At 45.0% G+C, this 53,467-nt stretch carries 50 protein-coding genes; 11 read left to right on the forward strand and 39 right to left on the reverse strand.

Translation table 11 applies throughout. The features are described 5' to 3' along the window. Positions 1-101: 101 nt before the first annotated feature. Entirely contained in the window at positions 102-6,473 is a 6,372-nt protein-coding gene (locus tag B5G33_RS22455) for a DEAD/DEAH box helicase family protein (RefSeq protein WP_204247422.1), read from the reverse strand. 123 nt (positions 6,474-6,596) lie between these two features. Here B5G33_RS22455 and B5G33_RS17285 point away from each other — a divergent pair, with 123 nt between their 5' ends. Then, the gene (locus B5G33_RS17285) at positions 6,597-6,860 is read left to right on the forward strand and encodes a type II toxin-antitoxin system prevent-host-death family antitoxin (RefSeq protein WP_087418514.1); all 264 of its coding nucleotides are present in this window, start codon (positions 6,597-6,599) and stop codon (positions 6,858-6,860) included. Continuing rightward, the gene (locus B5G33_RS17290; RefSeq protein WP_087418515.1) at positions 6,857-7,183 is read left to right on the forward strand and encodes a type II toxin-antitoxin system RelE/ParE family toxin; all 327 of its coding nucleotides are present in this window, start codon (positions 6,857-6,859) and stop codon (positions 7,181-7,183) included. The genes B5G33_RS17285 and B5G33_RS17290 overlap by 4 nt, the downstream gene beginning before the upstream one ends. Positions 7,184-7,216: 33 nt before the next feature. Here the strand turns inward: B5G33_RS17290 and B5G33_RS17295 are convergent, their stop codons facing one another. The 29 genes from B5G33_RS17295 to B5G33_RS17420 all read right to left on the reverse strand — a co-directional run bounded on the left by B5G33_RS17295 (position 7,217) and on the right by B5G33_RS17420 (position 37,757). Next, on the reverse strand, positions 7,217-9,292 hold the full coding sequence (locus B5G33_RS17295; protein WP_087418516.1) for a type IA DNA topoisomerase: 2,076 nt from the start codon (positions 9,290-9,292) through the stop codon (positions 7,217-7,219). Between the two features lie 83 nt (positions 9,293-9,375). Further along, positions 9,376-10,095, reverse strand: coding sequence for a CD1107 family mobile element protein (locus B5G33_RS17300; RefSeq protein ID WP_242974750.1), 720 nt, complete (start codon positions 10,093-10,095; stop codon positions 9,376-9,378). Further along, entirely contained in the window at positions 10,082-10,390 is a 309-nt protein-coding gene (locus B5G33_RS17305; RefSeq protein ID WP_087418517.1) for a DUF4315 family protein, read from the reverse strand. Before B5G33_RS17305 ends, B5G33_RS17300 begins: the two co-directional genes overlap by 14 nt. Before the next feature lie 17 nt (positions 10,391-10,407). Then, entirely contained in the window at positions 10,408-12,828 is a 2,421-nt protein-coding gene (locus B5G33_RS17310; RefSeq protein ID WP_242974751.1) for a CD1108 family mobile element protein, read from the reverse strand. A 25-nt stretch (positions 12,829-12,853) separates the two neighbouring features. Then, positions 12,854-13,693: a DNA-methyltransferase gene (locus tag B5G33_RS17315; RefSeq protein ID WP_087418519.1), complete on the reverse strand. Its 840-nt coding sequence runs from the start codon at positions 13,691-13,693 to the stop codon at positions 12,854-12,856. Next, positions 13,683-16,049, reverse strand: a complete 2,367-nt coding sequence (locus B5G33_RS17320; protein WP_242974753.1) for a VirB4-like conjugal transfer ATPase, CD1110 family — start codon at positions 16,047-16,049, stop codon at positions 13,683-13,685. Before B5G33_RS17320 ends, B5G33_RS17315 begins: the two co-directional genes overlap by 11 nt. 214 nt (positions 16,050-16,263) lie before the next feature. Further along, the gene (locus B5G33_RS17325) at positions 16,264-16,647 is read right to left on the reverse strand and encodes a PrgI family protein (RefSeq protein WP_087418520.1); all 384 of its coding nucleotides are present in this window, start codon (positions 16,645-16,647) and stop codon (positions 16,264-16,266) included. Positions 16,648-16,674: 27 nt separating this feature from the next. Further along, a complete protein-coding gene (locus B5G33_RS17330) occupies positions 16,675-17,547 on the reverse strand; it encodes a VirB6/TrbL-like conjugal transfer protein, CD1112 family (RefSeq protein WP_087418521.1) in 873 nt (290 codons plus the stop codon). A gap of 20 nt (positions 17,548-17,567) precedes the next feature. Beyond that, a complete protein-coding gene (locus B5G33_RS17335; protein WP_070088760.1) occupies positions 17,568-17,780 on the reverse strand; it encodes a Maff2 family mobile element protein in 213 nt (70 codons plus the stop codon). A 125-nt stretch (positions 17,781-17,905) separates the two neighbouring features. After that, positions 17,906-18,109: a hypothetical protein gene (locus B5G33_RS17340; RefSeq protein ID WP_087418522.1), complete on the reverse strand. Its 204-nt coding sequence runs from the start codon at positions 18,107-18,109 to the stop codon at positions 17,906-17,908. Positions 18,110-18,212: 103 nt separating this feature from the next. Continuing rightward, positions 18,213-18,437 carry a hypothetical protein gene (locus B5G33_RS17345; RefSeq protein WP_087418523.1) on the reverse strand — a complete coding sequence of 75 codons (225 nt, stop codon included), beginning with the start codon at positions 18,435-18,437 and terminating at the stop codon, positions 18,213-18,215. Further along, positions 18,434-20,239 (reverse strand): VirD4-like conjugal transfer protein, CD1115 family, encoded by a 1,806-nt coding sequence (locus B5G33_RS17350; RefSeq protein ID WP_242974754.1) that lies wholly within the window; start codon positions 20,237-20,239, stop codon positions 18,434-18,436. Before B5G33_RS17350 ends, B5G33_RS17345 begins: the two co-directional genes overlap by 4 nt. Before the next feature lie 131 nt (positions 20,240-20,370). Beyond that, positions 20,371-20,889, reverse strand: coding sequence for a PcfB family protein (locus B5G33_RS17355; protein ID WP_087418524.1), 519 nt, complete (start codon positions 20,887-20,889; stop codon positions 20,371-20,373). 18 nt (positions 20,890-20,907) lie between these two features. Then, complete coding sequence (locus B5G33_RS17360; RefSeq protein WP_087418525.1) at positions 20,908-21,174, reverse strand: hypothetical protein; 267 nt, start codon at positions 21,172-21,174, stop codon at positions 20,908-20,910. Next, positions 21,152-21,301: a hypothetical protein gene (locus tag B5G33_RS21770; RefSeq protein WP_204247423.1), complete on the reverse strand. Its 150-nt coding sequence runs from the start codon at positions 21,299-21,301 to the stop codon at positions 21,152-21,154. Before B5G33_RS21770 ends, B5G33_RS17360 begins: the two co-directional genes overlap by 23 nt. 81 nt (positions 21,302-21,382) lie before the next feature. Beyond that, complete coding sequence (locus B5G33_RS17365; RefSeq protein ID WP_087418526.1) at positions 21,383-27,394, reverse strand: SpaA isopeptide-forming pilin-related protein; 6,012 nt, start codon at positions 27,392-27,394, stop codon at positions 21,383-21,385. Between the two features lie 30 nt (positions 27,395-27,424). Further along, positions 27,425-27,718 carry a hypothetical protein gene (locus B5G33_RS17370; protein ID WP_204247424.1) on the reverse strand — a complete coding sequence of 98 codons (294 nt, stop codon included), beginning with the start codon at positions 27,716-27,718 and terminating at the stop codon, positions 27,425-27,427. Positions 27,719-27,902: 184 nt separating this feature from the next. Then, positions 27,903-29,897 carry a P-loop NTPase fold protein gene (locus B5G33_RS17375; protein WP_087418528.1) on the reverse strand — a complete coding sequence of 665 codons (1,995 nt, stop codon included), beginning with the start codon at positions 29,895-29,897 and terminating at the stop codon, positions 27,903-27,905. A 164-nt stretch (positions 29,898-30,061) separates the two neighbouring features. Next, entirely contained in the window at positions 30,062-30,508 is a 447-nt protein-coding gene (locus B5G33_RS17380) for an RNA polymerase sigma factor (RefSeq protein ID WP_087418529.1), read from the reverse strand. Further along, on the reverse strand, positions 30,498-31,055 hold the full coding sequence (locus B5G33_RS17385; RefSeq protein ID WP_242974755.1) for a sigma-70 family RNA polymerase sigma factor: 558 nt from the start codon (positions 31,053-31,055) through the stop codon (positions 30,498-30,500). Before B5G33_RS17385 ends, B5G33_RS17380 begins: the two co-directional genes overlap by 11 nt. A gap of 260 nt (positions 31,056-31,315) precedes the next feature. Beyond that, positions 31,316-31,474 (reverse strand): hypothetical protein, encoded by a 159-nt coding sequence (locus B5G33_RS21440; protein WP_158229646.1) that lies wholly within the window; start codon positions 31,472-31,474, stop codon positions 31,316-31,318. 116 nt (positions 31,475-31,590) lie between these two features. Then, entirely contained in the window at positions 31,591-31,941 is a 351-nt protein-coding gene (locus B5G33_RS17390) for a helix-turn-helix domain-containing protein (RefSeq protein ID WP_087418531.1), read from the reverse strand. 151 nt (positions 31,942-32,092) lie between these two features. After that, entirely contained in the window at positions 32,093-32,314 is a 222-nt protein-coding gene (locus B5G33_RS22070; protein ID WP_242974752.1) for a DUF6050 family protein, read from the reverse strand. A 115-nt stretch (positions 32,315-32,429) separates the two neighbouring features. After that, positions 32,430-33,521 (reverse strand): DUF6017 domain-containing protein, encoded by a 1,092-nt coding sequence (locus tag B5G33_RS17400; RefSeq protein ID WP_087418532.1) that lies wholly within the window; start codon positions 33,519-33,521, stop codon positions 32,430-32,432. After that, positions 33,502-34,401 carry a ParB/RepB/Spo0J family partition protein gene (locus tag B5G33_RS17405; RefSeq protein ID WP_087418533.1) on the reverse strand — a complete coding sequence of 300 codons (900 nt, stop codon included), beginning with the start codon at positions 34,399-34,401 and terminating at the stop codon, positions 33,502-33,504. The genes B5G33_RS17400 and B5G33_RS17405 overlap by 20 nt, the downstream gene beginning before the upstream one ends. Then, positions 34,391-35,176, reverse strand: a complete 786-nt coding sequence (locus B5G33_RS17410; protein WP_087418534.1) for a ParA family protein — start codon at positions 35,174-35,176, stop codon at positions 34,391-34,393. The genes B5G33_RS17405 and B5G33_RS17410 overlap by 11 nt, the downstream gene beginning before the upstream one ends. A gap of 9 nt (positions 35,177-35,185) precedes the next feature. After that, entirely contained in the window at positions 35,186-35,362 is a 177-nt protein-coding gene (locus tag B5G33_RS21775) for a hypothetical protein (RefSeq protein ID WP_204247425.1), read from the reverse strand. Beyond that, positions 35,349-35,822: a DUF6075 family protein gene (locus tag B5G33_RS17415; RefSeq protein WP_087418535.1), complete on the reverse strand. Its 474-nt coding sequence runs from the start codon at positions 35,820-35,822 to the stop codon at positions 35,349-35,351. The genes B5G33_RS21775 and B5G33_RS17415 overlap by 14 nt, the downstream gene beginning before the upstream one ends. A 249-nt stretch (positions 35,823-36,071) precedes the next feature. Beyond that, the gene (locus tag B5G33_RS17420; RefSeq protein WP_087418536.1) at positions 36,072-37,757 is read right to left on the reverse strand and encodes a recombinase family protein; all 1,686 of its coding nucleotides are present in this window, start codon (positions 37,755-37,757) and stop codon (positions 36,072-36,074) included. 335 nt (positions 37,758-38,092) lie between these two features. Here B5G33_RS17420 and B5G33_RS17425 point away from each other — a divergent pair, with 335 nt between their 5' ends. Further along, the gene (locus B5G33_RS17425; RefSeq protein WP_087418537.1) at positions 38,093-38,278 is read left to right on the forward strand and encodes a hypothetical protein; all 186 of its coding nucleotides are present in this window, start codon (positions 38,093-38,095) and stop codon (positions 38,276-38,278) included. Next, on the forward strand, positions 38,271-38,879 hold the full coding sequence (locus tag B5G33_RS17430) for a GNAT family acetyltransferase (RefSeq protein ID WP_087418538.1): 609 nt from the start codon (positions 38,271-38,273) through the stop codon (positions 38,877-38,879). Before B5G33_RS17425 ends, B5G33_RS17430 begins: the two co-directional genes overlap by 8 nt. A 40-nt stretch (positions 38,880-38,919) precedes the next feature. Here the strand turns inward: B5G33_RS17430 and B5G33_RS22240 are convergent, their stop codons facing one another. Next, on the reverse strand, positions 38,920-39,054 hold the full coding sequence (locus tag B5G33_RS22240; protein ID WP_275532839.1) for a hypothetical protein: 135 nt from the start codon (positions 39,052-39,054) through the stop codon (positions 38,920-38,922). A gap of 271 nt (positions 39,055-39,325) precedes the next feature. Here B5G33_RS22240 and B5G33_RS17435 point away from each other — a divergent pair, with 271 nt between their 5' ends. Further along, positions 39,326-41,572, forward strand: a complete 2,247-nt coding sequence (locus B5G33_RS17435; RefSeq protein ID WP_087418556.1) for a tetratricopeptide repeat protein — start codon at positions 39,326-39,328, stop codon at positions 41,570-41,572. A 209-nt stretch (positions 41,573-41,781) separates the two neighbouring features. On the opposite strand, the gene B5G33_RS17440 is transcribed toward B5G33_RS17435, so the two are convergent. The 7 genes from B5G33_RS17440 to B5G33_RS17470 all read right to left on the reverse strand — a co-directional run bounded on the left by B5G33_RS17440 (position 41,782) and on the right by B5G33_RS17470 (position 47,729). After that, on the reverse strand, positions 41,782-42,444 hold the full coding sequence (locus B5G33_RS17440; RefSeq protein ID WP_087418539.1) for an ABC transporter ATP-binding protein: 663 nt from the start codon (positions 42,442-42,444) through the stop codon (positions 41,782-41,784). Positions 42,445-42,455: 11 nt separating this feature from the next. Beyond that, positions 42,456-43,316, reverse strand: coding sequence for a hypothetical protein (locus B5G33_RS17445; RefSeq protein WP_087418540.1), 861 nt, complete (start codon positions 43,314-43,316; stop codon positions 42,456-42,458). A 10-nt stretch (positions 43,317-43,326) separates the two neighbouring features. Next, on the reverse strand, positions 43,327-44,091 hold the full coding sequence (locus B5G33_RS17450) for a hypothetical protein (protein ID WP_087418541.1): 765 nt from the start codon (positions 44,089-44,091) through the stop codon (positions 43,327-43,329). Then, on the reverse strand, positions 44,084-44,392 hold the full coding sequence (locus tag B5G33_RS17455; RefSeq protein WP_087418542.1) for a hypothetical protein: 309 nt from the start codon (positions 44,390-44,392) through the stop codon (positions 44,084-44,086). The genes B5G33_RS17450 and B5G33_RS17455 overlap by 8 nt, the downstream gene beginning before the upstream one ends. A gap of 23 nt (positions 44,393-44,415) precedes the next feature. Then, positions 44,416-45,564, reverse strand: a complete 1,149-nt coding sequence (locus B5G33_RS17460) for a hypothetical protein (RefSeq protein ID WP_087418543.1) — start codon at positions 45,562-45,564, stop codon at positions 44,416-44,418. Between the two features lie 139 nt (positions 45,565-45,703). Then, complete coding sequence (locus B5G33_RS17465; RefSeq protein ID WP_204247426.1) at positions 45,704-46,969, reverse strand: sensor histidine kinase; 1,266 nt, start codon at positions 46,967-46,969, stop codon at positions 45,704-45,706. After that, a complete protein-coding gene (locus tag B5G33_RS17470; RefSeq protein ID WP_087418545.1) occupies positions 46,962-47,729 on the reverse strand; it encodes a LytR/AlgR family response regulator transcription factor in 768 nt (255 codons plus the stop codon). The genes B5G33_RS17465 and B5G33_RS17470 overlap by 8 nt, the downstream gene beginning before the upstream one ends. Positions 47,730-47,947: 218 nt before the next feature. Between B5G33_RS17470 and B5G33_RS17475 the strand changes: the two genes are divergently transcribed. The 6 genes from B5G33_RS17475 to mobQ all read left to right on the forward strand — a co-directional run bounded on the left by B5G33_RS17475 (position 47,948) and on the right by mobQ (position 53,086). After that, positions 47,948-48,865, forward strand: coding sequence for a ParM/StbA family protein (locus B5G33_RS17475; protein WP_087418546.1), 918 nt, complete (start codon positions 47,948-47,950; stop codon positions 48,863-48,865). Between the two features lie 3 nt (positions 48,866-48,868). Continuing rightward, positions 48,869-49,252, forward strand: coding sequence for an adenylate cyclase (locus B5G33_RS17480; RefSeq protein ID WP_087418547.1), 384 nt, complete (start codon positions 48,869-48,871; stop codon positions 49,250-49,252). An 18-nt stretch (positions 49,253-49,270) separates the two neighbouring features. After that, complete coding sequence (locus tag B5G33_RS17485) at positions 49,271-49,987, forward strand: replication initiator protein A (protein ID WP_087418548.1); 717 nt, start codon at positions 49,271-49,273, stop codon at positions 49,985-49,987. Further along, complete coding sequence (locus B5G33_RS17490) at positions 49,984-50,817, forward strand: ATP-binding protein (protein WP_087418549.1); 834 nt, start codon at positions 49,984-49,986, stop codon at positions 50,815-50,817. The genes B5G33_RS17485 and B5G33_RS17490 overlap by 4 nt, the downstream gene beginning before the upstream one ends. Positions 50,818-51,008: 191 nt before the next feature. Then, positions 51,009-51,233 carry a DUF3847 domain-containing protein gene (locus tag B5G33_RS17495; protein WP_087418550.1) on the forward strand — a complete coding sequence of 75 codons (225 nt, stop codon included), beginning with the start codon at positions 51,009-51,011 and terminating at the stop codon, positions 51,231-51,233. A 143-nt stretch (positions 51,234-51,376) separates the two neighbouring features. Then, on the forward strand, positions 51,377-53,086 hold the full coding sequence (gene mobQ, locus B5G33_RS17500; RefSeq protein WP_087418551.1) for a MobQ family relaxase: 1,710 nt from the start codon (positions 51,377-51,379) through the stop codon (positions 53,084-53,086). Positions 53,087-53,286: 200 nt separating this feature from the next. Here mobQ and B5G33_RS17505 read toward each other — a convergent pair. Next, positions 53,287-53,467, reverse strand: a 181-nt coding sequence (locus B5G33_RS17505) for a transposase domain-containing protein (protein WP_143276553.1), incomplete at its 5' end; no start/stop codon positions are given.

Here is a 53,467-nt window from a genome sequence, read left to right on the forward strand (position 1 = left end):
GGGTTTCCCCTTTTGGATAAGTCGGGTGACGATAGGGTGCGGATTATTCCGCTTTGATACCTTGCCCTATTACTTGCTCAAGGTAAGATTATTACAGCCCCTTACGGGCGCACCACCATACTGTTTGAGACAGGCGTCCCCGTAGCGAAAGTCACGCCACACCCGCCGGTAATCTCGTCCAGATACTGGCACTTTGCAAACATATCGGAGCTTTTCTGTGCATCCGTCTGTGCAATCCCCGCAATGTTCCTCATTTTGGTATAAAGAAACAGATTTTTGTAAAAATGACTCTCATCCACAAACAGCCGGTCTACACCGAGCTGCTCAAATGTCACCACATCATCTTTTCTGGACTGATCATTGAGCCGCTCCAGTTTCGTTTCCAGGTTCTTCCTTGTCTTTTCCATCTGCTTTACGGTATAGTGTGTTCCTTCCTGGGCAGCCGCCTCCTCAATCGCCATGGTGATCTCATCAATCTGTTTTTCAATGGACAATGCCTGCCGTTCTCGTGACAAGGGAATCCGCTCAAACTGGCTGTGTCCAATGATGATAGCGTCATAATCCCCTGTAGCAATCCGGGAACAGAACTTCTTCCGATTAGCAGGCTCAAAGTCTTTTTTCGTTGCCACAAGCACATTGGCGTTTGGATACAGCCGCAGGAAGTCGCTGCCCCATTGTTCCGTCAAGTGGTTTGGAACTACATATAAATTCTTCTGCGACAGTCCAAGCCGCTTACTCTCCATGCCGGCAGCGATCATCTGAAAAGTCTTTCCCGCACCCACGCAATGGGCAAGCAGCGTATTATGTCCGTAAAGGATATGGGCAACGGCGTTCTTCTGGTGGGGCATCAGCGTGATTTCCGGTGTCATCCCGGCAAACTGGATATGGCTGCCGTCATATTCACGGGGACGGATACTATTGAAAAGCTCATTATATTTCCGGCATAACGTTTCCCGCCTGTCCATATCCCGGAAGATCCATTCCCGGAAAGATTCTTTGATCAGCTCCTGCTTCTGCTGTGCAAGCATAGTTTCTTTTTTATTGAGGACTCTCTTTTCATTGCCATCTTCTTGCACTGTGTCATAAATTTTCGTGTCACGCAGATTTAAGGCGTCCTCTAAAAGCCGATAAGCGTTTGCCCGCTGTGTGCCGTAGGTGGCAGTCACACGGGGATTGCGGTAGTCCGCATTTTTCCCGCTTACATTCCACTGTCCGTTGACCGGGGCATATTTGACTTCAATCTTCCGTCCAAGCAGATAGTCCGGTGTCTCAAACAGTTCTCCCATAAACTGTGTGATATAGTCCGGATCAATCCAGGTTGCACCTAAACGCACCTCGATTTCTGACGCATCCAGATCTTTCGGCTGCACTCGTTCCAATGCCTGAACATTGATCTCGTACTCCGGATGGTTCTCCGCAAAAGTCCTTGCTGTTGCCAGCTTCTCCCGCACATTGCCGGACAGGTATTCATCCGAGGTTTCCCACGCTTCTGTTACCGGGTTTTTGAAGATCACTCCTGTCAGATCTTCGGTTACTTGCTCTTCTGTTTTCCCGCAAAGCTCCGCCATAAATGGCACATCTACTTTGGCCCGTTCCCCAATGGACACGGCTAAAGCTTCACTGGCTGTATCCACAGAAGTCACCGCTTCCGGCTTCCGGATCGTCCGTTTGGTGAAAATATCCGCTTTCCGTTTCAGATTCCCGCTTTCATCCAGGATTTCCAATGAGGCGAGCAGACAATAACTGCTGTCCTGGGAGAACGCCCGCTTGTTGGCATTGCTGCTGATCAGCCCGTATCTTCCGGTAAAGCGGTCATATGCCTGATTGAGTTTCTCCTGCAGGGAATGGACTTTTTCATCACTTCCATCCTCTAGCTGGCACTGCAGAAGTGCCTGCGTCAAGTCACGAAGCTCGATCATTCCCAGGACACGCTCTGTTGTCATGACAGGCAGCTCCATCCGGTTCATCCGGGAATTTTCCCGGTAATACACAGCGCCGTCCACGTTGGCAAAGCTGAAATTTTTAATGGACGGGTCTGCCGGTATGGAAGTGTCAATCTCTCCTAAGTCAGAATCCTCCAACTCGATCTCTGTGATCGTGCCGTGGATATGGCTGACCGCCTCCTTTAACTGCTCCGCCAGATCTGCACCCTCAATAGGCTGACAGGTGAGCTGTGGGCCAAAAGGGCCGGATACAATCTTCTGCTCCCCAAGCACCATCTCTGGATGGTTCTGGAAATAACGGTTGACGGTGACAAAGTTATGGGAGGTTTCCCCTTTGTCATTGGTATACTCCTCCCGCAAAAGTTCATCCGTTTGTACCCACTCCGGCAGCTCCTTCCCAAGCATCCGGGGAGCATCCAGCTTCTGCAGGAACAGGATATCCGTATTCATCCTTGTCCCAGCATTGGCCTGGAACGCATTGTTTGGGAGACGGATCGCTCCAAGCAGCTCACAGCGCTGTGCAATATACTCTCTGGCTTTCGCATCCTGCTTGTCCATGGTTCCGCCGCTGATCCCATTAGACGTTACAAAGGCGATCACACCGCCAGGACGTACTTTATCAATGGTCTTTGCAATGAAGTAATCGTGGACGAAAAATTTCTGCCGGTCATAGCGACGGTCTATCAGCTTATATCCGCCAAAGGGAATATTTCCCACCGCCACATCAAAGAAACCGTCCGGAAACTCCGTCTTTTCATATCCGCTGATGGTAATATCCGCTTCCGGGTAAAGGAGCTTTGCGATCCTTCCGGAAATGCTGTCCAGCTCCACGCCATACATGTTCAGCCCATCCATGCCCTCCGGCGCCAGACCCAGGAAATTTCCGATCCCGCAGGACGGCTCCAGAACATTCCCTTTCTCCAGCCCCATATTTTCCAGTGCTTCATACATCGCTTTAATCACCACCGGCGGCGTGTAAAAGGCGTTCAGGGTGGATTCCCTTGCCGCCTTATATTCCTCCGGATCAAGTTCCGCATACAGTTCTGTAAATTCCTCCGACCAGGCTTCATTTCGTTCCTCGAATGCTTCCTGCAGGCCGCCCCATCCCACATAGCGAGATAAGATTTCCTGTTCTTCCGGTGTGGCGGTTGTCCGTCCTTCCTGTTCGATCTGGTGGAGCAGACGGATCGCATCCATGTTGGCACGGAACTTTTCTTTTGCGTTCCCGGTTCCAATAGTCTCGTCCGTAATACGAAAATTGACTGCCTTTTCCTGCTGTCCTAAAGCCGGAGCCGGCTCCTTTTCCACTGGCTCTAAAGGGATATGGTAATACTGCCGGATGATGTTGATGGTGTCCAGGGACATCACCTCTGTGGTAAGATGTTCCAGCTCCCTCTTTACAGCCGCCTGGTTGTCTGTCTCCAGGCGCTCCAGTACGTCAAGGATCAACTGCATCTGTTCCGGGGAGAACTCCGGGTTTAACACCGGCGTCACATCCTGTCCTTTTTCAGCGGCTGCATAGATGACATCCACCTGCTCCGGGGAAAGCACATCAAAGGATACCCCCGCTTTCTCCATCTTTTCCGTGATCTGTTCCTCAAGGACAGTATAAATGGCATCCTGTTCTTCTTCCGTCAAGATCCTCTCTAACTGCCCCGGCTCCCGTTTTTCCGATTCCTGTCCTGGTTCATCCGTTTCCGGCGTCTCCACTGGAGATACCTTTTCTCCTGCATTTTCCGGCTCTATTACCGTTTCTGAAGTTGTCTCCGCTTCTTCTGTCTGTTTCGCTATTATCTCCTGTGGCTCTTTTTCCGGAACACTTTCTCCCATAAAGTCAAAGAGAGACAACTGCTGTCCTGTTGCCTCCACTTCTATCTCTTTCTTCTGTTCCGGAAATATCGTATACGTTCCGTCAATATAATCATGGATCACCGAGAGGGTTTCCGCCCTTTCCTCATACTCCGGGAAGTCCAAAGGTAAGGCAGCAAGGGCGGCGTCCATCTTTGATGCCAATTCTTCTGCAGTATCCGGTTCTTCCAGAAGCTGCGGCAGACGTTTCCTTGCATCCTCGTTCAAAAGATCTTCTTGAAATGGCCGCTCGATCTCCTCCGGCATCCGGGAATAAAAACGGATGATCCTCCTGGCTAGAACCTCCCGTTCATATGCCGGCATACGGGAGTAGTCCCCGGCTTTCAGGTACATCCCCTGGTCTATGAGCTGTTGGACACGCTTTGCTGCCTGGGGCCACTTCAAAAGTTCTGTAGCTTCCGGTTTTAAATAATCCCCCCGACATAGTTTGATCCCTTTCCCGTCATAGTCCGCATGGGAATCATCTGCCCCGGATAAGGCATGGCTGCACCCGCCGATCCCATATCTTTCTTTGAGGAAATCTGCCTTTTCCTTTGCTGTTTTCTCCTGGATAAAAAAAGCGTAGGTACTTAAACGTCCATCCGAGTAAGGGCCTCCCCCGGCAAGAAACGAATCAATCTCATCCTGGGTAATAAAAATTTCATGTTCCTGCCACTGAAAGCCTTCTCTTGACTGATAAGGCACTGCTTCCTTTGCAAACTTCTGGAACTGTGCTGCCACTTTGTCCGGGCGGTAATGGTGAAACCTCATTAAATCTTTGTCAGTTTCATAGGCTTCTGCCAGCCCCGCCAGACGCTCATTTAACTCTGCCAGATACTCTGGCTGTGCGATCAGCTTTTCAATCCGCTCTGTCTTTTCAGGATAACCATATCCAAATTGGTGTTCTGTTCCAAAAACAATCTCCGCTACACCTTCCGCCATATCCCCGTGCATAAAGGCAAGCGCCTGTGCATGTTCTTTTATGGCGTTTTCTCTTGCTGCATCCAGAACCGCCTGGGGAGCATATTCCCCCTGCCTTAAAAGCTGATGAATCCGCCCGCTCACATCCTCCCAGGACAGAAATGTTTTATCCAGAATCCGGTCATGTACGGTATGCCCCACAGCGATCTGCATCCCCAGCTCATCATACCAGACAGAATACTCTTTCCCACCGATCACAAGCCCGATACCGCCCGTGCCATACTCCCGCCGCACAAAATCCGTGTATTCCTCCGGTGTCTGCTCAACCATGAAATTATAGATGATCCGCAGATGGCTTCTGTCTTTGTTGCCGCCTTTTCTTAAAACTTCATCAATTACATCCGCAGGAATGGCAGTTTCCCCGGCATACAGAGCCGCCTGCCGTTCCTCAATCGAACGGATCTGCTGTTCCACGGTGGGAAATTCGGGCAAAGATAAAGCAGAGGCTTCTATCTCCTCTGCTTCACTCAAATCCTGTTCTCTTGTTTCCTCCCCTAGCTGTATACCAATTCCGTCAGCACGGTTTCCTCCGCCATCTGTGTCAGGCTGTTCATGTGTGCTGTCCACGCCATCTGATCCGTCTCTTTGTCCGGTGCCGGGTATACCGTAAGAAGCCCGTCCAGAAGGATCTCCATCCTCTCCTGCGCCGCTTTCTCTATCTCTGACAGATGGTTGTCCAGCTTCCCGCTGACCAGCAGGCTCTGGTACAGGTTCTCCTTGTGTTCTCTCAGGTATGTTCTCCGCAGCATCCCGTATTTCCCGATGGTCTGCGGTTCTTCCGTCAGTGTCAGGTTCGGAAACAGGTAGTCTCCCTTGCGGTGATAGGTCAGTTCCATTTGTTTTCCCTCCTTCATCATTTTCGCTTTCACGAATTAACGTGTTAAATTTATTATAAGGTACTTCCTTCTTTTTTGCAACCGTTTTCTCTGGATTTTCTTTCTGTCTCGCTTCACGCTCGGCCTGTCGGATCGTGCGCCCAATGTCACGAAGTACCGGCTCCACAAGCTGGCTGGTGGCATTTCCTAAGAATGCCAAGACAGACAGATCATTATAATCCGTGATCCCAAAGAAATCCGCTTCCTCCAGGTATTTCGCCGGCTCCAGTCCACAGCGCCGTGCCAGGGTATAAAAGGCGCTGTTTGCCAGAAGGGTACGGAACTCCACCCGGATCGTATCCTCGTCCAATCCCTCCAGAAACGTACCGGGGATGGCATACTCCATGCCATCCATGGCTTCCTCTAAACTATCCGCCGCCATGTCCTCTGCAACCTGCCGCAGCGCAGAGGGCAGGTCTGGAGCCTCCTCCCCGTTTAACCCGTAAGTATCTGTCAGATGGTTCAGAAGCATTTCCCGCTGATCTTCTTTCAGCCGCCACAGATATGGTCTCCTTCCTCCCCTCACTGGATGGGTATCCGATACGTCAAACACATACCGCAGCACTCGCCTCGGCCCGGTATCGTCAATCAGGGCAATCCCTTTTGCTCCCCGGTTCACCCACCGGCGCATCTTCTCATTCCACACTTCCAGCTCCGCACAGGCCGTAGCGTCCGGGCGCTGTGCATGGATCAGAAGTGTATCAGAGAAAGGATAGCGGTAGAGCCTGGAAGCAGTATCCAGATAGCGCATCCAGTCCCGTGGGGAACCGCTGACTTCCTTTGCCGTTTCCCTTGCCAGGAAACGGATGTCATTCATTTTCGCCATATAAATCCTCCTGTAAATAAAAGTTCTGTGTGCTTCTCTCTGCATAAAATCCCGGATATTTTTCTTTTCCCATTTACAATATAAAGAAATTCAGTTATAATTTCTTTATAAGGAGGTGCTTTTATGCCAAATATCCGTTCAAGCGCAGATCTGCGCAACAGCTATAACGAAATTTCCACTTTCTGCCATGAATATGCGGAGCCTGTTTTCATTACCAAAAACGGCAAAGGCGATCTTGCCGTTATGAGCATTGAGGCGTATGAACAGCTCGCAGGCCGCTGTGAGTTATACGGGCTTCTCCAGGAAGGCATGGATGACCTTTCTTCCGGGAAAACCCGCCCATTCTCTGAGGCAATGGCAGATATACGGAGCCGGCGCAGGCGATGAGTTACCATCTGCATATCACCAGCGTTGCAGAACGGGATATTTCCCAGGCTGCCGATTATATTGAGTTTGTCCTGAAAAATCCCAAAGCCGCTGACGATCTCCTTGAGGAAACGGATCAGAAGATCAATGCCTTGCTTCCGTTTCCCCAGGAACATCCCATTGTAGAGGATAAGCTGCTGGCTGCCTGGGGCATCCGCTTCACACAGATCAAAAACTATCTTGCTTTTTACGTGATAGAAGAAAACCAGGTGACAGTGATCCGTTTCCTATATGCCAAAAGCGACTGGATCTCCATCTTAAAGGTAGGCTTTCCTCTCGTTTAAGCCTGACCTTCCCGCAGCCTTTGCGGGAAGGTTTTATTTTTTCTTCTTCGGGAACTCCAGGCGGAAAGCAGCCTTGCCATCTGCCGCCTCCAGCATAAGATACGCCGCAAACGTGCGTCCCTTTTTCTGCGAATACAGATCCAGCACATACGTCCGCCCGTCTTTTAAAAGCTCTGCCGCCATCTTTTTGTCGATCATTTTCTTCATCCCGGACAGATACCGGTTCTCTTTCCAGAGGGAAAACCCGCACTCCCGGTTCCCACAGAAGAAATTCCGCTTACTCTCATAGACAGGGCTTCCGCACACCGGGCAGGTTCCAATGCTCTCCCTGGAATAAAAACGGTTCTGTTCTTCCACGGATATTTTCCCGCACTCCAGCAGCATCCGGTCAATCAGTTCTACGATCCCCTCCAGAAATTCCTGCCCGCACAGCTCTCCTTTTTCGATCCGGAGCAGACGGTTTTCCCACTCTGCTGTCATAGCGGCTGACCGCAGATACTCCGGCAGCACCGAGATCAGGTCTGCCCCGTCCTGGGTAGCGAAAAGCTGTTTTCCCTTTCTTACGGCATAACCGGAAGATACCAACTTTTCAATAATGGACGCCCTGGTTGCTGGCGTTCCAAGCCCCTTTTTCTCTGTCTCCTCGTCAAATTCCTGATTGCCGGCAGTCTCCATTGCGGACAGCAGGGTATCCTCACTGTATGGCTTCGGCGGCGTTGTGTAATGCTCCGATATACTGGCTGTAACCGGGTGGAATGTCTGCCCCTCTGTCACAGCGGGGATGGTTCGCTCCTCCCCGTCTTTACGGACTTTTGTGCCTAAACGCTCACGAAACGCCGCTTCTACTGCTTTCCATCCCATTTCCTGAACAGCTTTCCCTTTTGCCTGGAAGTTTTCCCCCGCACAGGATACCCGGACTTCCGTCTCCTGAAACACATGCTTCTGCGCCCCGGCGCAAAGCAACCGGACGCTGATCAACTGCAGGATGTCCTGCTCTCCTTTGGACAGCTCCTGCAGATCACAGCCCTTTAACTCTGCTGTAGGGATGATCGCATGGTGATCCGAGACTTTACTGTTATCCATCGTTCGCTTTACATCCGGTTCCTGCGGATATAGCGAGGAAAATCCGTATTTTTCACACGCCATTGTAATCGCCTGCCGTGCGGTCTGCTCCATATCCTCCGTCAGATACTGGCTGTCCGTCCGGGGATAGGTTACCAGCTTTTGCTCGTAAAGGCTCTGGGTAAAATCCAGTGTTTCCTTTGCCGTATAGCCAAAGTAACGGTTGCTTTCCCTCTGGAGCGTGGTCAGATCATACAGCTTCGGGGGATGGACGGCCTTTTCCACAGATGAGCAGAATTCCACTGTGGCAGTCCCGCCCTCACAGGCTTCCTGAATACGCTTGACCTCCCTGGGATCAAACAGCTTTTCTTTTACGACCTCCAGACCATCACAGTCTAAATGAAGATTATAGTATTTCTCTTTCTGGAAATGGGCGATCTGTTCTCCCCGCTCCACCAGCATTTCCAGTGTGGGTGTCTGCACCCGTCCCACCACCAGGCGTTTAAAATATTTTGTGGTAAAAGCTCTGGTGGCGTTCATCCCAATGAGCCAGTCCGCTTTTGCCCGGCAGACAGCCGCTTCATAGAGGTTCTGGTATTCTGCTCCCTCTTTTAAGTGGGCAAATCCGTCCCGGATCGCACCATCCTCCATAGAGCTGATCCAGATCCGCTTAATGGGAAGATGGCTCCCAGACAGTTCATAGACCCGTCCAAAGATCAGTTCCCCCTCCCGCCCGGCATCACAGCCATTTACCACATAATCCACATCTTTCCGGTTCAGCAGTTTTTTTAACACAGAAAACTGCCCCTTTTTCTCTTTCGCCACAGCCATCTGCCATTTTTCCGGCAGGATCGGGAGATCTTCAAACTCCCACTTTTGGTACTTTTCCTCATAGCCCTCCGGCGGTACATACTCCGCCAGATGCCCCAGGCACCAGCTTACCAGCCAGCCATTTCCCTCCAGATAGCCGTCCTGCCGCTTGTCCGCCCCCAACACTTTCGCATAGGCTAACGCCACACTGGGCTTCTCCCCTAATACTAAATACATCCAATACTCCTTTCCGGCTTGCACCTGTATGAGAAAAGACAGCCGGTTTCCCGGCTGTCTGTCTCTCTCCTTATCTTTCTTGCTTATGTTTCCTCATTTTCTTCCTCTGTGGAACCGTCCTCCTCCGGCTGATCTTCATTAACGTAAGTGCCGCCGTCATAGAACTCTAAGTCCTCGCCATCTTCCTGGGCTTCCTCTTTCTTCGGCTTCACAACTTTAAAATAATAACCAGCTCCGATCCCGCCTGCCGCAAGAAGGCCAATCGCCAGGAGCGCCCCTGTGTTCATGCCTCCGTCCTCTTCCGGCTGTACCGTCTCCGGTTCTGTTTCCTCCGGTGCCACAGTTGTCTCTGTCTCTGGAATCACCACCTGCGGCATCTCCTCCGTCTGTGTCTCATCCATAAACTCCGCCAGGTCATTCTCGTCGATCATGGAGAGCATATAGACATTTTCCGTATTATTGGAGCGGTCTAACACCAGAAAAAATGTGTTGCCGTTTTTCGTCTGGATGGTCAGGAACTCTTTCGTTCCATCATCCGACTTATCGTCCAGCACTTCCCCGTTTCCCGGAATGGAAAATGGTGTCCCCTCTCCCCCTGACGCTTCTTCCTGGGCCGCTGCTTCTGTCTCCCCGGCGCTTTCCGTCTGCTCCGGGATTACCGTCTGTGTCTCTCCTGCCGCAGCCTCCCCGGCTGTTTCTGTCTGTCCGGTATCTCCGGTATAGGCAAAGGCGTTCATGGCGGTGGAGGAAAATACCCCCGCCGCCATAGCAAGCGCCATCAGCCATTTTTTAAGTTTCCTCATGATTCCTAACCTCACTTTCCTGCGCTTTTTCTATTCTTTCTGTCTGCTCCTTGCTGCTTTCTTTTGTTTCTTCTTGCTCCGGGAGGGGAATGGATACCGTTCCGCTCTGAATCCCCTCCAGAAGCTCTAACATCCTGTGGCTGTCCAGTTTCATAGAACGGATGGTTTTCACAATCTCCTGATTCTCAAGCTGTTCCGCTAATAGTTTCAGTTCTTTTAAGTGTTCCTGCCACTCGGCAATCTTTTTTTCTGTTCTCTGGATCTCCTCCAGAACCCGGTGTAGCTTCCGGTTCATACCGCTCACCTTCTTTCTTATCCGTGGATACGTCCAAATGCCAGGAAATGCTCCTGCCAGTAAGAGGACGCAATGCTCGTATACTGGATCGGATTTCCGCAGTGGATCATCATATTGTCTCCCACATAGATCCCCACATGGCTTGCTCCTGCCGTATCATAGGTTCCCTGGAAGAAAATCAGATCTCCAGGTTTTGCCTCGGATGGTGACACACGGGAACAATATCCCATCAATCCATCTGTGGTCTGTCTGCCGATATTCCAGCCGTTGCCACAGTTGTTAATTACCCAGCTCACGAATCCGGAGCAGTCAAAACTGGTAGATGGGGAACTGCCGCCCCACACATAGGGATAACCCAGGTATTTCTCCGCTTCATGGATCATGTTGGCGAACTTCTGATCCGTCAGGGCTTCCGCAGGGATCTCATAGCCAAAGTCACCGCCGCCACCCGGAAGGGTTTCCGTATCAAACAGATAATCCCGGTTTCCGTATGTACCGTTATAAAGGTCATAGCGTCCTTCTTCGTTCTCATCCATCAATTCCCGCAGCACAGCATCCAGGCCATGATTGGTCAGTGTCACGTCCAGCCGGTTCACTTCCTGTGTTGTGGTCACTTCCACTTCCCGACTGCCATTGTCATCCGCTAGATAGGCTTCCCATTTCTGGTGTCCGTGGGCGGATGCGGCGGCATGGTCGCTGTAATACACGTCAAACTGTACGCCGTACCGTGCAAAGGCTCCCGTATCTTCCACCACATATTCCACACCGTTCATGATCACTTTTGTTCCCATTGGCACAAAGGGATTGCTTGCATCCACGGCAATGGTATGGTTAGCCTTGGGATAGACGCCGCTTGCCGTAGGGCCGCCGGCCCACTGTCCGCAGCAGATGGAGCAACTGCAGTAGCCACTGGTTACAACTTTCCCCAGAGATTCCCCCACCCGCACCATCTTTGTCTCTGTCACGGTTTCCCGTGTGCTTTCCGTGGTAATGCTGTACTGACGCTGAAAGATTTCCTCGATCTCATCCTTTACCTGCTCATAGGTAAATTCCCCGTACTTTGCGGAAAAATAAGAGATCAGGTGGTACGGATTGTGGGAGATCTCGTCAATCTGGTAGCGGTACTCGTCATAACCGGGATGGCGGCTCTCCATACTGTTGATCTGCTCATTCAGAGCTGCTTCCAGTTCGGAATACGCATCTTCCACTGCATAAATATCCTCATCTGTACTCCCGTAAGTCGTGCTGGCAATCGTAGACGCCGCCCCACCCTGGATCGATGCGCCGCAGCTCGCCAGAAGGGAAGCAATCATGACAAAGAATAAACCAGCAGCCGCCACAATGCCTAAAATCCCTTTGCTTTTCCCGATAACAGCAGAAGCCACACTCCTTGCTTTGGAAGCAATGGTCTGTGTGGCTTTTGCTGTTCCTGCCGCTGTTTTCTCACCTTTTTTCGCTGCCCGGTATGCTTTCTGATACTGGCGTTTCTGCCAGAACTTCCGCAGGATTCCCTTTTTTGCCTGCTCTGCCGTTTTCTCACCGGCTTCCTGAGCTTTCTCATACAAAAGCCGGCTTTTCCCCATTTCCATGGAACCGGCTTCCTGCAGGCGGGCATTTCTCTTGTGCAGTCCACGGCTTGTCCGGTGCATGGCGTACCGGAGGGCACTTTCTGCCATCAGCTCCGCCCGGTGTGTCCCCTCCACGGCAGCGTTTTCCTGCTCGGCTTCGTGGGCTTTCCCATGAACGTAAACAGCGGCGGAGCCTGCCGCTGTTGAAACTGCCTTTTTGGAAATCCCCATGCCTGCGCCACGCACCATGCCGCTCTCCTCATCCCCAAAGGATAAACGTCCCGCCTTCTTCTGTTCTTTGCGAAGTTGCTCCCGTTTGGTTTTCTCTTTGATTTCCTCCCGGAAGTCCTCCATGGCAGCGGTATCCTCTGGCTTTCCTCTCTCTTTCCTGGCGTACTCCTGCACCAGCTTTTTCTTCCGCAGATGGGAAGTCTCCGCCGCTGATTCCAGAAACGCAGAAGTACCGGACGGATGCCCCCGGATATTGCCGGAGCGGAAGGACTGCTCCCGAATACCGCTGTGACCGGAGGGAACGGTTTCCTGTTCTCCGTCAGACTCCATCTCCAGGCTTTCCCTCCGATCCGCTGCCATAAGATTGCCGGACAGCCCATCAAAATCCGCTCCGGCTGAAACCTCTGCTCTCAAGCCGCCGGAATCAGAAAGAGCCTCCCCCTGCTTCATCTCCGGCTGATTCTTTGGTTTCTGCCGTCTTTTTCCACTTTCTGACCGTTGATCCGCATCTCTTTCTGAACGGGAAAAGGAAACATCTTCTGCCTGCTTTGACAGTACCCGTTCCTCCCGTTCTCTCTGACTGACACGGATCGTTTCCCCGCTTTGCAGGTTCTCCTCGGTCAGCCCATCCCGGTTCATCTTGCGGACGGTTTTGTCCCTGGCTTTATATTCCTGTTCTTGTATCTTCTCTATTCTCCGTCACCCCCTGTTGTCTCCGCTTGATAAGCTGGCAATATTCTTCTTCCATCTCACACCCACAATACAATCTACCTGTTTTTTCAGCCGCAAGTGCTGTAGAACCACTTCCCATGAAAGGGTCAAAGACCAGTTCCTGGGGCAGTGTAGAAAGTTGGATCAGCCATGACATGCATTCCACATTTTTTACGGTAGGATGTTGGATATGGTGTTTGGACAGCCAAGCTGCATTATAGGTGGCTTTCGGATAGTCCTCGCCAAACCAGCAGCTATTGAACCTGTATTTGTATTCCCGGCTGGGCTTACGTCCCCGGTGGAATACCGTACCTGGCGGTTTCCTGTTTTTCATCAATCCCGTCTGCTGAAAGATCCGCCGTCCTTTCTGGCAGAAAATGATCCATTCACTGTTGTTCGCAAAACTTCCTTTCAAGTCCCCGATTCCTCCAACCGTTCCTTTCTCAACCACGAGACAGTTTTTAATGTAAAATCCCGCTTCTTCCAGATATTTGTAATGCAGGGGATAGCTGTCAAACCGGGTAAAAAAATAAGCGTGTCGGTTTTCCTTCAATACGCGGTAACATTCCTTTGCCACTGTAAAAAAATCAAGGGATTCGTCTCCCGCAATCGGCTTCTTTTGCTTTTTTGTAAAATGATTCTGATAACGGATACCATACGGAGGATCAGTCAGGATTAAATCCACTGATCCATCCGGTATTTTTTCAAAAAAAGAGAAACAGTCGCAGCAATAGATTTGATTTTTCATCCATTCCCATCCGCCCTCTTTCTGGACAGAAATATCACCTTCCATCCGCCTGTTCCTCCAGATCCGACACTTTCGTTGTCATCAGCGAATACAGACGCAGGGATTTATCGAATTTATCTTTAAACGGGATAATGGTACTGCCATAAAAAATCAGCCCTTCACCTTCCCCGCTGTTGGTCACATAGGATAGCTGATGGGGAGAAATGTTGAGCTGTTTTGCCAGGATCTGTCTGTCTCCTGCCGCCTGGTTGAGCATATAGATAAAGTCCGAGTTTTCAAAGATGTTCTCAATCTCCCGGCTGGCAAGCAGGTCTTTAATATTCTGGGTAATCCCTGTGGGGATGCCGCCCCATTTTCGGAAACGCTTCCAGATTTCTACAGAATACGCCGCTGTCTGCTCTTCTTTCAGGAGAAGATGGAACTCGTCAATATAATACCGGGTAGATTTATGGGCCGCCCGGTTCACTGTCACACGGTTCCACACCTGATCCTGGACGATCAGCATCCCAAGTTTTTTCAACTGCTTTCCCAGGTCTTTAATATCAAAACACACGATCCGGTTATTCAGTTCCACATTGGTACGGTGGTTGAATACTTTTAGGGAGCCATTGACGTAGATTTCCAGCGCTGTAGCGATCCGCTGTGCCTGTACTTCCTTTTGCTGACGCAGGCACTCATAGAGATCTCCCAGGATAGGCATATTTTCCGGCACCGGCGCTTCAAAATATTTCTGATACACCAACGGCAGGCACCGGTCAATGACCGATTTTTCCTCCGCTTCAATCCCGTTGCGGCTTCCCATGATCAGCTCACACAAGGAAAGGATAAAATCACTCTTAAATCCCAGGGGATTATCGTCATCCGAGTAATCCAGGTTAATGTCCATGGGATTGATATAGTCATGGCTTGTGGGGGAGATATGGATTACCTGCCCGCCCAGGGCATTGACAAGGGGATAATATTCCCCCTCCGGATCTCCAATAATGATGTCGTCCTGTGTGACAAAGAAAGCGTTGGTAATCTCCCGCTTTGCCGAGAAGGATTTCCCGGAGCCAGGTGTTCCCAGGATCAGGCCATTTGGATTTTTCAGCTTCTTCCGGTCTACCATGATCATGTTGTTAGAGAGTGCGTTCAGCCCATAGTAGAGGGATTCCCCCTCCATAAATAATTCCTGAGTGGTGAACGGCACAAAAATAGCCGTGGATGTGGTGGTCAGCGCCCGTTTTATGGGGATCAGGTTCAACCCCAGCGGTAGACTGCTCATCAGCCCCGGCTCCTGCATATAATCCAGACGGCGCAGGGAACAGTTATATTTCTGCGCAATGCCCGCTGTCTGGAACACCGCATTGTCTAATTCCTGCTTCGTCTTTGCCGTATTCAAAAATACAATCGTCACAAGGAACATCCGCTCATTCCTGGACTGGAGATCTTCCAAAAGCCGCTTCGCCTCCCCGCCGTAAGTGTTCAGGTCAGACGGGATGATGTCCATATCATATCCGGAACGCACCGCCTTTTTCTGCTCCTCAATCTTCATCCGGTTGATGTCCGTCACCTTGCTTTTCACCAGCTTGATGGCCTTCATCTGGTCTAAGGACTGGATATGCAGGTTGACGATCAGGTTCCTGTCCATATCGAGAAATTCCGCCAGCATCCGGTCAGTCAGCTCCGGAGCCAGGATCTGCAGATAGGACACCGCTCCCAGGGTATTTCCCATCATAAAGTCCTTCCCATTTTTAAATAAAAAGCTGGTGGGAGCGATAAAGTCTTTTGTCCCCATACCAGAGCGCAGCACCTGGTCAAAGGAAAACTGAAACGGCACTTTTTCCTCCGGATTGAATGTCTCATACATAATCTGCAGCCGTTCCCGGCCATCCAGGGGATAAGCAGATACGCCAAGCACTTTAAAGTTATTGAGGATGTCCGTCTCAATCCGCTCCAGCTTCGGTTTTGCCTCCCGGATATTTTCGGCTTCAATACCAAAGGTGATATACTTTGTCCGCACCAGGCCGTTATTCCCTTTTGCGAGCTGATTTTTCAACATCTGTGCGTACTCCATCCGCACATCGTCAAAAGCGTCATGCTGGGGCTTGATCTGGATCACAGATTCAAATTCTTTCATGTTGCTGTGGTGATTGATGAATGACAACTGGAAATGGATACTGCTGTCAAAGTAATTCAGGAAGTCACACCAATTCTCGAAAATAGCGTTCTTGTCCTCGTTCTGTGCCAACTGATAGTTAATATCGTAAAAACGGATGGTTTTGGAATAATATTTATCCTGCACCCGGCAGATCCCGTCCCTTGCCATTTCCCGGTAAGGGATGGATTTCTGAGCGGACAGCCGTTTTTCCTCCGCTTTTTTGTCCGCCTTCTTCTTTAATCCCCTCGTGGTACTGCCCACAATTTTCTTACGAGCAGTATGCTCCGGACGAGACTTGCCCTGTCCCTGGACACTCCGTTCTACGGATACGCCTTTCTGTTCCTTCGCAGGCTTCCGTTTATCTCTTTTCTCTGCTTTTCTGCGGGCCTTTTTCTGTTTCGCCGCTTCTTTTGCAGCCGCTTTCCTGGCCTTTTTCTCATAACGTGCCAGCCTGCAGTATTTTCTCTTTCTCCGCTTATCTACTGCGATTTCTTCTCTTTTTCCCAAAATGCTCCCCTCCTTTCTTCTGGTCAGCCGGCGTTTCCTCCATCTCATAGAAATTCTCCACCTCATACCTGCGGATGGCAGGCTTTAGGAACTTCACCGTCACGATATTCCATAAAATTTTCTCCAGGGGAAGTCCGTCCTTTTCGTACATGGCGAAAAGAAACGCCGGAAGCATAAGAAGCACCATACCGGTGGCAGCATTGGTTGTTCCGATCAACTCCCGTGTGAGAAAATAAAAAGGCAGCCCAATGGCCGCCGCTGCCGACAGACAGATGAGCTGTCTTTTTGTCAGGTTCAATACTACTTTATTTTTTACTTTCGTCAGGTCTTTTGGTACGCTGACAAACGCCATAAATATACTCCTTTCCCAATTTATATGTTAATGCGCATTAAAGATCGAGCGGCTCAAACTTGCCGTTTTCATCAAACTGAAGCAGAGAATCACGGTGTAAGCCGCCACGCCAAAGAGCGCCGAGTGCATGTTATCGGAAATTTCAATGGTAGATACCAGCACCGCATAGATACCGACGCATACCATCATAAAAAATCCCTGAAAACCGAGAGCTAAAAGCCCACGGAAATAGTTATTTCCCACCTGCCCCCATTCCCGGTTGGAAAGCGTGGCAAATGGGATCGGCGCAACCGAGGTATAAAGGTAGATCTCAATCATACGGCCATATAAAATGACCGTAATCAGGACAGACAGAATCTTCATACATAAGCTGACGAGCATACTCTCCAGTGCAAGCACAACCAGCTCCCCTACATTCATGGATTCCATAGCAGTATTCATAGCGTCCAGCATAGAGTCCACATTAATCGCTGTATCAGAACTGATCACACCTCCCGCCGCATTGACTACATACTGTCCCACATCAAAGACCGCCATAGTAATCGTGAAGGTATTAGAAACCATCCAGACCGCCACCCACATCTTGAAAAAGTATTTAAAAAACATCCAGGTATCGATCTCATGCATGTTATTCTTTTCCGTCAGCATGGAAATCAGCTCATAGCACAGCACAAACGTGATGATCATCCCCGCAATGGGGATAATCACCGAGTTTGACAGGTTCTGTATCAGGCTGAAAATACTGCCGTTCCATGTCTGGGGCGTCTGTCCAACCTGGGACGCAATCTCCCCGGTCTTTTCATTGACATCTGTAAACATTGTGGTCAGGTTGGACGTTACCATCCCCGTCAGAAGATCCCTCATCCAGTTCTCGATTGCCTCGAAAATGCCATCGAACATAAATGAGTCCCCTTTCTACGTCAGAACAGCCCTCCAAGTAAGGGGATAAGCTGCGTTCCAATCAGGACTACCCCTCCTCCGGCCATAAGTTGTTTAATTCCCTGGCTTTTAGCCCCAGGATTATCATTTCCGTATCCTTCCAGCAGGTTGATCACGCCCCATACTGCAAGGCCGGCTCCAATGGCTACCACTAAGGTTTGTAAAATTGAAATTGCGGAACTAAAAAAAGCCATATATTACCTGGGAACCGGATTCCTTTCCGGCTTTATCGGCAGAGACAAAAAAAGAGCCGCCATCTTTCCATAGCCGCCCAACTTTTCCGGGAATCCGGTTCCCTTATCCTTTCTCTTTTATTTTGTTATTCCATCACGCTCTGTCCCTGCTTGTAATTTCCCGGCTCCGCCCGGATTGGCGGCCACAGGCGTCTAATCCGCATCGGCAGGATAGCCGCTTCCCTTACCTTCGCCGGAAACATTTCCTTCCATTCTTCTGGAAAATCCGGGCAGGATAACGCACGGACAATATCCGCCAAAACATTGACCGCCTCTGTAAAAAAATCCATAAACTCCCCTTTCCAACTTTGCGACATCGTGTCGCAAGGTTTTCCTGTCACTTTAACTTTACGTCACCGTGTCGTAAAGTTAGCATGGCTGTATCACTTTGCGTCACCGTGTCGCACAGTCCGTTTCTTCCAGATGTGCCATCACATCTTTCAAGATAGAATACCGCACCCCAAATACATACCGGGCAAAATCCTCCAACTGCTTTTCCTCATAGTCTGAAAGCGGCATCCGCCGCAGCTCAAACCAGACCGCCCGTTTATGGTCTGGAAGATCGGAAATATACTGGCAGCCGATTTTTGCCTGCATATCCCGGAAAATATCACTCATTCACTTTCCTCCCCTTCTACTTCAAAGAGGTCAAATTCTTCTTTCATCCGTAGCTTTAACGAATGTTTCATATATGCCTCCACATCAAAGCTGTTCTTTTTGTCATAGTCCGACAATAACTTATATCTCCTATGCCGGGTAATATCGAACTTGTCGCTGAAAAACGGACGCACCCCACGGAGCTGCAGGATGCACTTGTTCCCGTCCATCACCGCCAGTTCATCCCGGCTCATCAGTTCCTTGCCGGTTTTCTGATAATTCAGTCCATAGGAACGGCTCTGTCCACGGGTATCCGAGGTGTTATAGAGGTCTATCGTCTCTTTTCCAAGCGTCTCCGAGATTTCTTTTAGTGTGCTTCCCTCCTTGCCGCCCAGGAAAAGCATGGTGTCGCAGTTCCCCAGAATTGTTTCTGCGGCGTCTTTATAAATGGTTTTGAGCTGTGACTGCGACTGCAAAATAATAGAAGCCGAGATTTCCCGGCTCCGGATCGTTGCGATCAGCTTATCAAATTTTGGAATTTGTCCGATATTGGCAAATTCATCAAGTAAAAGCCTTACATGATAAGGCAGCCGTCCTCCATGCACATCATCTGCCCGGTCACAGAGCAGATTAAAAAGCTGGGTATACATGATCGCCACAATAAAATTAAAGGTATCATCCGTGTCCGAGATAATGACAAACATGGCTGTCCGCTGATCTCCAAGCATATCCAGTTCCATCTCGTCATAGCTGGTCAGTTCCCTAAGCTCCGCTATATCAAAGGGTGCAAGTCTGGCTCCACAGGAAATAAGGATGGATTTTGCTGTCTTTCCCGCCGCCAGCTTATACTTCTTATATTGGCGCACGGCGAAATGCTCCGGTTTCTCCCGTTCCAGTTCCTCAAACAGCTTATCCACTGCATTTTTAAATTCCTCATCATCTTCCCTGGCTTCGGAAGCATTGATCAGCTCCAAAAGCGTGGAAAAGTTCTGTTCCTCCTCCGGCGCTTCATAGTAGATGTAGCCGATCAGCGCACAGTACAAAAGCCTCTCGGCTTTCACCCAAAAATCCTCGGAAGATTTCTCTCCCTCCCCTTTGGTATTGGCGATAATCGTATTCACCAACTTCAGAATATCTTTCTCGCTGCGGATATACATGAAGGGATTGTAGTGCATACTCTTCTTAAAATTGATGGTATTCAGCACCTTGATCTTATACGGCTCATACACGATCTTTCCGTTTTTATCCCGCAGGGGCTTCCCGTCTTTCATCTTCGGGGAACCTCTCTGCAGCATCTTCCCACACTCCACCAGGATTGTCCCTTTCGGATCCGTGACCACATAGGAAACGTTCGGCGTCATCTGCATTAAATTCGGCTTTACATAAAACCTCGTCTTACCGGAGCCGGAACCGCCGATCACGATCACGTTTTTATTCCTGGCATACTTCGGCAGCTTCGGGCGGCTGTTCATAGTCAGCCGTTCCGTCTGCGTCAGAAGGATATTGTTCTCAAACACCGGATCAATAAAAGGCGCTATATCCTTCTGGTTTCCCCATCTGGCAGAGCCGTACTCCACGCCCTGTCGGTATTTCTTCGCATTTTTCCCTTTCAGATACACCGCCAGTTTCACCAGCAAAGCGCCGGCAGCGCCCACACAAAGATCCTGGGGATGGAAGCTGGGCAGGATATTTTGAAATGCCAGGGAAAAATTAAGGGAAAGCACCCCCACCTTCTCGATCAGGGAATCCCCGATACAATACCGATACAGCCATGCTACTTTGTCTATCAGATAGAATACGATTACATAGGGAATATTCATCATCAAGAGCCTCTTCCCGTCAACAGGCGGCAGATTGCTCTTGACTGTCTCCGATAGTTTCCTCCCGCCTTTTTCAAAAAACCGTTTAAATGTTTCTTTCACTGATGTATCATTCTTCTTTATAGGCTTCTTAATCAATGCTCCGGCCCACGCTCCTTCCGGCGGTCTTTCTCCCGCTCCCGGTGCTTTGCCGTCCGCTCTTTTGCCAGGGACAATTTTTTCTTTAGAGATGGCTTTTTCCCTTTTGAGAGCTGCTTCCCGGTATATTCTTTAAAAGCAGCCGTCATAATATCCACATCCTTTGCCTTGAAAAACACATAATACCGTGGCGGCGATACAGAAGTATCTTTTTTCAGGCTGAAATCAATATTGTACTTCCGGGCATATTTTTCAAAGGATTTGATGTTCCCGTCCGTCACTTCGATATTGGTAAGCTGACAGTTCTGTTTCATCAACTTTTCCATACTTTGTTTTCCGTGGTATTCCACCGGTTCTTTCTGCTGTCTGGATGTTCTGGCAGCCTGCCGCTGTTCCCGCTTCATCTGCTCCATCTTCCGCAGGAGCTTTACCAGCGCATTTTTCAGTATCCGGGCAGAAATCTTCCCGCCATTGATACAGAGTGTCACAACCTTCTGGTTGACTTCATCCTGCATATCAGATCACCTTCTTTCTCACTTCTGACGGCACTGACGCAGATCTTGAAGAATCTTCTGCAGGCAGTAACCAATACAGGGAGAGTGCCGTCCATAAGGGCAGACCTTACAGTCTCCACGCATCCCATTTTCTCTGCCGGGGCTATCCTGCCGTTCTTCCGGCAGAAGATAATAACAGCGTTTCTTTGTACATTTCCGTTTCCTGCTATGCCAGAAGTAACAGTAAGCACAGTCCTGGGGCTTATCCGACGCATATTTCCCTCTATCCGTTTTCCCCGCCTGCATCCTGTCTGCCTTTCCTCTCCAGTTCTTCCAGTAACCTGTCCTCCCTTGCCGCAACGACAATACAGCAGTACAGTCCAAATAAGAGCAGGAACACAAATACTCCGCCTGCCGCAATCAACCATTTCATTTTTCTCCACCTCTTTCTTAAAACCAAAAAAGGCGCTCATGGAAAGCCCACGGCTGTCCACAAACGCCCAATCCTATCGTATCAATCCTGTTTCTTTTTTCTTGCTTTCATCCAGACAGCGGCGGCAATAGCCCCCGCAAGCCCCAGACCGCAGGAGATCATAAGCGCCGCAACCGGCGTGTTATCCCCGGTTTTTGGTGCGTCCACCGTGGTTGTCGGCGTCTCCGGCGTCTCCGGTATTTCTTCCGGCTCTGCTTCATCCGTCATTACAACTTTCTGGATCTCGCCGGTATCTTTTACCTCAAACGCTACATCCTCTGCGACCAGATATCCTTCCGGTGCGGATTCTTCATGGAGTGTGTACTTTCCAATCGGAAGCATCTCGATATAGTGCGGTTCCTCCGTGGAAGTCCAGCTCTCCACGACTTCTCCATTCTCGTCCAGGATGGTCAGCTTCGCTCCCGGCAGTTCCTCTCCGGCAATATCTGTCTTAGAGATTTCCACCTTTGTCACATCGTCCTTCATCTCGATTTTCTGGACTTCGGCGGTATCCTCCACGGTAAACTCTATGCTCTCCGCTGTCACATACCCTGGAGCCGGAAGAAGCTCCGTCATTGTGTAAGTCTGGCCGACCACCAGCTCTTTTATGATATGTGGTTCTTTGCCAGACACCCATTCATCTACTACTTCGCCGTTTTCATCCGTTACCGTCAGCTTTGCTCCCTCGATTTCTTTCCCGGTAGTCAGAGATGTTTTCGTAAATTCAAAGACTGTCGGTTCGTCCTCAAAGGTAAATTCATAGGAAGCTGTCGCTTTTTCGGAAGATTCCGCTGTAAAGGTAAACTCCTGCACCTCATCTGTGGTGGCAAATCCCGGAGCCGGTGAAGTCTCTTTCACGGTATAGGAAAATCCAATGGGCAGATCCGCCTCAAAGGTCAGCTTTCCATCCTCGCCGGTTGCTTTTTCCTCGATCACTGTTCCCGCTTCCAGAACCACATCTCCATCTTTATTGGTAATGTCCTCTTTTGCAGAAAGAGCAAATACAGCGCCCTCCAGTACCCGGTCTGAATCCTTCTCTTTCTTCAATACAGAGACTTCCACTTTCTGGCGGTTATTCTGCCAGTCTCCAGACCAGGTAACTTCTGCAGTATCCTGATCCACATAGGTCAGGTCGATCTCCCGGATTTCTCCGTCAAGCACATACCCTTCCGCAGTCTCCTTTTCCTTCACATAGTATTTTCCAAGAGGAAGGTCAGACAGCTTCGCAATCCCTGCCTCATCTGTGGTAATCGTAGCGATCAGCTCGTCCTTTTTGTAATAGTCCTCACTCTCGCCGTCCGCCGCCTTGATGTCCTCCAGGGCGTATACCTCGAAAGTTACATCTTTCAGAGCGCCGGTAATATACTCAAAGAGGTGGCTGATCCATCCTCCAATGGTATCGGCAAGCGTCACATCCTCCAGGAACTCGCCTTTCTTATTGATGATCAAGGTTCCTGTCGGAACATCGTCTTTCATTTCCACTTTCTGGATCTCTGCGGTATCTTCCACGGTAAAGGTGATTTCTTCTGCTTTCAGATATCCATAAGGAGCCAGCTCTTCCCGGAGCGTGTATATCTCGCCCACTGTCAGCCGCTCAATCAGATGTTCCTCCCCTTTTACGGAAGTCCAACTGTCTACAATATTTCCATCCATATCCAGAACTGTCAGCTTTGCGCCCTCCAGTTCCACGCCAGTTGTCAGATCCGTCTTTTTCACGGAAATCTTTGTCGGCTCATTTTCATATTCAGAGGACAGTTCCACTACCGGAATATCCTGCCCCTGATACTCTGCAGTCACTTCTATAACTTCATCGGAAGAAACATAACCGTCCGGAGCCGCTTCCTCCTTGATATAGTAGCGTCCAAAAGGAAGGTCATTCATGAATACGGCTTTCCCGTTTTCATCAGACAATGCCTTTCCGATCAGCGTGTCTGCTTTCACAATGATTTCTCCATGTGCCAGGATATCCTCTTTCGCATACAGTCCAAACACAGCGCCTGCCACTTCTGCCTGTGTCTCGGCGTCTTTCTTCACTACAGACACTTCCACCTTCTGGCGTTCATTCGTAAAGACGGCTTCCTGTTCGATCACCGGCGTATCCTGATCCTGATAAGTAAAGGTAACAATCTGCGGTTCCTCATTCAAAACAAAACCTTCCGGAGCCGTGACTTCTTCTATCCTGTAACTGCCGAGAGGAAGATCAGAAAGGAACGCTTCCCCGTTTTCATCCGTAGTCACTGTTCCCACCAGCTCGCCGGCGGCATACTCTAAAATACGGTTTCCTTCTTCATCTTTCTGGAAATCAGCGGTATAAATATCCTCCGCTGCAGAAACCTCAAAGACTGCGCCTGCCAGGTTCTCTGTTTCATAAACAAAGTCCTTGTTGAAATCGTCCAGCACTTCTCCCTGTTTTACAATCTTTAACTTTCCTTTGACCGGATGATTCTCATAGACCACCTCAATGATCACATCTCTGGAAACACTGTCCACCTGGTAAGCGGTATCGGAATCCACAGCGATCTCATAGTAGTTCTCATTCAGCGTGTAGCCGTTTGGAGCCGTGACTTCCTCGATCCGGTAGTGACCAATTTTCAGGTTTTCTGGCAGAATCAAGTACCCTTCCTCGTCTGTAAAGAAAGATATGTGAACCTCTGTTGTCGGATAAGTCGTCACCTGTTTTACATATTCCCCTCTGTCCATATCATAGATACGGAACTCCGTGCCTTCCTGCAGTACCGGCTTTTTCGTCTCGTCATCCTGCTTGATGATCTTCAGCTTCGCTTCAAATTCTTCGTCCAGAAGCACCCGCCATACCTGGGGCGTGTTCGGACTATGCTCCGTGATCCGCACGATAAAATCATCCACCGGCTTATAATTGTGGGGCGTGGTAGTTTCACGGACAAGGTATGTACCATAAGGAAGGGCAATGCTGCAGGCATGTCCTTTCTCGTCCGTAAACATCTCTGTCGCTCCGTTCTCCCCGATCACCACCGGCTCTGCGGAATCAAAATCATAGCTGCCATCTTCTTTTACCGTCAGGTCTGAAAGAAGATAGGCCGTAAATCCGGCGCCGGAAAGCAGGTCAGCATCCGTCTCCCCGTTATTGGCCGCTTTGATGATCTCAAAGGGCTGCTTCTTTACCTGTTCCAGTGATACGCACTCCCGTTTCACGGTAGCTGTCAGATCTCCTTCATAGCTGCACACCAGGTCATGTTCCTGTTCATCTGCCAGATACCCGGCAGGAGGTGTGATCTCTTTTACAAAATACTCCCCAAGATAAAGGTTCTCTACAGACGCTTCCCCGTTCGCATCTGTGGTCAGCGTTGCCACCCGCTCTCCAGCTTTATAGATCACGCCAGTTGCTCCGTCCGGATGGACAATATCCTCACGGGCATACAGGCCATACACCGCATTTTCCAGTGTGGCGTCTCCCTGTGGAGCTGCCTGGTTCGTCTCTGCGTCTTTCTTCTGTAATTGGATCGTGGCGTTTACACGCTCATTGACAAAGGTATGGGTAAATATCACTTTCGCTTCGCTGTCATTGGTATAAGAGAACGTAAAGGAATATACATCCGCCTGATTTCTCACATAACCATCCGGAGCCTGGATTTCTTTCACATCATAAGAAAATCCTATCGGCAGGTCTGCCGTAAATACGGCTTTTCCATCCTCTCCAGTCACCGCTTTCTCAATCAGCGTTCCCTTAGATACCACAACACTTCCATCTGCATTTTTAATATCGCTTCCTGCATACAGTCCAAACACGCCGCCATCCAGGGGATTTAAGGTGTCCTTGTCCTTTTTCAGCACGGAAACTTCCGCTTTCTGCCGGTCATTGACAAAGGTACTCTCGCTGAATACCGTCTCCACGTTCTGTCCGGCATAGGACAGCGTGACGGTCTTTTCCTCCCCGGCGTTATAAAAATTCTCCGGAGCCTGCACTTCTTTGATCGTGTAAGTTCCAAGATGGAGATTTTTCAAAACTGTAGCCCCGTTAGAATCCATCGTCAGGTTTGCTTTTACCAGATCGCCTTTACTGTAAACTTTAGCACCATAAGCCGTTACAATATCCGCTCCCGCATAGACATTATAGACAGCTCCTTCCTGCCTGCGGTTCTCATAACGGAAAGTCACACCATCTTCCGTCACATCTGCTCCAACCAAAACCTGTCCTTCCTTGTAAACGGTCAGCTCACCAAGCTGCTCCTGATCCGGAACTGTAACAGAAGTGGTCTGGTTTGCCACCAAGTTCACGTTATACGAAGAAGTATTCAGGCGGTATCCGGTAGGAGCCGTGATCTCTTTTAAGTACACGGTATCCTGAGTTTTGATGATCTCCGCCACAGAGGAACCGTTTTTATCCGTTGCCGGCATCTGCGTGATCAGCTTTGTGCAGTCCTTATCACTATAAATGCCAAACACCGCTCCGGCCAGCTTTGCGTCCGAGTGGTCGGAGTCCACCTTAATAACTTCCACCTTCGCAAGCTCCAGCCACTTTACAGAAAAGCTCACATACTTTTCATCTTCCACGCCCTCGCCAAATACAAGGGCAAGATCCTGGTTATCGCTTCCCGTGGTGATCTTATAGGCAGAATAATCTTTTGTAATGCTTCCCTGCATCTTTGCTGACCAGGAACCGGACACATCCTTCGTCTGTGTCAGCGGGGCGGTCAGGTAAAACCGTGTTCCGCCGGAAATGGTCACGGCTGCTCCGGCAGCGCTCACCCTTCCTGTGCTGACGTTATGGAGCCTTACTCCATCCGGCAGATCCAGGGTGATCGTCTGCTGGCTTGCCGCATGGAATGTGATCTCTTCTGTCCGCTGCTGCTCCCCATCCACATAGGCAGTTACATTGGCATTGGAAAAAGACATTTCCACATCCGGAATATCCGGCTGACCGACTGCATAATTATAAAGTTCCTTTGCCAGAGCTTCCCCGGTACTGTTTGTACCATAGAACGCATCACTGCTCCCATTGGCGTAGGAAGCGGCAAGGTGTGCCACGATAAACCGTTTCCCCGCAGAAAAATCCGTATGGTAGTTTGCAAAGAAATATGCTGATCCGGACGCCTCTGTTCCGTAATAACATACTTTTGCCAGTTCCCGGTTTCCTTCCAGTTTGGTGATCTGGTAAGTTCCGCTACCTGGCCCAGGTTTTGAGGGCTGGATACAATACGCAGTAGCCGTCACATTTCCAAAAGACACGGTAAACGGTGCGGTCACATAAGAGCCAAGACCGTAATCCGCATAATAGTAATAGCTGCCCTGGGTAATGGTAACGGACTGTGACGCTCTGGCTGCCCGTGCCGCAGGCGCCTGCGCCGTGAAGCTAATACTCTCACCGCTCTCCAATCCCTGAACGTCAATGCCCTGCTCCTCCGCCTGCAGAAGCACTTCCCCAAGCGTCAGGCCGCTTTCCTCATCCACGGTCTTTTGTCCTTCTGTTTCTTCTAACGCCGCATCCAGATCCTCCTCTGACAGCATCTCTGTCTCCTCCGGCAGTTCTGTCACTGTCTCTGTGTCAGTTTCCGTAGCTGCCTCTGTTTCTGTCTGCGGCTGTGGTTCTGAATCTTCATCCTCGCTTTCCGTACTTTCCTCACCGGTTCCTCCGCCGTCAGAATGGCTCTCCGACTGTTTCTCTGTCACCGGCTCTTTCACGATAATATTCCTGCAGACATGATAAGACGGATGGCCGCTTAATGGCTCCACAAAGTACACTACCCTGTAAGTGTCCGCATGGTTCCCGTCAAAATCCTGCCCGGCTTCGTTCTTTGCTTCATGGAATGTCACCCGGACTTTTTCATCATGGATCTCCAGACCGGAAAAATCCGATTTCACATCAAAACTGCTCCCTGCTTCCACTTCATAATCTTCTGCAGTCACCACTTCTTCCGCATCCAGAAGCTCCCGCACGGTCTCCAGCGCCGGATACTGTGCTTCATAGCCTGCCGGCTCCGGCTCTGCGGCATAAGTAACCACAGGCTGGATCACAGAAGTCAGGATCGTCAACAATGAGAGTAACCCGGAAAGCAGTCGTTTTCCTTTCCCTTTCATCGACTAAACCTCTCTTTCTTCATTTCTGTATCAATAAGTTCCTGTATCTTTTATCGTTTCATAGCACCTTCCCCTCCTTTCCCGGATTTGCGCTGATAACAGCACATGAATACGGAGAAGCCCAAAAAGACTTCCCCGCATGGTATCTGCTGTTATCCTGCCTGCGTCTGCAGGCTGAAAACTTTTTTGAGCGTTATGCCTGTTCTCTTTCCAGACCCGTTCCTGCTCCGGCTCACTTTCCGCAGCGTTCTCTCCGGCAGGGTACGCAAAAGAAGGCATACTCATCCGCTGGGTATCCGTCTGGACAGGCAATGAAGTTTTCAAGGTTCAGCGAAAGGGGAAATGTAAGAATGTTTCTTAGAACTCTGCCCTCTCACTAATGGCAGATTTTAGAGGGGAAAATATAGGTATTCATTTTAAAATCTTAGAAATAAATCATAAAAAAGACCCATGCAGAATCGCATGAGCCTATAACATAATCCATTATATCAAATTAAGGGATTTAACACTATTTTACAGAATATATTTTCTCTCCATCTTTTAAATTTTCAATCAAAAATTCGATTTGCATTTTCTTGATACGATCAAATCCTTCCGTATTTATATTTTCTACATATTCTCTCAATTTCGATAACATCATGCTTTCTTCCTCTAAGACTTTCCCCCAATTACTTCTTATATACAAACTTATAATGCAACTTCTAAATGCGTTCAAATCTTTTGATGTACCGTCTTTGATTCGTTTGCATAACTTTTCAAAGTCTAATTCTCTGAGGAACCCTCCTGATGAACAAATTTCATTTTTATTATGGTAAACGTATGTATCCATTTTTTCTCCCCACCCCTCCTGCATTGTTAAATATGAATCTAACATATTTGAGTAATTATTCTGAAACTTCTGATCAATATCTTTCTGTAATTCTATTACTATCTTTTGATATTTATTTCTTCTTTCTCCTTCATACATTAATCCATAACCATTATCAAGATTTACATGATAAGATAACTGAGAAAAACTGATTTTCATATTCTCAACCATTTTTACTGTATTTTCCTCTGGGAAACCATGCTCTTGCAATTCAAGGAAACGATTAATGATCCGAGGATAATCCTTAACATCATATACACCATTTTTTAGGCCTTTTAAAATAATGTCGATTTTTTCCTCAATCACTAAATCTGTTAGCGTATACCAATTGAAATCCAATTCCGCAAACGCTTCTTTTTCTGGACTTCTACTTCTAAGATATTCATTTGCAAATAACTCAAACATATCTTTTATACATTTATCTTCTAATATACTCCTAGTAATAAAATCGTCTACAAACCGAAACGATAATTGATTTCCGAAAATGTCAATACTGCCTATACTTTTAAAAGCATATTCTTCTGTGCCTTTCCATTCGTATTTATAATCTCCGTTTTTGAAGGAAACACTTATTTTAAACGAATATTTAATTATATATTTTAAGAAAGCCTCTCGTCCTTCATCTTCTAGTTGTACAATTTTTTTATATAACTGATTTATTTTCGATAAAAAAAACTGAAACGTTCTTATATTAGAATGCGCTTCATTTATCATATATTCTTCAAAAAAGGCTATATCATCATATAAGTATTTTTTTAGACTATCATCTAACTTTGCTGAACTAATAAGTTCTTTAAAAACGGTCTGCAAATCTGGCTGATAATAGATTGTTACTCCAATTAGTTTTTCTTTTACTTTATCATATAACTTATCCTCTGCGAATAGTTTCTGTACTCTATCTTTTACAGTCTCTATGTCCACAGAATTTTTATTTTCATTTTTCCTTTCCGAATTCGAATATTGACTTATCACATCACTTTTTTGTTCTTTCTCAAATATAATGTTATCATGAGCCGCCACCAGATATTTCAACTCTTGATTTTCAAAACTTATCCCTTTACCTATTTCTTTTTGATTAGCAACTATAATAACTTTCATATTCTCGTGTTCTACAAATGAATTAATATACCCTAAAATTTCATTTGTCGGGCAATCACAACGTTCTAAATCATCAAAAATCAAAATACAATTTTTAATTGGAACAAATTTTTCTGTTGCTTCAGTTATATTATCAAGATTAAGCTCTATGCCTTTATTTTTCAAAATATCAAACATTATCGGGAGCATTGAACTGATTGCTTCAGTTCCTTTTTTTATAATACCTTGCCCTTTTCCTGCTTTTGCTACAAGAACTTCCATAAACAACTGCTTTGTTACTTCCTCTATAGATTTTACCCCATACAAAGAAATATATATAATTTTTCTCTGTTGATAATCCTGATCCGAATTGTAATGTTCATTTTCATTATTTTTTAATTTTTCACAAAGCCGCTCTTTAATGAAATATGTCTTACCACATCCCCATTCGCCATCAATCATTACGGCATAGTTATATAAAGTTTCATCAACATAATTAATTATTTCCTTAACAATATCATCATCCGTTAATTTCCTATTTTCCATTCTGTCTATCACGCAATTGTTCCCCCTTATATTGTAGAATAAAATAATTCTAACACCCTTTACTAAGAATTACATCCCCATTTTATCCAAAGAACTTCCTATAATGTGATAGCCACTTTGCGACATTGTGTCACAAAGTGGCTGGGTTAGTCTGCATGCCAAACGAAAACGGAGTGTTAAAAACAGCCTCCTATAATCCCCATCTCCCTCAGCTTTCCGTTCAGTTCCTTCAAAATTCTCTTTCTCCGGTTAGCAATTGTCTTTCTGCTACACCCGCAGATCTGTGCCGCTTCCTTTACAGTGACTTCCTCAAAATACAGCAGATACAATAGATAAGCGTCCTCTTCCGCCAATTTTTCCATAACTGACCGCAGTTTTTCTGTACATATTTCCCGGATCACAGTATCTTCCACACCATCTGCAGCACCAATCGGGATAGCTCCCTGTTCTGTCAGCATTTCCAGGCTGGACACTTGATATTTCCGTTCTTTTTCCCTTTGGTAGCGTTCCCTTCTCCGGGACTGATACCATTCCAGATAGACTTCCCTGGTTACTTCCACAACTGTACCATCTCCAGCACGAAGTACATAACATTTCCGCTCCTTTGGACGCTTACCCGACATACAGCACTCCACCTTTCCCAGAATCTACTGTCTTTCTGGAGGAAATATCTTTCTGACCGACCCTCATCCGGCGAAGTGCCGACATGAGCGTCTGGGAAACCGTGGGCTGTGTAATGCCAAGCTCCTTAGCAATCTCCCATTGTGTTTCACCATAATAAAAATACAGGATCACGATATCTCTCTGCCGTTCTGTCAGAAGCCCCATCAACTCCTGAATCTTCTCTTTTTCTATCAACTGATCCAATGGTGGCAGTGCCGGCGAAGCCAGGAAAAACCATTCCTCAGAGACAGCATGATAGGAAACCACCCTCTCCTTATGGCACGTTTCTCGATTCTTTACCAGACGATCCTCCCCTTCCAACAATAGGCGTACATACCATTCCTGCTGTTCAAAAAATGATGCGTCCACGCAGATCTGCCGTCCATTATTCTCATAACAGTAATCTCCGCAGCTATGTACCGGAAAAACAGTGGTATATTTTCCTATCCGGTAAAGTGCATACCCTTCCCGAAACACCAAAAGCTGCACTTCCCCACCATTTCCCATGCTCACAATTCGCTCTCCTTGTTCCAGCAAATGCCGAGCTGTGGGAACTTTTTTCTCTGACTTTGGCTTTTTCACAATCCACTTTAAATCCTGTAACGTCATCATAGCGACCACCTTTCCGCCCATAGGCTCCGGGCGGCCAGATGGCAGCGCACAGAAATCCAGTAAAAAGGCAGCAAAAAAGGTTCCCGACACGCCCGTTTTTTTTAACGGGAGTCTGGAACTCCTCCTACTGCCTGCAAAAGCCTGCATTTATTTTATCACCGGTACTGCCGGATCAATTCCTTTTTCGATTGCTCCTGAAGATGCTGCGTCAATGGTTCTGTTTTTTTCTTTTCCTCCCCAATCAACGAGGAATAATCCCCCATTGCGTCATAAGGGCAGCTTCTCCGATAGAGCAGGTTTTCTTCCCTGGTCAAGTTTCTCCCTCCTTCCACATATCTGTGCTTTGCATATCCAATGTATCATTCTGCCGACTATTTTTCCCTTGCAGATATGGGGAAACTCACAGGATTTCCCCTCATATCTGTGGATTTTACCGTATTCCCTCAATCCCATCTATCAAGGCGCTCATGGTCTGGATCACGACTTTCTGTTCCTTTGGACGCAGGTTCAGGACACGGGAAATCATCTTGTGGGCGGGATTTTTCTTTACTCCCGGCTTCCTTCCCAATAACTCGTTTGCGTCAGCATCCAGTACCTCCACCATCTTTGCGAAAATCTCAATAGACATGGCCGCCTGCCCTCCCTCAATGCGGCTCACTGTGTTGACACTGATACCTGCTTTCTCTGCAAGAGTCTCCTGGGATAAATGGCTGTCTTTTCTCTTTTGTCGGATACGTTCCCCCAACTGGATCAACTCCTGCGATCCCGCACGGTTTCCCAACACAGTCCCTCCTCTCGATCCAAATATGACTTTGCGCCATCGTGTCGCAAAGTTTTCTGCACATAGGCAGAAAAAGCAGCCAGGTACATAGACTTAGCTGCTTTTTAAATTCTCTATTCAGTTTAACATCCTATGGGAAATTCTCCCTTTCTCATACTGTCCTGATCTTTGCCAGCCGGCATATACCTGCTGCAACAGCTTTCGCCAGATAAAAGGCCGCCAGAACCAGCCGTCCCGTCAGGATCACGCCTCCGATCACACCGCCAATCAGCAGGTTAAATACAAACACCCCCACTGTTCCGCCAATGTCAAAGCCTTTCGGGATAATCCACAGGAACATCTTATGTACGCCAAAAGGAATCCCGACAAACATTCACAATTTCAAATAATCGCACTGTCCTTGTTCCACACAGAGGGGATAAAACAGCACTGACAGGAATACTGCCGCTCCTACCGGAACAATCACCTTTTTCACAAATTCATACATCTTAGCCACCTCCGTACAGATCATGATTCACTTCCGCCTGGTAGTAATGGTTCATTGTCATGGACGAATTGTAAAGCGTCGCCAAAAGATATGCCTTGATATTCGCCACTTTGGACGTATTCCGGTGCAGGCTGAACAGTACATACTCGATATGGGAATACGTCAGCTTTAAAAAACGGCTCTTAACTACTGACACCGGCTTGTCCGCCCCGCCGATCCGCACTACACGATTATCCGGCAACATCAGGATCTCCACCATCAGCTCCACAAGTTCATCTACTTCCTCCCGCTCCCTTTTATCCAAGAAGCACTCATAATCAATGTTGTCCTGTATCAAAGCCCGGTAGGTTTCCATCTTCTCCATCACATCTTCTTCCACAGGATACACTTCATCCGCAGTCAGGGATTGATAAGATTGGATAGGATCAGTCTCACTAAAATCAGTCTTGTTAATATCAGTATTATTAGATTGTGATTTTGGAACTTCTTGAGTTTTGATTTTCACTATTCTTGAAGTATGATTTTCACCATTCTTGAATTGTGATTCCGGAAATTCTTGATTTGTGGTTTTCACCATTCCTGAATTGTGATTTTCACTATTCTTGAATTGTGATTCTGGAAATTCCTGAATTGTGGTTTTCACATTCCTTGAATTGTGATTTTCACTATTCTGTGTATTTTCAGGGTTTTCCAGTGTTTTTTCTTCCTGTTCAGAAGAATTTTTTTCTTTTACCAGAAAGTTCTTCACATAGATTACATTCGGTTTTCCCAGCCCCAGGCGTTTCTTTTCAATCAGTCCAATCCCCTGATTACTGTCCAGTTCTTTCATCAGCTTTACCGCTTTCTGTGTTCCACAATTCAGAAGTTCTGCTATTTCTTCCACGGTAAAAATGATATACACCCGATCTTCCTCATCAAACCATCGGTTCTTAATGCTAAGGCTCATACGGTCTAACATCAGACCGTATAAAACCTTTGCCTCACAGGAGAGGGATCTAAAACATTCTGCTGTAAACAGCACTTTCGGGACACGGTAAAAACTGTACTGTTCCGCTTCCATCCCACCGAAGTAATCAAACTGTATTTCCTGCATCTGTTTCCCCCTCCTTTCCTTGTTTCCACTGTTCCAGAAGCGAATAAATCACTTCCTCTATTTGCGCTTTCGTATATGCCGGCGGGAAATAATTCCGGATCTTCTTTGAAGAAATCGTTACACTCTGTCCGCTGTTCTCTTTTTTTACCAGAAGCGCATAAACACTTTTTTCTGACAGAGTTTCTTTCTCACTCATATCTTTAAGCCGTTCCGCCTGTGCCGGGGATGGATAAATACTAATATTCGCCACCGCTTCCAACACCAGCTCCTGTTCTTCCATTTTCAGATAGGACAGACGCTCCCCGGCTACCATTTTTATATTCCCCGCATCTACAAGCTCTAAAAGTCCGTCAATCAGGCTTGCAAGCCGGATATATCTTTGCACTGTCCGTCCGCTGTCCCCTGCCTTTTCTCCCACGGCATCTGCCGTGTGCTTGTCCCCTTTGCTTCCCTGATGTTTCAGCGCCTCATATTTCATCTTGTAAGCTCTGGCTTTCTCACTGGGCAAAAGGTTTTCCCTCTGGATATTAGTATCCACCATCAGCACGGTGGCGGCATCATCGTCTAATTCCCGGATAATCACTGGCATCTCTGTCTTTCCTGCCAGCTCACTGGCCCGCCATCTCCGGTGTCCTGCCACCACCTCATATCCATCTGTACAAGGACGCACAATCCCCGGCTGGATCACGCCGTGCTGAATAATACTTTCTACTGTTTCCTGCATTTTTTCATCATCCAGTACCTTAAACGGGTGATTTTTAAAGGGATGAAGCTGGTTTAATGGAACATTTGTATATTTTCCCTCTACGTTGCTTTCTTCTGTGCCAAACAGATCGTCATAAGAAGTCAGCTTAATCTTCTCCGCACTCTTACTTTTCATCCGCAAGCACCTCCTCGGTCAGGTGACGATACCCCTCTGCCACAATTCCTTTCGGATCATGGCGGTAAATACTTTTTCCTTCTGCTGTCGTCTCTGCCGCCCGCACGGACATAGGGATACAGTTCTCAAAGATATGAATGTTATTTCCATAAAACTCCCGGATCTGTTTGGAAATATCCCGTGCGAAGTTTGTCCGTCGGTCAACCTTTGTCAGCAGAATCCCCATAATGGACAGCCTGGGATTCAGCCGTCTATGTACCTTTCCAATCGTCTTGATAAGCTGCTGTAATCCCTTTACAGGCAGGTAGGCCGCCTCCACCGGAATCAACACACTGTCCGCCGCTACCAGGGCATTGATCGTGAGCATTCCTAAAGAGGACATACAGTCAATCAGGATATAGTCATAAACTTCTTTTACCTCGTCCAGATACATGCGAAGCACCTGTTCCCGGCTCATCATATTGACAAGAGAGGTTTCCAGACCAGCAAGCTCGATATTGGCCGGGATAAAGTCAATTCCTTCCTCATGTTGGAAAATCCCCTCACCCGGCTCTACATCTTCGTCATTGATAACCTTCTCCAAGATATTGACCAGAGTAACATCCAGCTCGTCCGGTTCCTGAATCCCCAAACTCACTGCCATGCTGCCCTGGGCGTCTGCTTCCACCAGAAGTACCTTTTTACCTTCTCTTGCCAGTCCGATTCCCAAATTTACACACGATGTTGTCTTTCCCACGCCGCCTTTCTGATTAGCGATTGCGATTATCCTGCACATATATCTTACCTACCTTTCTTCCTTTTCTGTTCTCTCAATTTCTGCATAAGAGCGAAAATATCGGTTTGTCCCCTTATTGGAAAATATCTCTGATGTCTGGAGAACCCGGATTTCCGGGTTTTTCTCCAGAATCCTTTTAAACCAGCGAATGTCTCTCACTGTTCCCTGTAGCCTAATCTTCAGCATAAAACATCTCCTCCCAATCTACATAGAAACAGTAATCCGGATACCGGATTTTAATTGCTTCCCAAAAATATCTGGCATCTCCCGTACAAAAGACATCACTGACGGAATAAAGCCTTGTCTCAACAATCTGTTCCTCCGTATCATCATATTCATCTGTCGTAGGTGTCCCATCTGTATAAAGGTTAAATGCAATGCGGACAATCTTCTCGCTCCCACTGGTCTGCCAGCCTTCCTGAAGGCACTCCGGCTTTATAAACCCTGTTTTAAAGTCATAGATCCTATTTACATTTCGTCTGGTATCTTCTGACAGTCCAAGGCAATAAACCAGTGCTTTATGGTTTGTGTCCTGATACCGACATTTAGAAAGATAGGTATTATAAAATTTCTCATGTTCCTTGTTCTTAAAAGTAATTTTTCTTTCCTTACTCTTTTCTGCTCCTAACGCTGTGTTCTTTGTCATTTGCTTTTCCTCCTGAATCTTAAAATTTTATATAAAAAATAGGGACACTCTGCTGCAAGTATCCCTATCTTCTATCAATATATTGATAGCTCTATATTCACTTTCATAATTCAGGATTTTTTGTGTTCCCCGTACCGAGGTCTAAGGCAACCACAACGGTCACTTTGCTTACAAGTACCTTTTCCTTGTGATTTTCCTCTAATCTGTTGAAACTGAAAAAGTCAACAAAGTGCGTAAATTCAAGGATTTCTAGGTATTTTTCCTTTGTAGTCCTACCACAGTCTCAACGGTACTTTCATTGTCCCAACAAAGATCTGTCGTCTCCCCGTTATTGAAATATACCGGGAAACGGAACTTTATGTGCCTCAGAAATCTGCCATCCGGCTGCTCCTGCTCATAAATGTCCACCTGTTCTACAAAGCTGTTTAAAAATTCTTTTTTCTCCAGATCAGTGAACTTATCATATAGTTTATCAAAATACAACAAGAATTGATAGATGTTCTCTTCTGATATTTTCTTCTGTTTGATATTCAGCAGACGGTTCTTGACCTCACTGATGCTGCTCTCCACACCCTCGATTTCATCATACAGTCGATACAAACGAGTTTCCATATCCTGATATTTTTTCTCATAGAATCTATCCGTAATATCCAGGCTGTCCATCTGCTGACCAAGTCTTGCTTTTGCTCCTGTCAGCTGTCTGTGCTGTTTTTCCAAATTTTCGATTTCCTTTTCAATTTCAGCTGTGTCAATCCTTGAACCGATCTTTTCTCGGATTGCTTCTTCAAATTTAGGATTCTGTACCAGCTTTCGGATAACCTCTTCAACCGCATTGTTAATCTTATCCTCATTCCATTGCTTGTGGTAGCCACATTTATGACCGTCTACCAGGCGGCGATGTTTACACGCATAATAAAAATAATCCTTATATAAAGTTCCGTCTTTCTTTTTCTTTCGATTCACATTTCCGTACATCCCACTACCACATAGCGGACATTTCAAGATTCCAGATAAAATATGTTCATGATCCAGGCTATGTATCTTCTCATATTTCACTCCGGTTTTTTCTCTTTTCTGATGTGCCAGTTCCCAGTCTGTTTCTGAAATAATCCCTTCATGGATACCAGCATACAGCATGTAATTTTCCTGCTTTACAATACGATATTCATTTCGCGTTCCGGAAACCTTCTCATTCTTTCTTCGTCCGTAAGCCAGTTTTCCACAGTAAACCGGATTATCCAAAACACCTTTTATAAAGGAAGCAGCAAATGCATCCAATGTATTATTATGTCTCTTTTTCTTTTTATATCCGTGTTGATTTAGCCATGTGGCAATCGCAGCAATTCCCATATTGGTATGAATGAATTTATCATAGATCAGGCGGATAATCTCTGCTTCATCCTCTGCAATCTGCAATTCTCCATTGATCAATTCATAACCATAGGGAGCAAATCCACCATTCCATTTTCCTTCTCTGGCTTTCTGTTTACGTCCTTCCATTGTCTGAACAAGAATGTTCTCTCGTTCAATCTCAGCCACGGCAGACAATACCGAAATCATCAGTTTTCCGCTGTCTTTGGAACTGTCAATGCCATCCTCCACACAGATCAGATTTACTCCAAAGTCCTGCATCCTCTGTAAAGAGTTTAAAACATCTGCCGCATTACGTCCAAATCTGGAAAGCTTAAACACCAGTACAAACTGTATCTCATCTGTACTATTCTCTATGTTATCCAGCATTCTCTGAAATTCCGGTCTGCCCTCTACGCTTTTTCCAGATTTACCTTCATCTGAATACTCATTTACGATTTCCATGTTCTGAAATTCCGCATATCTCTTGAGTTTTTCTTTCTGGGCATCCAGACTGTATCCATCTACCTGCATGGTGGTGGATACTCTGGTATATATATCGCATTTAATCTTTTTATTCTGCATAATCTTCCTCTCTATATAACTCCGTTTTCTGTCCCAACTTTATTTTAGTGCTAACTCCAACATTTTTCAATACTTATTTTCCTTATTGACTCATTTCTCTGTCAATCGTATAATTAAAATAGGTACAGTGAGTATCTGTTATCAATATATTGTCCACCCACCGCTGGCGGCATATAAATGATCAGTTTGAAATATTACCCGCTCACCGTAAGCGTCTAATAAATGTCCGGCATAAAAATTATTTAGAAAATATTTATGTTTTCGACATTGTGTTTTCATCACACATTTCATATACTATAAATACACAAAAAGCCAGAAAAAGAGGAGGTGTTAGTATGGCTACTTCAAGTATTACTCATAATTTTGTCGTATCCAAGCCCAATAGCGTAAAACGGTTTGTCGCAGCGATTGACGAAGCTGATCGTGACCGAACACCAAAGCCGACACTTCCAGGACGTCAGTTAACGAACCCACAGGAAATCTTAGCTTTAATGGCAAAAAGGAAAAAACAACATGTCTGATAAATATTTTACCGTTAATATCCGGGCATATTTGGATAAAGGCCAACCGACATATATCGGGGAGGAAAGTCTTTACGACTTGCTCTCCGATTTTTCTTGTCCCCATAACCCCGATGTAGAATACTTTTTATTACATAATGCGATTGAATTTACAAAGAAAGATCAATCCATTACCTATCTGGTATTTGACGCAGATGACGCATCTCTGGTTGGCTATTTTTCTCTTACAGTAAAGCCTATCTCTATCCGTGCTTCAAACATCAGCAAGACAATGGGAAAAAAACTTTCCCGTGTCAGTATCCTGGATGAAGAAACACACTCCTATACCACAGCAGCCTACCTGATCGCACCGTTGGGAAAGAACTATTCTCTTCCAAGAGAAAAACGGATTTCCGGGAATATTCTGCTGGGATTTGCACTGGAAACCATATCAAATCTCAAATATTCCGTAGGCGGCGTTATAGAATTTCTTGAATGCGAGGATAATGAATTTCTTCTGAACTTTTATACACAGAATCGTTTCAAGCCATTTGATACTCGTATTACAGCTTCCCAGAATAATGAGCCGCACACTCTGCATCAGCTTTTGAAATTTATTTGATATAGAACAAAAAGCGACAGTCTGATCTACATTTAGTATTTTAGGAAACTGTCGCTTCTTTTTCTTCTTTATTCTGTTTTTCTTCCTCCAACTCCCGGAGGACTTCATCGCCGTACTTATCGATCATCCGTACCAGAAAATTGATGCACCGCTCAAATTCAATATTCTGTTGCATAAGTTCCTCCTGTCATTGTTTTGATCTGAGGTTATTTTACAGAATTCACTTATAAACAGCATTGAACCAGAATTGAGCAAAAATTGAGAAAAACATTGATAAACATATCTCATTTTTCTTGAATCGAATATATGTTCGTGATATGATTTACTTATTCAACCAACCTATTCACAAGTTTTAATTTACAGAAAAGAGGAAATGCCTATTGAATCGCTGTGATTTTAGTTCTATTATGACAATTTTACGAAGCTACATACGGGAAAACAATCAGCTGAATCAGTCTGAATTTTTATATGAAGTATTTGATGACTTTCTTTCCAGTCCAGAAGGAGCTGATTTTTCTTTCGATAATGGACTTGTATGCCGCTGGATGAGCGGGCAGGCAAAAGTCAGTCCCAAACTTATCAACTACTATTCTGGAAAAAGCTCTCAAATGAAACTTTCAGATACTCTGGAACAAATGATTCTGCCCATGATGTTTGATCCGGATAAGGCTTTATCAGATGTATATCTGCTTTTTATACAAGACCCCAGTATCTCTGACAAAAAGAAAGAACAGCTTTCATCTTTGTATCTTTCAGCAGACACGCAGACTCAGTTTCTTACACAGATCATCTGTTTTGGAATGGAACGTACCTTTGTCAAACGTGATACAAAAAATCAAAAGCTTCTTGCCGGTGGCTCTTTATCTCCTGTTGTTCTTGGCTATATTGCTGACAGCGAAGTTCCAAGACCATGTCACCATTTTGTAGGAAGAGAATCTGAAATAGAAAATCTACATAAGTGTCTGGAAAACAATTCCAAAGTTTTTCTTTATGGCATACCAGGCATTGGAAAAAGCGAATTGGCCAAAGCATATGCCAGAAAGTATAAAAAATACTATACCAACATCCTTTATATCGAATACACCGGAGATCTACACCAGTCTGTTACAGACATGGACTTTACAGATGATATGCCAGGTATCAGCAAAGAAAAGCGTTTTCAAAACCACAACCGCTACCTTCGTTCCCTGAGAGAAGATACCCTACTCATCATTGACAATTTCAATGTGACTGCCACACAGGACAATTTTCTTTCTGTTGTCATGAAATATCATTGCCGGATTTTATTTACAACCAGAAGCAATCTTACTGGTTATGCCCTGTTTCCATTAATTGAAATATCAGATTCTTCGTCACTATTTGAACTGGTTTCTGCTTTTTATCCAGAAGCGTCCGAATATAAATCTGTTGTTGAAGAAATTATTGAAGCCGTACACCGACATACATTTGCAGTGGAACTGGCTGCCAAGCTTCTGAATAATGGTATTCTGCCACCAGCTCAATTATTAAAAAAATTGCAGGAAGAAAAAGCAGCACTGAAAAGTGAAGATAACATTCGGATTATTAAAGACGGGCAAAGCAGTAAAGCAACCTATTATTGTCATATTCACACACTGTTCTCCCTCTATACGCTTTCGGAATTTCAGCAGAATCTGATGTCAAATATGTGTTTTCTTCCATCGTCTGGTCTGTCAGCAAGAATTTTTGCCAACTGGATGCATTTATCCAATTTGAACGAAATCAACGACCTGATAGAAGCCGGATTTATCCAGGCTAATACACGCCATACCATTTCCCTGCATCCGATGATTCAGGAAATTACACTTTCAGAGACAAAGCCATCTGTAAGTAGTTGCCATACATTTCTGGATTCCTTACAGCAACTATGCTTAATGCATGGAATTGAAGTTGACTATTACAAGAAATTGTTCCAGACAATAGAAAATATCGTAGAATTGATTGAAAAAGATGATATGTCTATGTATCTACTTTTTCTGGAAAATACTTTTCCATATATGCAAAAATATGATTATCAAAAAGGCATGAAAGAAATACTTCAGGAATTGAAATATCTTTTAAAGGCAAAGAATATTGGTACTGCTTCTGACCGGGCATTATTACTGGATTTTCAGGCAACACTTGAAACCAATCCTGAAAAAGCAATTAAACTGGAAAAAGATGCACTTGCCCAGATTAAAAATATCACATCGGACAATGCCCGCCTTGCTTCCAACCTTCATGCCAATCTTGGAGGGCTTTACCGCATGAACGGTTATGCAGATCTTGCAAGAGAACATATGAAAAAAAGTGTCTTGCTACTTAACCAGTATAAACTGCTTAATATTAATGACAGCATACCACAGATTGCCAATTATGCAATGTTCCTGGCAGAACAGCAAGAACCTGAAAGAGGAATATCCGAATTACAAAAATTATCCAGCATCATCAAGGAATATCATTCTGATGATTGTCTGGATTATGCTACAGTACAGGAAACCCTTGGAACCATCTATCTGATGACTGCCGATCTTCTCCAGGCCAAAGCACATTTTAAAAGGGCTTTCAAGATTTATGAAAAAATCTGGGCTGATGAGCCGGAAATAATTGAAGCAAAATATCAGGAAATTCAAGCGTTATATCCGCAAATCGGACTCTCTATTGGAAAAAAGCTATCCAATCTTTTAACTAAATAAGTATAATTTACGGCGGACAAATTGTCCGCCGTTTTTTCCCACTTCATAAAAACGTCCTCAATGTCAAAACCTAATGGACACTTTTATTTATACTTTTAAAAAATTCGATTCCTTTATTCCTATTTTCCTACTAAAAATAGATACATCCCTCTATAAAAATTGTATATATAATCTTCTCTCTTTACTTTTTTTACAACTACCTTCCGCTTTTAATCTGTTTCATCTTTCACTTTACTGATCACTCCTCCCTCCATTTCATAAACTTCATCACAAAGAACCTCTATATCTTCCCGGTTATGGCTGGCCAGGATAATCAGTTTGTTTTCTTCTTTCATTTTTAACAGAAGCTCTCTGATCTCTCTCACCCCGTTCTTATCCAAACCATTCATAGGTTCATCCAGAATTAAAATTCCCGGTTCTTCCATGATGGCCTGTGCAATGGCAAGTCTCTGGCGCATACCCAGTGAATATTTTCCAACAGGACGTTTCAATGCAGGATCTAAACCAACCTTTCTCAGAACAGAGCAAAGATAATCTTTATTCTTTTTGTTTCGCAAAGTATAAAGAAATTCCAAGTTATGATAACCGCTCCATGTACGCAAAAAACCGGGTTCCTCAATAATAATCCCCGCATCAGTCAGCATATCCTTATCTTTTCCCATTACTTTACCGTTGACAGTTATCGTTCCCTCATCGCAAGAAAGAAAACCGCAAATAGATTTAAACAAAACAGTTTTTCCAGAACCGTTGTGCCCTACAAGACCATAAATTTTACCACTTTCACACAAAAGTGAAACATCCTTTAAAACTTTGTTATCTTTAAAGCTTTTACTTACATGGGATACTTCAATTACATAATCCTGTCTGTCCATATATTTCACTCCTATATATCCTCATTTTCCCAGTTAAATTCTATTTTTTTTACTTTTATTAAAATAATGACCGTCATACACAGAATCCCTACTATTAGGAACCCAAACATATAAGATATGGACGGCAGCCAATAATAACCATAATCCGGAGTCGCAATCCTTGCAAGTTCAGCCCATATCGTCGGAATAAAAAATGCCAGTTTATGACGTATCATAGGATGTATATTCAATACAGGAAACAGAGCGATCGCCAAGGCAAGACTGCCTGCAACTGCAGCAATCTTATTTAAAAACAAACTTAACAAAAACATCAGAGTTCCTATAAATGTACAGATACAAACACAAAGAAAGATCTGCAGTCCCATAAGCTGTAATGGCGAAAATTCGGAGAAAATCTCGTAATAAATAAACACAGAACTGTCAAACTGTGTAAGAGCCCTTGTCATTGCAGCTGTCCTCAGCAACTTTCCCCACTCATTGCTCCATTCTATATCCGGCAAAAGAGGAAGTATTGTACAGATGACTGCCACAACAGTAAGAACTACGGATCTGACAAAAATTCCTCCTATCTGCCCTAATGCCCAACGCTTTCTTCCTACACGGATTGCATGATACATATTCACATGCTGCATAAAGGGCACATCCGTGTTCACATAAATCACCCCAAACCAAAACATAATTAAATAAGAAAAACTACACATTGCAAATGGGAATACACACCATGAGGAAGGATAGTTTACTGCAACCGAAAACTGTCGGATAGCCCTCACATATGATCGACTGACTACGAGCATCAATATTACAAAAACTGCCATTTTACTATTGATGATTTTCAGTATGGAATTTTTCCAGGTATACTGCAATAATTTCATATTCCCACCTCTACAATCTGTTTTTTATTTTTTTGTAGATACCCCAGGTAAACAACGCAGAAAAACATAAGCTGCAGCCAAAGACTATAAGAAAATACTGTATATCCGAAGAAAACCGATTCAAGTTCGGATATATCAACATTACGTTGAACCAGCCCTTTCCACGATATTCCAATAATATCTGCTGTATTAAAATAGGCGTGATCAATATCAACATTTTATTTGAAACAAACATAGACAAAAATGAAGCCGCCAATGACAATACTCCTGCAAGCATTCCCATTTGCAATGTACATAAGAAAACATAAGCCCAGTAATGTTCTCCGGAAATCAGAGAACTGTACATTCCCACCAGATTAATATCTTGTAGTGACTCTGAGGTCCAGGGTATCTTTAACCGTATAGCCGCAACAAACAAAAGGCTTCCCAAAACCATAGTTATCACAGACGATCCATAGACAACCACCGCCTTGGATACCACATATTTCCATGTATTTCCCCTGTTAATGCTATATCTGGCATATTTATGCTCCAAGTCCTCACAAAACACAGTTGCATAAGAAAATGCGCAAAAAGCATAAGGAATCATTATCCCGGACATATTAACAGCAAAACTGTATGTGTCTAGCACATTTCCATTTACCATTCCCTCTTCAAATGCACAATCTTCAAGGGAAAACCATATGGATAACGCAACACCCACAATAGCTAAATATATTGGATAATTTTTAATCAGACGACGGATATCTGTTCTTAAATAATGTGCTCTATTCATCCGTTTCTCTCCTTTTGTAAACAGCTCTTTTACAGAAAAAAATAAATATGCAAATACCTACAGCAAAGCCGCTTACATCTATCAGAAATAGCATCCCTTTTTTTATTTTTTTTTGTTTTTCTTTTTTTTCAATCAGCTCTTCGCTTGTTTCGAGAATTGCCTCCAATTTGTCATAAGGAATCTTCATGTCTCTGATTTTTCTATATATTTCTTTCTCACACTCATTCGTGGCATTCTCTATATATTTATTAAGCCGTCTTCGTTCTTCTAAAATCGAATAAGGAATTGTGGATCTATTCATAAAACATCCCTTTCGCTAATTTTTTATTGCAAGAATATTTCCTTGCCTGTTTCTGCATTGATCAAGGTTACAGATTTACTTGTATTATTTTCAACGACTTCAAAATACCAGATAGGATCTGCCTCATATTTTTGTTCCTCGTTCAGATATACTCTCTCATAAAATTTTGCTCTTGTTACTTCATAATCAGCATCGTTTAAAATATTTTCAAATTTTTCCTCAACCACAGCAGCAATATCCTCAAAAGGTTTCAGTGAAACCTGCATTTCTCCATTTTCAAAGGCATAAACGCTGTTGATACTCAGCTGTTCTATTCCCCGAGTAGAATATATCGCCTGAATCGGGGCATTATCCGGAGTATCGTATGCCATGATTCTGGCAATACTCATCAATTCATGAAATATAGGAATACCTTCATATTTTTGATATGCATAAATAAAATACGCATCATCTTCCTGACTCCAACTTTCCTTTCTTTTTTCTTCTGTTAAATAATCTTCCTGTAAATATTGTTCTTCTAAATTTTTCATTACCTGGAAATTCAAAGGATAACAAGCAAATATAAAGTCTTCTGGATGGTACCCCAATTCGTCTATTATTTCTTTTAATTCTGTAATACATTCTTCACCGTTTTTAAAAGAAACTCCCGTTTCTTCAAATACAGCTTCATTGTCTGGATTACTTACGCCGATATTTAAATAATATTTACTATTGCTGCTTCCATAAGTAATGCCTTCATTTATATCAAGAATTTCATCATCCGCAAATAGATAATAATCTTCCGGCGCGCGCCCTTCAGCTACTGGTGTTTCTGGCTTTTCAATTACTTCTTTTCCTTCGCCAAATATAGACCATGCTTTTTCTCTGTCACAGCTATATAATCCCTTGACAGCAGCTGTGCTTATGGCTTGTCCTTTTATGTTTTCTGGCACTTCCAGCTTACAATTAAACTTCACCTTCCCTGAATCAGAACTTTTTTCATACTTTTCCGGGAAACTATATTCTGCTTCTTCCATTGAAACTATTTCTTCCTCAGCCTTTTCTTTAACGTCTACACTATTCTTGTTACATCCAGCCAGAATCGGACATACGCATAATATCAGACAAAAACCTCTTAGTTTTACTATGTACCCCAATACCTTCTTCCCATTTGCTGAAATTCTCTTACTCATTATCTTGCACCTCCCGTTGAGATTACTGAATTGTAGCATATAATTGTTGATTTTTTGCACGCTTGATAAAATTCGCCCATGATTTTGTCAAAATTAGACTTTACTTTTATATACAAAAAAGAGACTCATAACAAGTCTCTTAGTTTTTGATATGCGACATATATAAAAGAACCTGAACGAAAAATCTATTGGATGTATAATCTATTTTAATTTCTCCTCCATTGGCAATAACCACTTTTTTTACATTTTCTAATCCGATACCATGTATCGCAAGTTCCGTCTGCGTTGTCTGCAATCCATTTTTCTTTTTAAGGATTTTTCCCGAGTAACTATTTTCTATAAAAATAAATAATATCTCTTGTTTTATTTGCATCTTTACAGTCAGTAACTTTTCCTCCGATTTACTGGCTGCTCTTATTGCATTATCTACTAGATTGCCTAAAATCACACAAATATTAAAGTTATTCAAATACAAATCTTCTGGAATATTTATCTGAACATCTACATGATTCAGAGTCTTGTTTGCTTTCTGCAGCATATAGTTCAATACTCCGTCTATTTCCCGGTTTCCTGTAGTTGAATATTCCTTTGGATTTAACATAAATTCTTTCATACCGCTGAGATATTTTATCATGTCATGATCATTATTTTTTTTAGCCATTGCAGATAATTCAATAATATGATGTTTTATATCATGTCTTAATGCTTTCACCCTCTCCTCTGATTCCCTGACTATATCTAATTGATAAGAATAAACTTTCAGCATCTGTTTAAATACCTGCTCATTCATGCGTGCAGAGTAGAATTTAAGTAATGAATGATACAGATAAAAAATGAGAATATTAATGAAAAGAAGCACCATAGCTGCAAAAATAACAATTCCTTTTATTTGATGCTCAACAATAACCAGAAAATATATGTATGCAATACTGACAACAGGAACCATTAAAAGTGCAATCATATTTAATGTCGGTAATGTAATTTCTTTTTCAGGTTCTGTTGTCCTCTGGATAATAATTGCAATAAATAATAGGACAAAGCTTGTGATACATTCATACACTTGATTTACCGTCTGTCCTATCGTATATTTTGTCAAAGATAAAATAACAATGCTGTCAACCAACGCATTGATCACGTATATAATAAATACAGCCAAACATTTTTTTGTTTTCTTCATGCGATATGGCAAAAAAATCAAAAAAAGGCTTGTAATGTTTGACAAAATGTTCATAGCCGGAGAGGAAAAGAGCATGCTTATCGCACTTGTCCATGCACAGCCCATGATGTATAAAATAGAGACATGCTTCCATCTACTCTCCTCTTTTTGCACAAAAATACCAACAAAATACTTTAATGCGTAAAAACGTAATGCATTTGCCAGTAATGCTATAATACCATTAAACATTTTTAAACTCATTTGCGGCACTCTCTAAAATCTTTCTTCGCACATCTGCACGATTAATTTTACTTATATTTAGTACATCTCCATTCAACATTTTTACCCACTCGTATGTAAATTCCTTTACATAACTTTTATTCACTAAATACGATTTATGTATTCTTAAAAAAACATTTTCTGGAAGCCTTTCTTCAACCTCATTCAATTTTCCATAAAATGTTTTGACCTCTTTTTTCATTACAATATTAATTTTTCTTCCTGTACTTTGAAAATACAAAATATCTTTATACGAAATGCGATATGTACTATTTTGAGCTTGAAACTCAAACCCCACACAATTTTTTCCTGATATGCGATAGATATTATCCAAAACATGATATATCTTCGCTTGTTCTATTGGCTTTACCAGAAAATCAAATGGACGATTTTGAAAAAGCTGTAATGCATAATTTTCTTTTGAAGATATATATACCAAAAATATATTCTCTTCTTCAAGAACCTCTCTTATATATTTGCCAACCATCACCCCATCTTTTCCTGGCAACTCTATATCCAAAAAAAGGATGTTTATTTTCTCTCTTTTCAAATAATCTAGCAAAGTATCCCCGGAATAAAAAACTTCTGTCACAAGTGGAACACTCTTTTCTCTCGCATATTTTAGTATGATCTCTTCCAGTTCGGAACATGTACTTTTTTCATCATCACAAATTATAACCTTCATTATTTTTGCCTCCAAAAAGTATAATACACTCTCTGTATCACTCATGCAAGTCAACTTCTACTAAATGTTCACCTACAACAATTTTCAAGTGTTTACCATAATACACTTCAATGATTGCATCTTAACAACTTTTTTTCTCAATTTATCCTCAATTTCCACTCAATGCCTTATCCCTCCATCTTTTGTATGCTTATCCCACAGCAAAGCAGTACCAGACCGGTACAAGCTGCTGATAAAACAAATACGAATGGAGGGATTTTTTCATGCGAGAGATCAATAACACAAAGATCATTGCCGTAGATCATGGATACGGCAACATTAAGACCGCCAATACGGTCACCCCTACGGGTATCACTGCCTATGAATCAGAGCCGATCTTTACCGGAAATATTCTGGAATATAACGGTATCTATTACCGGATCGGGGAAGAACACAAGGAATTTATACCGGACAAAGCCATAGACAGGGACTATTATCTCCTGACACTGATGGCCATTGCACAGGAGCTGAATCTTCATTCCGTCCATGAAGCACATGTCCATCTGGCTGCCGGGCTTCCATTAACCTGGATCCGGAACCAGCGGGAAGAATTCCGTTCTTATCTTCTCCAGAATCCGGAGATCCGTTACCGCTTCAATCATAAGGATTACCACGTCCGCCTGGTCGGATGCAGCCTGTATCCACAGGGATACCCTGCCATTGTGAGCCGTATGGGTGAGCTGAAAGGTACGAATCTCCTTGCAGATATCGGGAATGGGACCATGAACATCCTGTATATCACCAACAAAAAAGCACAGGAAAGCCGTTGCTGGACAGAGAAATTCGGGGTGAACCAGTGCATGATCACTGCCAAGAATGCCATTCTCGACCAGTTCGGGGTAAAGATTGAAGAAGCTACCGTAGAGCAGATCCTGCGGTTTGGAACAGCTGATATCTCGGCCCCATACCTGGACTGCATTACCGCAGTCGCCAGACAGTATGTGGCTGATATCTTTGCCACACTCCGAAAATATGAATACAACCCCGATCTGATGCGGCTGTATGTGGTGGGCGGCGGCGGATGCCTGCTCCGTAATTTCGGGAAGTATGACAGGTCCCGTGTCACGATCCTTGATGACATCTGTGCCACTGCCAAGGGATATGAATATCTGGCTTATATGAGCCTGAAAAGGAGGGGATGATCCATGGCAGCAAACATCCGGAACACAAACCTGCGCTTTAACCTGGAAAAAGATCTTCAGCGAAAAGCCTGGGAATACCTGCAGACCATGGATAAGCAGGAATTCCGATCCTACAGTCAGGTGATTGCTCTTGCCCTGGTCGAGTATTTTGACCACTATTACCGCACACAGGAAGACCCCTATATGGAAACAAGAGAACGGGAAGAACGTTTTGTGGATCAGATCATAAAAGCAGTGGAAAAAAGTCTCGAGCAGTATCTTCCCCTCTTCCTTTCCGGCCTGACAGCAGGGATGGTACAAAGGGAGCCCCAAAACAAGGCATCCCTGCCGTTTCCCAAAGAACCGGAGCCAGAGGCAGAGGTAGACTGGGATTTTCTCGGAGAATAACCGGGAGGAGGTGTACACATGACGGAATTTCTGACTGTCGATACCAGTCTGCCGCCTTATCTGGTCTTTCCCCGGTTCCTTCTGGATATGGAGCTGAATGAGACGACCAAACTGCTCTATATGGTCCTGCTGGATCGGGCAAGGCTCTCCCTGAGAAACGAAGGCTGGACCGATGCATCCGGTCATGTGTTCCTCTACTTTACGATCGAAGCAATGGCAAATGTTCTCCACAAAAGCCAGATGACCATCAAAATATCACTGGCCGTACTGGAAAACAACGGGCTGATCCTGAGAAAACGCCAGGGCGCCGGACACCCCAACCGAATCTATGTAAAATTTCCGGAAGATGCTTTCAGAGAGACAGACAGGATCCTGTCCCCGAGACAGACAGAAAACTGTCCTTATGACAGACAGGATTCTTTCCCTGAGACAGACAAAAAACTGTCCGGTAATAAAAAAGAGATAAAAAAGAACGATCTATCAAAAAGAGAGAGTCAGGAGAACCGCTCTCCCTATGGAAACTTTCAGAATGTGTTCCTGTCAGCAAAAGAGCTGGAGAACGTCAGACAGACCGTCCCCAACTGGCAGGATTATATCGAGCGTTTATCCGGCTACATGGCTTCCACCGGAAAGCAATACCAGAACCATGCAGCCACCATCATCAGCTGGGCACTACAGGACAATCCCCCTTCCCGGCAAAAATTCTATGAAAGTGAGGAGTACGAAACATTATGAAAAAGTTCACAGAAAAACGAACCGATCCCATTCCAGCCAGAGAGTTGCAGCCGGATGAATATTTCAATCCATCCGACCATCTGATCTACTGTGCCAGGTGCCATACACCACGGCAGGGAAGATATACCCTACAGAACCGGGTATTCCTGCCGCCCATCCGATGCAGATGCCAGCAGGAACTCTATGAGCAGGAGGAAGCCAAACGAAAACTTAAGGAAAAACAAATGGAGATCCAACGGATGAAGACCAACGGCCTGCAGGATAAGGCATTCTATGATTATACCTTTGCCAAAGACAGCGGAGTCAATCCGGAAATGGCGCTTGCCCATAAATATGTGGAAAACTGGGACAACATGGAAGAACGGTCTTCCGGTCTTCTCCTCTGGGGAGATGTCGGAACCGGAAAGACCTTCTTTGCAGGCTGTATTGCCAATGCACTTCTGGATAAAAGCATTCCCGTATTGATGACGAACTTTGCCCGGATCCTCAATACACTGGCAGGTATGCACTCTGAGGACAGGAATCCGTTCATTGACAGCATGAACCGTTACAGCCTGCTCATTATCGATGACCTGGGAATGGAACGTAATTCCGAATTCGCCCTGGAACAGGTCTTCCATGTGATCGACAGCCGCTACCGGAGCAGGAAACCGCTGATCGTAACCACGAATCTCACATTGACGGAACTGAATACCCCAACGGATATAGCCCACAGACGGATCTATGACCGAATCCTTGAGCGCTGTGTCCCCATCCGGATCAACAACCGTAACATCCGGCAAGACAATGCATCCAAAAACCTGGAGGAAGCGAAAAGATTATTACTCTGAATGACGGGCAGCACCAGCAATGGGAAGATGAAATACTACAGGACTGCCACAATACACCGGGATAGATACTACTTTTTGTATCTTGAAATATGGATAAGGGTATCTGTCCCTGTTCAGATAAAAAGCAGTACCAGGAATAACCCAAACAAGAACAAAACAGCCCGGATACGGGCACAAAGGAGGTGCCAGATATGGCAGATAAAAAAACAATGACACCAGAAGAAAAAGCCCTGTTACAGGCAAAGCACCGGCTGGAATCCGCACAGGCCAGAGACCGGAGAAAAGAGCGGAATACAAGGACCAGGAGGCTGATCCTGGAAGGTGCGGAACTGGAATATGTTGTTCCGGAAGTCAGGGAAATGAGCCGTGAGGAACTCCGTCAGTTTCTCAGCTTTCATCTTCAGAAGCATGATTAAGCATCTTTGTACGTATTCCAATCCCGAAGGGCGCACTTACTCACCACCTGATAAATCAGGCAGTGGTATCCCCTTCGGGGCTCGTGCGCTCTGCCGAGGGCTATATCCGCTGTTGCAGGCAACATCGAAAGGAGGTGCCAGATATGGCAATTTATCATATGCAAGCCAAAGTCGTCAGCCGTGGTTCCGGTCGGTCTGCTGTTGCTGCCTCTGCTTATATGAGCTGTAGCCGCATGTACAATGATTACGATGGCATCCAGCATGACTATACCAGAAAGCAGGGTCTGATTTATCAGGAGGTGATGCTTCCTCCAATGGCTCCATCCAAATGGAATGACCGGGAACAACTCTGGAATGCTGTGGAAGAAACCGAAAAGACAAAAGACAGCCGACTGGCAAGAGAATTTGTTGTCGCACTCCCCGTTGAGTTGGATAAAGACAGCAATATTTCTCTTCTTCAAGATTTTATTCAAAAGAATTTTGTAGATATGGGGATGTGTGCTGATTTTGCCATTCACGATACAGATGGTCACAATCCCCATGCACACATTCTTCTTACTGTCCGACCACTAAATGAAAATGGAACATGGCAGTATAAAACAGAAAAAGAATATCTCTGTATCAAAGATGGGGAAGAAAAAGGATTTACTGCTTCTGAATTTAAAACTGCTCAAAAACAGGGATGGGAAAAGCAATATCGCTATAAAGTTGGGAAAAAGAAAGAATATCTGACTTCCTCTGTTGCACAGGGAAAAGGATATGAACGGATTGATAAGCACCCCAAGAGTAGCCGGTATGGCAGACAGAATCCCATTTCCGAACAATGGAACAGTGATGAACAACTCTGCATCTGGCGGGTAAACTGGGCAGATGCCGTAAATAAAATGCTTGCACGTAATCAGATAAATGCTACCATTGATCACCGCAGCTTTGCAGATCAGGGAATCACCGAACAGCCAACCATCCATGAAGGCTACATTGCCCAGAATATGGAAAAGAATGGCATGATAGCAGACCGCTGTGAAATCAACCGTCAGATTCGTGCAGATAACAAAATGCTCCGGGAATTAAAAGCACAGGTAGCAAAACTGGCACAGGCTGTAGAAAAATCTATTCCAATAATAGCTGAAACGTTAGAAGCGATCCGCAATCATATGATTTTTACACAGTATCATTTACTTCATAATGAGATGCAAAAAGAAGTAATTCATGATTGGATGAATCATTTTAATCCAATACTGAATAAATACAACACCGTTAAAAAGAAACTCAAATCTAAAGTTACGGAACGGATAGAACTGAATGTGAAAAAAGAGAAAACCAGTATTTTGAATCCCATCCAGCATATAAAATTGAATCAGCAGCTTACCACTGTTACCGAAGAAATTGAAGAACTGAAATCAAGGAAAGAGCAGCTAATCTTCCAGGCACAATGCTCTACTGATAAAGATATGACGAATCTATCCAAGAAATATGACCAGATGAATAACAATCTTGATATCCTAGATTCTCAGGACATCTCCCTTAAAAAGCAGCTTGAAAAAGACGCCGCTGCTTTCCGGGAAGAAAAATTTCGTCCTGATCCAGAACAATACACAGAATTGCTGGATACCAGAATCCAGATACGTCCTGATTTCCGGGACAAGCTGATAGAGCAGCTCAAAGGTACTTTCGGTAAATATTATGACTATCACCGCCGTGATATTGCAGCCAATGAGGTGGATTATCTCAATGTGGAAGATCCGAATGTCTTCTCCCATCGTGCATGGGAACTTAAATATCAGAGAGAACAGGAAATTCGGCGAAATCAGCCTGCTCGGACTAAGAAAAAGTCATATGATATGGAATTGTAGTATCTTTAAAGGCGTATGAATTTGCTTCAAGCTCATACGCCTTTCCATATGCTAATATGGAATTTGTCTGAGACAGCTGTTACAGCCTCATACCTATAGCCCAATTTCTATCACTTATTCTTTCCACGTAAGTAGGTAATCATCCGTATCTTGACAAAATATGAAAATCCCCCAGTATTTACCGGGGGAAAATTAGTCTCTCATTTTTTCAGTTTGCTGCGGCAGTCAGCCGGCAGGCTGTTGGACCATGGAAGCAGTTCCAGCATAGCTTCCTTTTCCGGGAATGGACTAAGATCTTTCATCTGCTCCATCACATAGGTGAGATAATTGTAGGGTTTCAGCCCGTTCAGCATGGCTGTTTCCGTGATGCTGTATACAGTT

Origin of the sequence: Blautia sp. An81 (assembly GCF_002161285.1) — a bacterium.
Classification (GTDB): Bacteria; Bacillota; Clostridia; order Lachnospirales; family Lachnospiraceae; genus Blautia; species Blautia ornithocaccae.

Bases quoted from the DNA above. Each gene is read 5' to 3' on its own strand.
- B5G33_RS17445 (WP_087418540.1), bottom strand. From the start codon at position 43,316: ATGAAATTATTGCAGTATACCTGGAAAAATTCCATACTGAAAATCATC.
- B5G33_RS22070 (WP_242974752.1), bottom strand. From the start codon at position 32,314: ATGTTTGTCGGGATTCCTTTTGGCGTACATAAGATGTTCCTGTGGATT.
- B5G33_RS17335 (WP_070088760.1), bottom strand. From the start codon at position 17,780: ATGGCTTTTTTTAGTTCCGCAATTTCAATTTTACAAACCTTAGTGGTA.
- B5G33_RS21775 (WP_204247425.1), bottom strand. From the start codon at position 35,362: ATGCTGAAGATTAGGCTACAGGGAACAGTGAGAGACATTCGCTGGTTT.
- B5G33_RS17420 (WP_087418536.1), bottom strand. From the start codon at position 37,757: ATGCAGAATAAAAAGATTAAATGCGATATATATACCAGAGTATCCACC.
- B5G33_RS17415 (WP_087418535.1), bottom strand. From the start codon at position 35,822: ATGACAAAGAACACAGCGTTAGGAGCAGAAAAGAGTAAGGAAAGAAAA.
- B5G33_RS17385 (WP_242974755.1), bottom strand. From the start codon at position 31,055: ATGGGAAATGGTGGGGAAGTGCAGCTTTTGGTGTTTCGGGAAGGGTAT.
- B5G33_RS22455 (WP_204247422.1), bottom strand. From the start codon at position 6,473: ATGGCGAAAATGAATGACATCCGTTTCCTGGCAAGGGAAACGGCAAAG.
- B5G33_RS17450 (WP_087418541.1), bottom strand. From the start codon at position 44,091: ATGAATAGAGCACATTATTTAAGAACAGATATCCGTCGTCTGATTAAA.
- B5G33_RS17475 (WP_087418546.1), top strand. From the start codon at position 47,948: ATGCGAGAGATCAATAACACAAAGATCATTGCCGTAGATCATGGATAC.
- B5G33_RS17315 (WP_087418519.1), bottom strand. From the start codon at position 13,693: ATGGAAGGTGATATTTCTGTCCAGAAAGAGGGCGGATGGGAATGGATG.
- B5G33_RS17305 (WP_087418517.1), bottom strand. From the start codon at position 10,390: ATGAACCGGAAGCTACACCGGGTTCTGGAGGAGATCCAGAGAACAGAA.
- B5G33_RS17485 (WP_087418548.1), top strand. From the start codon at position 49,271: ATGACGGAATTTCTGACTGTCGATACCAGTCTGCCGCCTTATCTGGTC.
- B5G33_RS17495 (WP_087418550.1), top strand. From the start codon at position 51,009: ATGGCAGATAAAAAAACAATGACACCAGAAGAAAAAGCCCTGTTACAG.
- B5G33_RS17290 (WP_087418515.1), top strand. From the start codon at position 6,857: ATGAGTTACCATCTGCATATCACCAGCGTTGCAGAACGGGATATTTCC.
- B5G33_RS17405 (WP_087418533.1), bottom strand. From the start codon at position 34,401: ATGAAAAGTAAGAGTGCGGAGAAGATTAAGCTGACTTCTTATGACGAT.
- B5G33_RS17355 (WP_087418524.1), bottom strand. From the start codon at position 20,889: ATGCAGGATGAAGTCAACCAGAAGGTTGTGACACTCTGTATCAATGGC.
- B5G33_RS17480 (WP_087418547.1), top strand. From the start codon at position 48,869: ATGGCAGCAAACATCCGGAACACAAACCTGCGCTTTAACCTGGAAAAA.
- B5G33_RS17330 (WP_087418521.1), bottom strand. From the start codon at position 17,547: ATGTTCGATGGCATTTTCGAGGCAATCGAGAACTGGATGAGGGATCTT.
- B5G33_RS17300 (WP_242974750.1), bottom strand. From the start codon at position 10,095: ATGAGGAAACTTAAAAAATGGCTGATGGCGCTTGCTATGGCGGCGGGG.
- B5G33_RS17350 (WP_242974754.1), bottom strand. From the start codon at position 20,239: ATGATGAATATTCCCTATGTAATCGTATTCTATCTGATAGACAAAGTA.
- B5G33_RS17340 (WP_087418522.1), bottom strand. From the start codon at position 18,109: ATGGATTTTTTTACAGAGGCGGTCAATGTTTTGGCGGATATTGTCCGT.
- B5G33_RS17455 (WP_087418542.1), bottom strand. From the start codon at position 44,392: ATGAATAGATCCACAATTCCTTATTCGATTTTAGAAGAACGAAGACGG.
- mobQ (WP_087418551.1), top strand. From the start codon at position 51,377: ATGGCAATTTATCATATGCAAGCCAAAGTCGTCAGCCGTGGTTCCGGT.
- B5G33_RS17460 (WP_087418543.1), bottom strand. From the start codon at position 45,564: ATGAGTAAGAGAATTTCAGCAAATGGGAAGAAGGTATTGGGGTACATA.
- B5G33_RS17325 (WP_087418520.1), bottom strand. From the start codon at position 16,647: ATGGCGTTTGTCAGCGTACCAAAAGACCTGACGAAAGTAAAAAATAAA.
- B5G33_RS17360 (WP_087418525.1), bottom strand. From the start codon at position 21,174: ATGCAGGCGGGGAAAACGGATAGAGGGAAATATGCGTCGGATAAGCCC.
- B5G33_RS17400 (WP_087418532.1), bottom strand. From the start codon at position 33,521: ATGCAGGAAATACAGTTTGATTACTTCGGTGGGATGGAAGCGGAACAG.
- B5G33_RS17440 (WP_087418539.1), bottom strand. From the start codon at position 42,444: ATGGACAGACAGGATTATGTAATTGAAGTATCCCATGTAAGTAAAAGC.
- B5G33_RS17365 (WP_087418526.1), bottom strand. From the start codon at position 27,394: ATGAAAGGGAAAGGAAAACGACTGCTTTCCGGGTTACTCTCATTGTTG.
- B5G33_RS22240 (WP_275532839.1), bottom strand. From the start codon at position 39,054: ATGCAACAGAATATTGAATTTGAGCGGTGCATCAATTTTCTGGTACGG.
- B5G33_RS17465 (WP_204247426.1), bottom strand. From the start codon at position 46,969: ATGTTTAATGGTATTATAGCATTACTGGCAAATGCATTACGTTTTTAC.
- B5G33_RS17285 (WP_087418514.1), top strand. From the start codon at position 6,597: ATGCCAAATATCCGTTCAAGCGCAGATCTGCGCAACAGCTATAACGAA.
- B5G33_RS17425 (WP_087418537.1), top strand. From the start codon at position 38,093: ATGGCTACTTCAAGTATTACTCATAATTTTGTCGTATCCAAGCCCAAT.
- B5G33_RS21770 (WP_204247423.1), bottom strand. From the start codon at position 21,301: ATGAAATGGTTGATTGCGGCAGGCGGAGTATTTGTGTTCCTGCTCTTA.
- B5G33_RS17490 (WP_087418549.1), top strand. From the start codon at position 49,984: ATGAAAAAGTTCACAGAAAAACGAACCGATCCCATTCCAGCCAGAGAG.
- B5G33_RS17380 (WP_087418529.1), bottom strand. From the start codon at position 30,508: ATGTCGGGTAAGCGTCCAAAGGAGCGGAAATGTTATGTACTTCGTGCT.
- B5G33_RS17345 (WP_087418523.1), bottom strand. From the start codon at position 18,437: ATGAGTGATATTTTCCGGGATATGCAGGCAAAAATCGGCTGCCAGTAT.
- B5G33_RS17295 (WP_087418516.1), bottom strand. From the start codon at position 9,292: ATGTATTTAGTATTAGGGGAGAAGCCCAGTGTGGCGTTAGCCTATGCG.
- B5G33_RS17470 (WP_087418545.1), bottom strand. From the start codon at position 47,729: ATGAGTGATACAGAGAGTGTATTATACTTTTTGGAGGCAAAAATAATG.
- B5G33_RS17410 (WP_087418534.1), bottom strand. From the start codon at position 35,176: ATGTGCAGGATAATCGCAATCGCTAATCAGAAAGGCGGCGTGGGAAAG.
- B5G33_RS17430 (WP_087418538.1), top strand. From the start codon at position 38,271: ATGTCTGATAAATATTTTACCGTTAATATCCGGGCATATTTGGATAAA.
- B5G33_RS17310 (WP_242974751.1), bottom strand. From the start codon at position 12,828: ATGAACCGGGATGGGCTGACCGAGGAGAACCTGCAAAGCGGGGAAACG.